Below are 57,671 nucleotides of genomic sequence, written 5' to 3' on the forward strand. Positions count from 1 at the left end.
AGGTGAAGCAGGAGCGGATCGAGGCCCCGGTCTTCGTCATCGGACTGCCGCGCACCGCGACCACGCTGACCCACAAGATCCTCGCGAACGCCCAGGGCGGGAGGGGGCCGTACATGTGGGAGATGGACAACATCGGGCTCCAGCGGACCGAGGACGAGGAGGACCGGCTGCGGCGCCAGACCCAGCACCGGCTCGACCAGATCCTCACCCTGAGCCCCTCGTGGGGCCGCATCCACCCCGTGCGCGCCGACTGGGTCGAGGAGGTCTACTTCCTGCTCAACCAGAGCCGCATGCACAACACCATGGCCCCGATGCCCGACTACCTCGACTTCCTGCGCACCTACGACGCGCGCCCCGACTACCGCTTCGTGCGCGACGCGCTCCAGATCCTCCAGTACCGCAGGCCCTCGCCGCGGTGGATGCTCAAGCACCCCGACTGCCTCGCCGAGACCGCCGCGATCCACGACGTGTTCCCCGACGCGAAGTTCGTGTGGACCCACCGCGACCCGCACACCGTCATGGGCTCGATGTGCTCGATGGCCGAATCCCTCGCCTACCTGCACAACCACCCCAAGAGCGTCGACCCGCACGAGATCGGCCGCACCTGGCTCCAGGTCCTGCCCGACATGATCGAGCGGGCCCGCCGCGAACGCATCCGCATGCCCCGCGAGGCCACCGTGGACGTGGCCTACCACGCGATGATGGCCGACCCGTTCACCTACGTGCCCGGCCTGTTCGAACAGCTCGACCTCAAATGGACCGACGCCGACGAACGCAACCTCGAAGAGTCGCTCAACCGGCCCCGCGACCAGCGCGGCCACGAGTACTCGATGGTCCACTACGGCCTCGACCCGGCCATGATCGACGACGCGTTCGGCGACTACGGCCTGTTCGTGGACAACCTCAACGCCACCGGCAGGCACTGACCCATAAGGCCACCTCCAGCGAGGTGAGCTCGACCCCGCGGAAGGCCGCGAGCCGCTCGGCCTCGACCGTCACCGCCTTCCGCAGGGCCGCGTCGAACTCGCGCCACGGCTCGACCGCGACCGTGAACCGCTTCCCGGACTTGCGCGGCCGCCACAACCCGGCCACCTCGCCGTCGGCGACCACCGCACCGGGCCTGCCGAGCACCGGCCACAGCGCCTTGGCCTTCGTCTCGTCCTCCACCAGCGTGGCCCGGTCCCGCGCCTGGAGGAACAGGTCGTACGGGCCCACCAGTCGCGTGCCCGACGCCTCGGCCGACCGCAGCGCCTCCTCGTCGGCGGCCAGCATCCATCGCGGCTCGCCGTCCACTTCGACCTCCACCGCGTCCTCGGGCCAGTGCGCCTTGACCTCCTTCACCGGCGCGTCGATGTACTCGGCCACGGCCTTGAACGTGGTCGGGCCGCACAGGTGCAGGTACGCGCGCACCGGATCGAGGCGGTCGGGATACTTCTCTTCCCGCTCGAACCCGGGGATCGGCCGCAGCACCGGCGGCGAGGTCTTCGGCTCCAGCTCCAGCCCGGCTCGCACCGCCGCCAGGCGGAACGGCTGCTCGTAGGTGTGGATCGCGTTGCAGGGGCGGCAGAACCGCAAGAAAGGCTCCGGCAGTGCCGCGCTCAATCGCGACGACATCTCGCCCTTGACCATCGGCTCCGCGACGATCTCGCCCATGTGCGACGCCACGGTGTCCAGCGCCTCCAGGATCGGGATCCCCGCGGCCTTCAACGGCCTCGCCGCGTCGAAGATCCGCTTCGCGGCATCGGCGTCCGACCACGGCGCGACCGCCGCGGCCACCGCGCCCACGTCGGACCGCGGGTAGCAGTGCGGCGCGCCCCGCAGCGACCACAGCCACACCAGGTCGGCTTCGATGTCCAGCGCCTTGACGTCGACGCCGCGCACGGCGAGCGCCCACAGCGCCCCGTCGGGCCCGGTGTCCTGCACCCCGAGAGCGAGGACGGCGGTGTCGGCGAGGCTCCCGCGCTCGCGGTCGAGCTGCTGGACGTGCATGCGGTAGCGGTTGACGCGGTTGCGATCGATCATCACTCCAACCTATCGAGCCCCACCGACATCGGGGCCGGGCGGCGATGAATCCCCGCGCCGGGCCTCGTCCTACCTGTACAAGCCCACTGCCTCACTGAAAGGGCGAGCCCATGAGCCTCAACGACAGCACTGCTCCCGCCACCACCGAGCGCGTTCGAGGACGCGCCCTCAACGTCGTCCTGTGGGTCCTCCAGGTCCTGCTCGCGGTGTTCCTCATCGTCGCCTCCGCCGGGCCGAAACTCATCGGCCACGAGTCGGCGGCCGTGGGCTTCGACCTCATCGGCTGGGGCGATTGGTTCATGTACGCCATCGGCGCCCTCGAACTGGCCGGCGGCGTCGGCCTGCTCGTCCCGCGCCTGGCGGGCCTGGCCGCGATCGGCCTGAGCCTGCTCATGATCGGCGCGGCGATCTTCAACGCCACCGTGCTCGACTACCCCGTCGCCACCCCGCTGATCCTGCTGGTGCTCTTCGTGTTCATCGCGTGGGGCCGCTGGTACCAGACCAAGCGCCTCTTCTCCAGCGGGCTCAGAGGCTGAGCGCGAACGACGGAGGGCCGGTGGCGATGCCACCGGCCCTCCGTTTGCGGGCCGACCTCGGTTGCAGGCTCGGGCGGCCCTATGGGGAGAGATTGCTAAGCGCTCGCGCCGAGGGAGCGGCGGCGGGCGAGGATCATGACGGCCGCGCCGCCGACCAGCAGCGCCGCGGCGGCGGCGAGCACGATCGTGAGCGGGGAACCGGTCACGGGCAGCTTCGGGGTGCCCGCGCCGCCACCGGCGGCGTCGTCGTCGCCACCGTTCGAGCCGCCGTTGTTCCCGCCGGGGTTGCCGGTGGGCTCGCAGGTCGTGTCGGGCGCACCGGCGAGGTCCACGGTGAAGCTCACCGCGTCGACCTCGGTGCCCTCGGTGTAGAAGCCGCCGAAGAAGTCCACCCCGTCGGCCGCGACCGTGGCGGCAGCGCCGCTCACGGCGATCTGGCCGCCGCTGATCGCGAGCTCGGTGACGGCCACGTTCACGATGAGCGTGTCACCGGAGTACAGCGCCAGGCCGCCGTCGACGCTCGCCACGCGCAGGTCGGCCACGTCGAGGTCGAGCTGGCCTTCGTGGCCGTAGAAGTTCACGCCGCCCGCGAAGGCCGCGTCGAGCGCGCAGGTCTCAGCGGTGAAGGTGCCGGTGGCGTCCGGGAAGTGGTACGTGCCGTCGGCGTTCTCGGTGGCCGGGTCCAGGACGGTGATCTCGCCGTGCGCGATCGGGCCGGTCACGTAGTCGCGGAAGGACTGCTTGACGCCCCAGTCGGCGCTGCCGCCGGTCACGTCGTAGACGGTCTCGGCACCCCCGGTGGGGGTGTCGGTCGGCTCGTCCGTGGTCGGCGGGTCGACCGGGGCCGCTTCGAGGTTCGCAACGATCGACACGGGGTCGAGTTCGGTTCCGGCGGAGTAGAACCCGGCGAACGCGATGGCGCCTTCCTCAGTGAGGACGGCGGGGGCGCCGTCGAGCTGCGCGACGCCGTCCGACACGTCCCACGGCGAGGAGCCGTAGTCGAAGGTGGCGAACGGGACGTTCTCTTCGAGGACGCCGGAGGTGGTCACGTCCACGATGATCGTGCCGGTCTGGCTCGCGTCGTCGGCGGTGAACTCGAAGTTCTCGAACAGCAGGTCGAGCGCGCCGTCGTGGCCGTAGAAGTAGACGCTGCCGTCGGTCGCGGCCGCGTAGGTCCCGGCGTCCAGGTCGGCCGCGCCCTCGGCGCCGCCGAAGGTGAAGCTGCCGTCGCCGTTCTGCGTCGCGCCGCCGCCGAGGGTGATCGAGCCGTGCGCGATCGGGCCGACGATGTAGTTGCGGAAGGACTGCTTGATACCCCAGCTGATCGAGCCGTCGACGATGTCGAACTCGGTGGCGTCCTGGGCCTGGGCGGGAAGCGCGGCGAGCGCGGTGGACGCGCCGACGCCGATGGCGAGCGCGGCGAGGGCCGCGAACCGCTTGCGGGTGGGGGACTTCATGGGTGGTGGTTCTCCTTGTCGGTTCGCGCGCTCGGCGAGCGCGCGGCGGGTGGTGCGGCGCGGCCGCGTCACCCGTTCTCTGCGGGGGTGTCCTCTTCGGAGGCGGTGGGCTCCGAGGTCTCGTCGGCAGGCGGCGCTTCGGCCTCGGCCTGCTGTTTTCTCTTGGCGCGCTGGACGAGGGCCACGATCGCGGCGGCGGCCCCGAGGAGCACGACCAGCGCGGCGGGCACGATCCACACGAGCGGATCGACCCCGTCGTCGGTCGCGGCCGTCGCAGTCGCGGGGTTCTCGGTGCTCGGTTCGGCCTCGACGGGCTCCGAACCGAGGTCGGGGAGCGCGGGGAGGACCGCGTCGGCGGTGAGCGGCACGGCGATCAGGAGCGGGTCCATCGCGTCCCCGGCCTGGTAGTAGCCGCCGAAGACCGGCACGGCCGCTTCGGTGAGCTGCGTGGGGACCTCCTCGGCCACGAGCAGCCCGTCGCGTTCGGCCAGTTCGGCCTCGAACGAGACGAGGTCGACGCGGGCCCCGTCGACCTCGGCCGAGAGCACGCCCTTGCCGCCGGTGGCGGTGATCGCCGGAGCGGTGAGCGTGAGGTCGAGGTCGTTGCCGGTGAACGTGACCGCGCCCTGGTAGGCCAGTTCGTAGTCGGTCGCGGTGGCGGTGCCGGCGCCTTCGGTGAAGCGGAAGACCGCGCCGCCGTCTGCGGCGCCGTCCGCCACGGTCCACTCGCCTTCGGCGATGTTCCCCGAGACGTAGTCGCGCCAGGAGGTGCGCACGCCCCAGTCGAGGACCGCCCCGGCGACCTCGTCGGTCTCGGTCTCGGCTTCGGTCGCCGTCTCCGAGGCGGCCTCGGTCGGCTCGGGAGCCGCGGCCACATCGGCGCTGAAGGACACCGGGTCGAGCGCCTGGCCCGCCTCGTAGTACCCGGCGAAGGCCGCCGCGCCGTTCGCGGTCAACGTGGCCGAGGCCCCCGAGACCGAGATGGTGCCGCCGCTCTCGCTGAGGGACCCGCCGCTGAGCGAGGCCATGTCGGTGCGCGAGCCGTTGACGTAGACGTACAGCGTCCCGGAGGAACCCGAGTACTCCACGGACGGGTTCGCGAAGGTCAGGTCCAGTTCGCCGTCATGGCCCCAGAAGTAGACCCAGCCCTGGTAATCGATGCTCGCCGAGCCGCCCTCGTAGGAACCCGAGGCCGAGTGGAACCGGTACGCGCCGCCGGAGGTGGACGCGCCGTCGCCGGTCTGGATCTCGCCCTTGGCGATCGGGCCGGTGATGTAGGAGCGGAACGACTCCTTGACACCCCAGTCGAGCCGGCCGCCCGACAGGTCCGCGGCGCTCGCGGGTGCGGCCCACAGCAGGAGCGAGGCAGCCACGGCCGCGGCCGTGATCAGCGCTCCGGCCATGCGGGCGATGGCGTGGGGCATGGTGGGGGACCTCCGTATTCAGGTTCAGTGGAGGCAAGGCTAACCTAACTTGTAGGTCGTAAACAAAGGGGGTGCTAAGAATAGTTAGCGAAGCCTAACCTATGCTCGACCGGCCATCGAGAATTGGAGAACGCCCGTGCGCCCCAGCCGCCCTTCCCTCGCGACCGCCGCCGTCCTCGGCGCGGTGCTCGCGCTGTCCGCCTGCGGCGGCACCGAACCGGAGGCGGACGCCGTGCCCCCGGCGGTCGACCGCGTCGAGCCCATCGCCGAAGACGTGGCCCCGGTCCTGCCGACCGTGGTCACCGACGCCACGGGCGCCGAGATCACCATCGACTCCGCGGATGCGATCGTGCCGCTCTCCGGTTCGCTCTCCGAGATCGTGTTCACGCTCGGGCTCGGCGACGCCGTGGTCGCCCGCGACATCACCGCCACCTTCGAGCAGGCCGCCGACCTGCCGATCGTCAGCCACGGCCACGACATCTCCGCCGAAGGCGTCCTGTCGCTCCAACCGGACCTGATCCTCGCCGAGACCAGCTCCGGCCCCCAGACCGCGCTCGACCAGATCAGCGCCGCGGGCGTCCCCATCGTGGTCTTCGAGCCCGCCAAGGGCATCGACTCGGCCTCCGAGCGCATCGCGGCCGTGGCCGCCGCGCTCGGCGTCGACGACCTCGGCGCCGAACTCATCACCCGCACCGAGGCGAGCATCGCCGCGGCCACCGAAGGCATCGACCTCTCCGACCCGCCGCGCGTGGCCTTCCTCTACCTGCGCGGATCGGCCTCGGTGTACATGATCGGCGCGAACGACTCGGGCGCGACCTCGCTCATCGAGGCCGCGGGCGGCATCGACGCCGGGGCCGCCGAGCTCGAAGGCGACTTCATCGAGCTCACTCCCGAAGCGCTCGCGGCCGCCGCTCCCGACGTGATCCTGGTGATGGACAAGGGACTCGAATCCGTCGGCGGCATCGACGGCCTGCTGGAGATCCCCGGCGTGGCCCAGACCCCCGCGGGCGAAGCGGGCCGCATCGCGCACCTGCCCGACGGGATCATGCTCAACTACGGCCCCCGCACCGGCGACGTGGTCGCCGACCTCGCGGCCCAGCTCCACGGCGACGCGTCGTGACCGCCACGGCCGAACGAGGTGCCGACCTCGCCGAAGAGGCGGCCGAACCCCCGTCCCGCCGCACCCGCGCCTGGGCCGTGCCGACGCTCCTCGGCCTCGGCTTGACCGCACTCCTGGCCCTCGGCGTGCTGGTCTCGGCCTCCAACGGCGCGTTCGCGATCCCCTTCGGCGACATCGTCTCCTCCATCGGCCACAGGCTCGGCCTCGGCGGCTCCCCTGTGGAGGGCACCGGCGAGAGCGTCCTGTGGAACATCCGCTTCCCTCGCGTGGTCCTCGGCATCCTCGTCGGCGGCTGCCTCGCGTGCGCCGGAGCGCTCATGCAGGGCATGTTCGGCAACCCGCTCGCCGAACCCGGCGTCATCGGCGTCAGCTCCGGCGCGGCCGTCGGCGCGGTCGCGGCCATCGCGTTCGGGTTCACGTTCGCCGGGAACTGGACGATCCCCTTCTGCGCCTTCGTGGCCGGGCTCTTCACCGTCTCGGTCGTGTACGTCCTGTCCCGCTCGGGCGGGCGCACCGAAGTGGTGACCCTGGTGCTCACCGGCGTGGCCGTCAACGGCCTCGCGGGCGCGCTCATCGGGGTGTCCATCTTCTACGCCGACAACGACGAGATCACCGCGATCACCTTCTGGCAGATGGGCAGCCTCTCCCAGGCCACCTGGCCCAAGATCCTCGCCGTCCTGCCCCTCGCCGTCCTCGGCCTCCTGGCCGCGCCCCGCTTCGCCCGCCGCCTGGACCTGCTGTCCCTCGGCGAGCGACCCGCCCGCCACCTCGGGGTCGACGTCGAACGCATGCGGTTGCAGCTCATCATCATCGTGGCCCTCCTGACCGGCGCGGCCGTGGCCGTCTCCGGCGTCATCGGGTTCATCGGCCTGGTGGTGCCCCACCTCATCCGCATGGCCGCCGGGCCCGGACACCGCACCCTCCTGCCGCTGGCGACCATCGGCGGCGCGGCCGTCATCGTGTGGGCCGACCTCGCCGCCCGCACCATCGCCGCCCCCGCCGAGATCCCCCTCGGCATCCTCACCGCCCTCGTGGGCAGCCCGTTCTTCTTCTGGCTGCTGCGCCGCACCCGACGCCGCCAAGGAGGATGGGCCTGATGCGCCTGCGACACCGCCGCTCCGGCGACCCCGGCACCACCCCCGCGCTGCCCGCCGCCGTCACCGACCTCCGCGTCGACCTCGGCGGCAGGCCGATCCTGCGCGGCGTCGACCTCGACGTCCACGCCGGTGAAGTGCTCAGCCTCGTCGGCCCCAACGGCGCGGGCAAGTCCACCCTGCTCTCGGCGATCTCCGGCGACCGCGCCCCCGACGCGGGCGAAGTCGTGCTCTGGGACCGCCTCGTGAGCGAATGGACCGCCCTCGACGTGGCCCGCCGCCGCGCTGTCCTCCCGCAGGCCCACCTCGTCTCCTTCCCGTTCACCGTCAGGGAGGTCGTGGAGATGGGCCGCGCCCCCTGGACCGGCACCGACCGCGCCGACCAGGACGCACGGCGCATCGCCGACGCCCTCGCCCTCACCGAAGCCGACGCGTTCGCCCACCGGCCCTTCACCTCCCTCTCCGGCGGCGAACAGGCCCGCGTCATGCTCGCCCGCGTGGTCGCCCAGGACACCGGACTCGTCCTCCTCGACGAGCCCACCGCCGCCCTCGACCTGCGCCACCAGGAGATGGTCGGACGCCTGTGCCGCGCACTCGCCGCCGAAGGCCGCGCCGTGGTCATCGTGCTCCACGACCTCGACCTCGCCGCCGCCTACTCCGACCGCTGCGCGCTCCTGGCCGACGGCCGCCTCGCCGCGTGCGGCACTCCCGCCGAAGTCCTCACCGCCCCAAGGCTCAGCGAGGTCTACCGCCAACCGGTCAAAGTCGACCCCGACCCCGACACCGGCGCCCCGCGCGTCACCCCGATCCGCTGACGGCCCGTCACCGCACCGCAGCGGGGCGTCCCGCCCCACTTGCACGCATCTGCTAGACATCTTCCATGGCCGACAAACCTGGACTGCCCTTCCGCAGAACCCTCGCCCAGAGCCCGCCCCTGGGCGCGGGCATCCTCCTCGGGCTCGGCCTCGCCGTGGCCTACGCCCTCGTCTGGGCCATAGGCGAACTGAGCACACTCATCACCGCGCTCGTGGTCGCGGTCTTCCTCGCCGTGGGCCTCCAGCGCATCATCAGCTCGATGACCAAGCGCGGCCTGCCGCGCTGGCTGGCCATGACCATCCTCTTCCTCGGCATGGCGCTCGTGCTCTGCGGCGGCATCGCCGCGATCATCCCCGCGCTCGTGCGCGAGACCACCGAGTTCGTCGACAACGTCCCCGAGTACTACGAGGCGATCGTCAACAGCAGACTGGCGGAGCGCTTCGGCGGCGAGTCGGGCATCCTCGAATCGGTACAGGGCGTCCTGACCACCGACAACATCGCCAAGGCCGCGGGCGGCGTGGCCGGGGCGGGCGCGGCCACCGCCAACGGCGTGGTCTGGACGATCACCACGCTCCTGCTCACCGTGTTCATCCTCGGCGCCTACGTGCAGCTGCGCACCGGGGTCATCCGCCTCGTGGCCGCCTCCAAGCGCGACCAGGCCGGACGCCTCCTCGACGGCATCCTCAAGCAGATCGGCGCCTACCTCATCGGCGCGCTCGCGATCGGCCTGCTCGCGGGGATCTCGTCGTGGATCTTCATGGCCATCGCGGGGATCCCCTACGGTGCGCTGCTGGCGCTCCTGGTGGCCCTCCTCGACCTCATCCCGCAGATCGGGGCCACCATCGGCGCGGTCATCGTGACCCTGGTGGCGCTCGCGGTCTCGCCGATGACCGCCGTGGCCTCGGCGATCTTCTTCATCGCCTACCAGCAGCTGGAGAACTGGGTCATCTACCCGACGGTGATGCGGTCGGCCGTGAAGGTCTCCAACCTCGCCGCGATCGTGGCGGTCCTGGTGGGCGGCACCCTGTTCGGGGTGGTCGGGATCGTGCTCTCGGTGCCGATCTACGCCGCGATCCGCCTCATCGGCAAAGAGCTCGTGGTGCCCCGCCTCGACAACTCCTGACGCGAAAGGGACCGGCGGCGCATACCCGCACGCGCCGCCGGTCCCGATCGGCCCCAGCATAGGACCACGCCGCCACGAATGCGCCCCCGCCTCCGCACGTCACAACAAATGACTCGAAACCCATTGGCCCCAAGGCGAAAATGGGCGAACCCCGCAGGTTGCGCAATTGGTCTAGCATGTGCAGAACCATCGTCTGATCCCATTGACGTTCGGGGCTCCACATGCAGACTTCACCACTCCGCGCTGAACTCCTGTTCGACCTCGACACCGACACCGCCGACGAAACGGCGGAGGCGTTCGAAGACGCCTGGCTCGACACCCTGCACCGCATAGGCGTCGAGGCCGAGGGACTGCGCGCGCTCCCGCACCGCGACCCCGGCGGCCTCGACTGGCTCGTGCTCCTGTCGCTCCCGCTTCAGGCCTTCCTCGGCGCGCTCGGCACCGAAGCGCTCGGCGACCTCTACGCGAAGGCCAAGCAGCTTGCCCGCGACCGCCTGCGCGGCAAGGCGAAGCCCCGCCCGCCGCTCGTCCTCGAAGACGCCGGGACCGGACTGCGGATCGTCCTCGAACCCGACCTGCCGCCCGCCGCGCTCGAACAACTGACGGCCCTCGATCTCACCCGGTTCCGCCTCGGGCCACTCCATTACGACCGGTCCAGAAAAGCCTGGAGATCCGTCGCCGACGAAGCGGACGAATGATCGCCGATGCTCATTCGATTGCGTCTCGAACGCGCCCGCAAATCGAATATCGCCGCCACTCGCGCCCTCAGTGAAGGGCGACTCGACAATGCCGCGAACGCATTCGCGACCGCGCTCAAACGCACCGCGAAACACATCGGGAAAAGCCCCGAACTCGACGCCGTGGCCTCCGCCGCGCACCTGGGACTGGGCCGAGTCGAACTCGCCCGCGGCGCACCGCTCGCCGCCGACCGCCATTTCGCCGAGGTCCAGTCCACCTGGCCCACCGACTGGCGCGGCTACTACTGGTCCGGATGCGCCGCCGCCCGCGGCCTCTCCTACGAACGCGCCGACTGGTACCTGTCTACCGCGATCGCCAAAGGCGCACCCGACGGCCGCGCGCACCTCCAGCGCGCCTACACCCGAGCCCGGCTCGGCCTCACCGAACGCGCCCTCGCCGACCTCGCCGAAGCCGCCCGCCGCCACCGGCTCCCGACCACCGCGCTCGAACTCGGCGCGACCCTGGCCCTACGCGCCGGGCGCACCGACCAGGCCGCCTGGTTCGCCGCCGCCGTCGACTCCCCGCTCACCTCGGCCGTGACCGGCGCGATCGCCTACGCCGCAGGCGAACACGAAGCCGCACTCGAAGCTCTCACCGCCGCCCGCGACGGCGGCTTCACCGACCCCGAAGTCCTCTCAATGCTCGGCGCGGCCGCGTACCACCTCGGCCGCCTCGACGAGGCGATCGAAGCCTGGTCGACCACCGACCCCGCGCTCGCCGCCACCGCCCGCTACGCCCGCGCCCTCAAGCGACTCGAAGCGGGCGACCTCACCGCGTCCATCGAGGACTTCGAAGCCGCCGCCGAACACGGCCACACCGCACCGCTCGACGCGCTGCGCCTGCGAGCGGGCCTCGCCGACATCGAGGCCGGCCGCCTCTACGAAGCCGTCCATCACTTCCGCGCCGCAGACAGCGCCCCCGCCGCCATCTGCCTCGGACTGCTCACCTACGCCTCAGGCGACACCGAGGGCGCGATCCGGCACTGGGACCGCGCCCCCGACCACCCCGTGGCGCGGCTCGGCCTGGCCGTGGCCGCCCCCGACCGCGAGGACAGCGGCCACCAACTGCGCTCCCTCGCCGAGGACGCCCCGGCCCCGGTCCGGGCCGCCGCCGCCCGCGCCATCGGCATCCACTATGCGGGCCAAGGCGAATGGGAAACCGTGCTCGACCGCTACGACCCGATCGACGAGGCCGACCCGGTCTGGGGCGAAGCCCTGTACCGCACCGGGCGGCGCTCCACCCTGCTCGAACTCGACGCCAACCCCTGGCGCGTCCCCGCCGCCGTGGCCGACGACCCCTCGGCCCCGGCCGAGACCGACGACCCCCGCGCCCGGGCCGAGACCGCGCTCCTGCTCCGCGCCGCCGCCTACGACGACGTCGCGACCGAGGACCCCGACTGGGACCGCATCGCCGCGACCCTCCACACCGGAGTGTCGCGCACCGGCCCCGCGGACCTGTTCGACGTGCTCGCCGCCGCCTTCAGCGGCCACCGCCTCGCGGCCCTCGACGCCTTCGACACCGCCCGCCCCACCGGCACCGACGCCGCCTCGCCCCGCGACGCCCACCTGCGAGCCGTCCTCATCCTCCACGCCCTCGACGGCGCCGACCCCGACACCGCCCGCCGCTGTGTCGGCGCCTGGGCCCAAGTCCTCGCCGACGACGCCTACTGGCGCGCCTGGCGCCGGACCGCCGAGGAACGCTACGGCCAGAACGTGACCGAAGCACAGATCAAGTCCATGCACGACCGCCTCCGCCGCCTCGTGGAACGCGCCGCCGAACAGGCCGGGCTCCACGCGGCCGCCGCGCACCTCGACCGCGAGACCGGCGCGCTGGCGCTCCTGCGCGGCTACGGCGGCCTCCCTCTCGAAGACGGCTCCACTGTGGCCTGCGGGCCGCTGCGCATGGCCGAACTCGGGCTCAGCGAGCGCTTCGGGAAGCTCGTGCTCGAATGCGAGGCCGAGGACTTCGAACTCGCCGGACTCCTCATAGGAGCGTTCAGCGGCGTCGGCCTCGCGGTCGTCGAGCTCGGCAACGGTCAGCCCGCGCAGGCGCTCAAGACCGCGCTCGACCTGCGCTGCGACCATTGCCGGGCCACCGGAGCCGACGCCGGGTTCGCCGCGAAGGTCTGCGCCGACGACTGCGAGCACTTCGACCGGGTCCACCCCGCGCTCGCGGGCCGCGAGGACGGGCGCGACGTGCTCGCCGTGGCCGCCTCGTCGGTGGTGTGCGACGCCGCACTGGAACTGGCCACCGCCGCCGTCGCCAAAGCCGACGGCGGGATCGAGGAGGCCGCCGGGCACTGGAGGCGCGCGGTCGAGCATGCCGAGGACTGCGGCCGCGTCGACGACGTGGAGGCCGCGATGAGCGAGGCCGCGATCGGCCGCGCCGAGACCCTGCTGCGCCGCAAGCGGTACGGCGACGCCATCACGCTCCTCGACCACGTCCTCGACCTCATGCCCGACCGGGCCCGGACCGGAGCGGCCGGGCCCCGCCGGGACCGCGTGGTGACCCTGCTCGTGCAGATCCTCGACCAGCGCGGCGTGACCGCAGTGAACGAGAAGCGCTTCGCCGAAGGCTGCGCCGACCTCGAACGGGCGGTGCGGCTCGCGCCGCATCAGCTGCCGCCGCGCCGCAATCTCGGTGTGGCTCTGGGCAACCAGGCCGACGTGCTGCTCGCGAAGGCCGAGAACGGCACGGGCGTGCCCGACCTGCGGGGGATCACGGCGCTCATCGAGCTGTCGATCGGGCATCTCGACACCGGGCTGGAGCACCGGCCCGGGAACCCCGAGCTGACCCGGCTGCGCGAGCAGGCCGTGGGCCTGCACACGGCCGCGTACAACCTCGCGGGCATCCGGGCCGCCGACCTGAAGCGGTTCGACGAGGCCGCCCGGCACCTCAAACAGGCGGTGCGGCTCGACCCGGCGCGGCTCGGCCCCCGACTCAACCTCGGCGCGGTGCTCCAGGCCCAGGCCATCGCGAAGCTCACCCCGCCGTCCTACGGCCCGATCAGCCACTCCAGTCTGCGCGCGGCCGAACGGCTCGTCCTGCAGGCCATCGACCAGTACAAGGCGGCCCGTGTGCACCACCGTTCCGACCCCGAACTGCGTGAATCGCTCGACGGCGCGAAGGCCGCGCACGCACAGATCAGCCAGGCGCTGAGGGGATGGTGACATGAAGGACTTCGAGGAACTTCGCATCCGACTCCGCCGCAGCGGCACCGGCCGCTATCTCGCGGTGGCGAACGGCGCGGCCCGAGGCGCGGCCGTCCTGCACATCGGGGACGAGCCCCGGCGGCTTCGGGCCGAGTACCGGCACCTGGTCGACATCGACCTGCACCGGGCCGGTTCGGGCGGGAAGGACGTGGCCGCCGAGATGCGCGAACTCGGCCGCAAGACCTTCGACCTCGTCTTCGGCGGCCCGCTCGGCGAGGTCCTCCAGGCCGCACGCGCCGCTCAAGGCTCCGGCGGGCTGCGCCTGCGCTTCGACCTGCCGCCCGAACTGGCGGACCTTCCCGTCGAGACGCTCTGCGGCCCTTCGGGTCGGCCCGACCAGACCTTCGCGTTCGACGCGAACCTCTCGCTCGTGCGGACCCTCCCGGCGCAGCTGCCGCAGTCGCGCATGCCCGCCGCCGAGGACCCGACCGAGCCGATCAGCATCCTCGTGGCCGTCGCGCGTCCCGAGGGCCTGCCCGAGATCGGCGGCGACCTGGAGGCCGCGAGGATCGAGAACGACCTGCCGCACCTGACCGCCAGCGCCACCGTCCTCAAGTCCGCGACCCGCGCCAAGATCGGGTCCTGGCTGGAGCGCCAGAGCGGCCCGGCCGCGGTGGTCCTGGTGGCCCACGGCGACTACGACGAGCGCGGCGGCATCGGCGCGGTGATCCTCGAGGACGAGGACGGCGGCCCCGACCTCGTCTCGGGAGACCTGTTGGGCGGCATGCTCGTCGAGGCCCCGAAGCTGCGCCTGGTGGTGCTGGACCTGTGCCATTCCTCGCGCGGCGGCGCGGCCGAGTCGTTCGGCGGCCTCGCGCAGGCGATCATCGGGCGTGGCGTGCCCGCTGTCGTGGGCATGAACGGGCTGGTCACCGACGACGTGGCCGCCACGATCGGCCCGACGCTGCTGCTCGACGTGTGCCGCAACAAGACCGTGGACGAGGCGGTGCTGGGCGCGCGCCGCCGGGTGGCCCACAACGGGCGCACCGCGATCGAGTGGGGCACCCCGACGCTGTACGTCCACGAGGGCGTGGGCCACGGCTGGCTGTTCAAGGTGCGCGGTGTCAAGGGCGGCAACGCGGTCGACTTCCTGCGCCACGGCAGGAAGGCCGTCGAGGCGCTGGTGGGCGGCGACGGCGACTTCTCGCCGCAGCAGATCATCGACGCGGCGCGCTTCTATCGCGGCGAGCGGTCCTGGCAGCTGGTCAAGCGCACCGGCGAGGTGAACTTCGAGAACGCCGAACTCGCCCGGCTCAAGGAGGAAGCCCAGCTCGAACTCGACTGGGCGGGCATCGAGAAGCTGTGCGCGGGCATGGCCGAGGACGGGAAGGCCGCGTCGATCACGGCCACGATGCGCGCCTTGGCGAGACGCCTCCCCGAGGATGTCGGAGCGGTCCTCAAGGCCGAGGCCAAGGAGTACGGGGCGCTCGACGGTTTGATGTCGAAGGCCGCCAAGGCCGAGCGCGACGAGGATTGGGAAGACGCGGACGACCTGTACGGCCAGGTGCTGCGCTTGCGTCCGGACGGGTTCCGCGACGCTGCCGCGCGGCTCGCGGCCTCCCGCGAGGAGCGGACCCTCGCGGCGGCGTACGCCGAAGCGGTGGCCTTCGAGGACGCGGGGGAGTGGCCGGAGACCGAGCGGACGTTCGCGGCGATCCTCGCGCAGCGCGCCGACGGCTACCGCGACAGCGCCGCCCGTGCGGCTTACGCGACGGGGCGGCGTCGCGAGGCCGAAGAGGACTGGGGCGGCGCGGCCGAGGCCTACACCGCCTGCGGCGGTGAAGCGGACGACGAGCGAAGTGGCCGCGGTGCTGCGGACTCGACTGGTCGCGGCGGTTACCGGGACTCCCGCCATCGAGCCGACTACTGCGAGGGCCGCAAAGCCGTTGCCGAGTCGCAATGGGACTTGGCCGCTGAGCGGCTCGCGGGTCTCGCGATCGAGGACGCCGAGCAATGGCGTCGCTATGCCCAGGGCCGCATCGCCGAGGCCGCCGGGCAGTGGGCGACGGCCGCTGAGCGTTTCGGCGACCTCGGCTCGTTCGCCGACAGCGCCGACCGGCGTCTCCTCGCCGAGGGGCACCTCGCGCTCGCCGCAAGGGACCACCAGGCCGCGGCGGACCGCTTCAGCCGGGTGCGACACCTCGATCCGCCAGTGGACGAGGTCCTCGCCTCCCTGTACGCCGCAGCGGAAGCGGCCGAGTCGGCTGAGGACTGGGTTCGGGCCGCCGAGGCGTACGGCGCCGCCGCCGGGTTCGAGGACGCCGCCGCCCGCCGCGACTACTGCGCCGCGCGTGCCGCCGAAGCCGAACTCCTGTGGGCGGAGGCCGCGGCCTCATACCGGGCTACCGACCACCGTGATGCGGCGGCCCGGCTGCCCTACGCCGAAGGCCGCGCCGCCGAGCAGGCCGGGGACTGGGACGGGGCCCGCGAACGCTACCGGTCCCTCCCGAACCCGTTCGGCGACAGTGCGGGTCGCGCCGACTACGCCCAGGGCCGCGCCGCGGACGCGCGTCGCGACTGGGAGGCCGTGGTGGCCGGGTTCGCGGGTCTGCCCGACCGCTTCGACGACGGCGAGGTGGGCCGCAGACGCCGCTACGCGCGCGCGGCCCGGGCCGCCGACGGTGAGGAGTGGACCGAGGTCCTGGCCCACCTCCGGCACGCCGACGACGCCGAACACGACGGGGACGTGGGCCGGCTCCGTCTGCGCGCCAGGGGCGCTCAAGCCGAGCAGACCGGCGACTGGGCCGGTGCGGTCGCGGCCTACACCGAAGGCGGCGACGAGTTCGCCGAAGCGCTCCACTATGCCCTGCTTCGCCGCTGCGAGGTCGACGCCGACTGGGACGGCATGCTCGAAGCCGCCCGCCACCTCCCGCCCGACCACCGCGACGTGGGCACCCGAGGTTGCCACGCCGAAGCCCGCCAGGCCCTCGCCCGAGGCGACTGGGACGGCGCGCTCGGCCTGCTCGGCGCGCTCCCCGCCGACTTCGACGGCCGCGAGCACCTGATCCTGCACGCGCGCTTCGGCAAAGCCGATGCCGAGGCGGATTGGCCCACGGTGGCGGCGCTCGCCGACCAGATCGAAGCCGAAGGCCACATCGCGATCTGCGGCGGCGACGTCCACATTGCCATCACCGGCTCGGGTGAGGACGCCCGCGGCCGCCAGTACCTCTCGATCCGGGGCCGGTACGCCCGAGGCCGCATGGCCGAACTCGACGCCGACTGGGACGCCGCAGCCGAGGCCTTCCGCGCCTGCGACGGCCACACCGACGCCCCCGCCCGCGTCGCTTACGCGGACGGCCGCCGCCTCGAAGCTCAGGGCCGCCTCAGAGAGGCGATCGCCCTGTACGACCGCGCGGACACGCTCGCCGCCGCCTACGCTGACGGTCGTGAATCCCAACGGCGCGAGAGCGAGACGACCGGCCTCCACGGCCGCGCGCCCGCGCCCGCGCCCGCCGCCGACGGTCGACGCACATCCCAAGGGAGCGCGAGCGAAGCGACCACCCGCCGCGATCCTGCCGACGGGCGAATCGCACCGCAAGGCCGCCCGCGTGACGCCAACCCCTTGGACGACCATGCTGACGCGCTAACCCGCCGATCCGAATCCTATGGGCGCGCGAGCGAGGCGACCATCCTCCACGGCCATGCTGACGGCCGACGGGAATCCTCCGGCCGCAGCGAAGCGGCCGCCCTTCGCGACCGCGCGGACGCGCCCGCCATGGACCACGCTGACAGCCGAAGCAAATTCGAGCGGCGCGCGAGCGAGGCGACCGCTCTTCACGGCCACGCTGATGGCAGACGCAAATCCTCGGGCCGCAGCGAAGCGGCAGCCCTCCGCGGTCGCGCGGACGCGCTCGCTCCCGACGACGCCGACGGCGGACGCGAATCTCATGGGCGCGACACCGAGCCGGCCATCATTCACGACCGCGCGGACGCGCTCGCTCCCGACGACGCCGACGGCCGACGGGCATCCCAAGGGCGCGAGGGCGAGGCGACCACTCCCAGCGATCCTGCCGACGGTCGAATCGCACCCCAAGATCGCCCGAGAGAGGCGACTGCCCTCCGCGACCAGGCTGACGGTCGACGCGAGTCCTCCGGCCGCAACGGAGCGGCCGCCCGCCGCGACCGCGCGGACGCGCTCACCACCGATCACGCCGACGACCGACGCGCATCCGAAGGGCGCGAGAGTGACACGACCGCCCTGCCCAACCAGGCCGATGGCCGACGCGAGTCCTCCGGCCGCAGCGGAGCGGCCGCCCGCCGCGACCGCGCGGACTCGCTCACCACCGGCCACGCCGACGACCGACGCGCATCCGAGGGCCGTTCGCGTGAGGCGAACGCTGTGGACGACCACGCCGACACCCTCGCCCGAGCCGCCGCCCGCTCCCGCCGCCTCAATGCGCTCCTCGACGCCCTGCCCTGGGCCGAGACCCTCGCCACCGACTCGCTCGTGGCCGATCCCGTGGCCGCCGCCGATCCCGGCTTCCCCTACACCGCCTTCGCCGCAGCCGGTATCACCCCCTCATCAAGCGCCGCCGACGTCCAGAACGCCACCTTCGAACTCATGATGGTCGGCGGGATCTCGGAACAAGCCCTCAAGTCCTGGGACCGCCTGCGCCTGCCCGACCGGCGCCTGCTCCTCGACGCGCAGCTCTACGGCTTCCCCGACCGGCCCGCGTTCGCCGCCGTGCTCGCCGACCTCGACCCCGAGGCCGACCCGCTCGCCGCGATCTGCGAGCGCCTTCCCGACAGCGCGCCCCTGTTCCGGCTCCTCGCGGGCGACCGCGCCGCCGCCGTCGAGGCCTGGAAGGCCCGCCTCACCGAGGCCCCCGGGAACATGCCCGACGCGCACCGCCTCGCCGTGGCCGCCCTCTGGCACGCGATCGAACTCGAAGCCGGAGGCGCGTGGGAGCACGCCGAGCGACTCTGGCGCCTCTCCCTCGCCTGCTGGGCCGCGCTGCTCGGCGACGACGAGTACTGGACCGTGTGGTCCCTCGGCCGCGCCGCCCACTACGGACACGCCGTGCTTCCCGGCGAGACCAGTCGCCTCCGCGCCGATCTCGGACAGCACCTCATGTCCATCCTCGCCGCCATCGCCGAACGCCACGCCCGCGAAGGCCGCCCCGGCCCGGCCGCGCGCAGCCGCGCCCTCGTCAGCGTCCTCGAAGCCGAAATGGAAGCGGCCCAATGCCTCCGCGACGCCGGAGGCCTCCCGCTGCCCGGCGAAGGCCGCATCGCCTGCGGCCCCGGCTACCTCGCCCTCACCGGCCTGCGCCCGAACCTCGCGCGGTTCGTGGCCGCCGCCGAAGCCGACGCCGACCTCGGTGACGCCGCGCTCCGGCGTCTGCGCTGGTCCTTCTCCGGCTTCGGCAGGGCCTTCGCCGACTACGAGCGCCACCGCTACAGCGCGGCCCTGCGCCGACTCCCCGACCCCCGCGCCCTCCGCGAACGACCCGAGGACTGCGACGGCCCCGCACCAGGCCACGACCCCGACTGTCCACAGTGCGCCGCGTTCCTCGCCTACGACCCCGCCTACGCGCACCTGCCCCGGCGCGGCCACCGGCTCCTGCGCGACGCCGTCGAACTCGCCGTCAGGGCCCGCCTCTCGGCCGCCCACCACCTCCTCGGCGTCGACGGCCGCACCGACGACGCGATCGCCGAACTCTCCCAAGCGATCGCGACCGCCGCCCACGCGGCCATGGCCGTCCGCACCCGCCAAGACGTCCAGCGCCTGGTCCTCGGCCGCGTCCGCAGCCTCACCGAAGCCGGAGGCCGCAGCACCCGCCGCCTCGACGCCGCCGTGGCACTCCTCGACGCCGCGACCCCGCTCGTCGGGCGCTCCGGCGCCGCCGACCTTAACCGGGCCGCCTCCAAACTCCGCGTCGACCGCGCCCTCATCCGCTACAACGCCGACCGCTCCGCCGACGTCGCACCCCTCCTGCCCGACATCAGGGACGCCCTCGACCTCCACCCCGACTCCGTGCGCGGCCTGGACACCCTCTCCCGCTTCGTCCAGCTCGTCAACGCCGCCGCACCCGAATACGAGCAGCGCGAACGCGCCGCCCGCCTCGTCGACGTGCTCGAACGCCTCCACACCGCGTTCGCGCACGCCGAAGCCAGCGCCGCCCTCGCCGCCACCCAAGACGAGATCCTCGACTCCGTCAAGGACCTCGTCTTCCACTGGATGAGCCCCAGGGAGATCGCCGACCTCCTCGAGTCCTACAACGACGACCCCGGCGACCCCAGGGACCTCGCCGAGAGGGCCCGCGGCCGCAGCCCCGAGCGACTCGACACGATCATCAGGGCCGTCGACGACCTCGTGCGCGCCCTGCGCCTGAGCCCCTTCGACCCCGACATCCGCGCCTCGCTCACCGAAGCGCTCACCCGCCTCATCGACTTCCTCGACCGCAGGGAGGGCCCGTGATCCGCGACCCCGAACCGCTCCCGGACGGCGAAGCGCCCTACGCGCTCCTCGAAGCCGCCGGCATCACCCCCGAGTCCACCCAGGCCGACGTGCGCGACGCCGCCTTCACCCTCATGACCCGCGGGCTCATGAACCCCGCCACCCAGGCCGCCGCCGACGAGCTGCGCGACCCCGTGCGCCGCCTCGCGGCCGACGCGCTCCTCTACGACGCCGACCTCGAATCGGCGCTGGCCCAGGCCCGCGAGCGCCTCGAACGCGACCGCCAGGCCGCCGCCGCACCCACGGCGTTTCCACCGCCAGAGCTCGGACCCGAGCTCTTCGCGGTGGTGGCCGCCGACGCCCCCGAGCCGCGGCCCGCCTCGGCTCCCGAACCCGAGCTCCCCGGCGCGGCGGCGGACTTCGCGTCCCCGGCCGTGCTCGACCGCCTGATCCAGTTCGACCAGTGAGGAACCCATGAGCAATCGCAAAGGGGGCAGGCGCCCGGTCAAGCGCGCCGCGTCGCCGCCCGCCCCCACCCCGCCCGTGCCGACGCTCCCCGAGGCGTTGGGCGCGACCCGGGACCTGGTCAAGGCCATGGACCGCCACCGGGAGGAGACGGTGTTCCTGCTGCGCGAGCTGAACGAGCGCGAGCAGACCCAGCGACTCCAGGAGCAGGACGTGATGCGGCTCCTCGGGGGCCTGGCCGACGCGTTGGACGTGCTCGAACGCCAGCTCGACGTCGAGGCCGAGGACGCCGAGGCCTACCGCGAGCACCTGCGCGGCGCGATCGACAAGGCCGTGCGGAAGGTCAACGAGAAGGGCCGGTTCGAACTGATCGGCAGGGTCGGCGAGACCGCCGACCCCAGCACCCACCAGATCCGCGAGACCCGCGTCGAACCCGGCGCCGAACCCGACACGGTGGTCGAGGTGTCGGAGCGGGGCGTCCTCTACCGAGGCAGCCTCCTCCGACCGGCCGTCGTGGTCACCGCCAAGAGCGAAGGAGCTGACGAATGACCGCCATCGGCATCGACCTGGGCACCACCAACTCGGTGGTGGCGCGGCGCGACCCCGCCCGCGGCGAGGTCAGAGTGGTGAAGGTCCACGGCCGGGCCGGGACGCCCTCGGTGGTGGGCCTGCGCCGCCGCGCCGGCTCCGAGGACGAGGTCCTCGTGGGCACCCCGGCGCTGAACTGGGCCAACCGCGACCCCGAGAACACGATCCAGTCCGTCAAGCGCCTCATGGGCCGCGACTTCGCCGAGGACGCGGTGGCCGAGGCCCTCGCCCGCCGCCCCTACAAGATCACCGCGGGCCCCGGCGACGACCCGCGCGCCCATGTCGTGATGGGCGGACAGACCTATTCGCCGATCGACATCTCCACCAAGATCCTCGAACACCTGCGCACCGGGGCCCGCGACAAGCTGGGGGAGGAGATCACGCACGCGGTGATCACCGTCCCGGCCTACTTCCGCGAGGCCCAGCGGGCCGCGACCCGTCAAGCGGGCGCGGCCGCCGGGCTGGTCGTGAAGCGGATCATCGACGAGCCGACCGCCGCGGCGATCGCGTTCGGTCTCGAACAGCGCCAAGGCGACCGGCGGCGCGTCCTGGTCTACGACCTCGGCGGCGGCACGTTCGACATTTCGATCCTCAACTCCGCGCAGGACGCCGAGGGCCGCAACTTCTTCCAGGTGCTCGACTTCGTGGGCGACAACTGGCTCGGCGGCGACGACTTCGACCTGCTCATCGTCGACCGGATCATCGACCACGTCAAGCGCGAGCACGACGTGGACCCCTCGACCGACACGAAGTTCCTGTTCCAGGCCAAGAAGGCCGCCGAGAACGCCAAACGCGAACTCACCGAGGCCGACAGCGCCGAGATCTTCATCGAGGCGGCCTTCAAGTTCGCCGGAGGCACCGGCGACGTGGACATGGTGCTGACCCGCGGCGAGTTCGACGCCCTGATCGGACCGAAGGTCGAGGCCACTTTGGACCTGGTGCGGTCGGCGCTCGAACGCCAGCACTTGAGTGCCGACGACATCTCCGACGTGCTCCTGGTGGGCGGCTCGACCCTGGTCCCCAAGGTCGCCGAGTCCGTCTCGCGCCTGTTCGGCGCCGACAAGGTGCGCCGCCACATCGACCCGATGGAGTGCGTGGCGATCGGCGCGGGCGTCCTGGCGGCCACCCTCAACGGCATCGAATGCTCCAACGAGGACTGCAAGCACGTCAACGACGAGGCCGCCGAGTCCTGCACCGAATGCGGGCACAGCCTCGTCTCGGCCCGCCCGGTCGGCGACACCACCGTCTACGACGTGACCGGCATGGCCCTGGGCATCGCCGCCCTCGAAGGCTCCAACCCGGACGCGTTCGTGGAGGTCATCCCGCGCGGCACCCCGTACCCGATGAGCGAGCCGCTCCACCAGTCTTTCGAGGCCACCGACCCGCAGCGCATCAAGGTGCCCGTCTACGAAGGCGACTCCAAGGCCGCCAGCCAGAACCACGAGCAGGGTCTCGTCGAAGTCGAACTGCCCCAGGCGGTCGACCTCCACACCCCGGTGGACGTGGGATTCCTGTTCGACCGAAACCGGGAGCTCCAGGTCACCGTCTCGGTGCCGAGCATCGCCTTCGAGAAGCACACGACCCTCAAGGTCGACCAGGCCCGCGCCACCACCGCGAAGACCGTCGAGGTCGACGAGGACGAGGGCGACGCGCACCGCGAGTACCTCATCGCGACCATCGACGGCACCAAGCGGTTCCTGGAGGTCTACGAGCAGTACCTGCACCCGGCGCAGGCGGTGAAGATCCGCGCCGACCTCGACCGCGCCCAAGAGGCCCTCATGTTCGACGACAAGGACGAGTGCAAGCGCATGGTCGACGTGCTCAACCGCGACGTGTTCGGCTCCGGGCTGGCCACCCAGCTCTACCTCGCCGAACGCGCTGCGGCGCAGGCGAATACCGACGAGGCCCGCAGCATCAACGACTCGATCGCGCGCCTCCAGCAGGCGCACCTGAAGGGCAACGCCACCACCGTGCACGAGCAGTCGCGCGCGCTCAACGCGATGGTCAACAAGGTCCACCGCGAGAACGCCGCGGTCCAGCAGATCGAGGACGCCGACGACCTCGGCGGCATCCTCCGCAAACGCGACTAGGGAGCGTCAGTGGCGACAGTCGACCTCGGCGTCGACCTCGGCGGGACCGCCGTCCGGGCCGCGTACGGCCCGGACGGCGAGGCCGCGGGATTCATCGAGCTCAAAGGCCCGCAATGGCCCTGGCTGCTGTGCCGCACCCCCGCGCGCCCCGGCGCGCGGGCCGCGTTCCCCAGCCTCAAGAGCCGCCTCGGACTGGCCCCCGAGCCCGGGCCCAACGGCCGCCCCGTCGACCCCGCCGCCGTGTTCACCCGCGCGCTCGCCGAACTGCGCGACCGCGTCACCGCCGCCGCCTCGGCCGACCTGGGCCACACCGTGATCGCGGTGCCAGTGGGGTTCTCCACCAGGCAGCGCACCGCGCTCCTTGTCGCCGCGCGCGAAGCCGGACTCGGCGAGGCGCTGCTGCTGAGCGACTCGCTCGCGGCCGTCATCGGCCACCGCGAGCGCCCCTCGGGGACCTACCTGGTGCTCGACATGGGTTATTCGCGCGCCGAACTCGGCCTCATCCGCGCTTCCCGCTCGGGCCACCGCGCGCTCGGCTACGAGATCGGCGAGGACGGCGGCGGGGCCGCGCTCGACGACCGCGTCCTCGAATCGCTCCTCGACGACCCCGGCGGCGGCCCGCCCCCCGCCGACCAGGCCTCCTGGCTGCGCCTGCGCCAGGCCGCCGAAGACGTCAAAGAGGGCCTCACCCAAGGCAACCTGCGCCTGACCCTCCCCGAGATCGGCCGCCGACTCCACGCCGACGGCTTCGCCGCCGACGTGTTCGCCCAGCTCGTGCGCGAACTCGCCGCCGCCTCCCTCGACCTGGCCGAATTCGTGCTCGACCAATCGGGGACCGACTGGAACGGCGTCACCCGCGTCCTCCTCGCCGGAGGAACCGCCGCGATCCCGGCCGTCGCCGCCCTCGTGGCCGACCGAGGGCTCCCGTACACGGTGCTCCCGCCGCGTGCCCTAGCCGTGGGCGCGCTGCGACACGCCAGAAGTCAATCCACTGAGGACGCACCGGTCGCCGACCGCCCGCTCCTCGCCGAAGAGGGCACCGCCGCCCCCGCGCCTCCGCGCCTGAAGATGCCGCTCACCACCCTCCCCGAACCCGTCCCCGGCGACCTCGCCGAAGCCCACCGCCTCCTCGCCCAAGGCCGCCTCGACGAGGCGGCCGACGCCGCCCGCAAGACCCTCGACGCCGCCCGAGACCTCCTGCGCGACATCGAGACCCGCAGGCCCCGTGCCACCGCCGACACCCAGCCGCTCGCACAGGACCGGCGCACCGTCCGCACCCCCGCCGACGACGCCCGCCGCCTGAGCGACCGCGCCCGCCGCCGCGCCGCCGAGCACCGCTACGACCAGGCCGTCGACCTCTTCCACAAGGCCTGGCGGCGCGACCCCGACGACCAGGACCTGTTCGACGAGATGATCCGCGCCCACTGCGACGCGGCCATGCACGAACCCGACCACGCCAAGTACGAGGTCCAGATCGGCTGGCTCAAATGCGCCTACCGCCACGACACCGGCAACCCGCGCGTCCTCGACCTCCTCGCCGAACGCACCTTCCTGCACTCCAAGGAGCTCAACCGCCTCGGCCGCCGCGGCGAGGCCGTGACGCTCCTCGACGACGCCCTGCGGTACAACCCCGACCACCGCGGGGCCGCCGAACTGCTCCGACTCCTCAGGGGCGGGCGCTGAAGCGCCGAAACCCTTGGCGCGGAGACGATCACGGAGTGAGACGAGGTGCCCGATCCTGGCGCATTTCCGCTAACATGAGCCGCGATCGCCCCTCGACACCCCTGGAGTGCCGCATGACCGCATTTCCCCCTGACGTTCCGCCGTCCTTCCACCACACCGCGCCACCGCCGGGCCCCCGCAAACCCGGCGCGGTCCTCACGGCGCAGATCATGCTCTGGATCCAGTTCGGAGCCATCGTCGTCTTCCTCGTGCTGAGCTGCTCGTTCGTGGCCGTGCTGCCCTCCGAGGCATCCGACTTCCTCGCCTCCGGACCGAGCGCGTCCAATGAAAGCTTCTACGTCGCCCTCGCACTACTCGGCGTGTTCCTCCTCATGGCCGTGCTCTTCGCCGTCATCGCCGCCAAGATCGGCTCCCGCCGCCGCTGGGCCCGCGTCTTCGCCCTCGTGCTCCTGCCGATCTTCGCGGCCGTCCACTTGCTGTTCTCGCTCCTCGTGGCGGGCTCCCAGCCGCCGGGCGCCGCGTTCGGACTCCTGACCCTGTTCGCCTTCGCGCTCGCACCCGTCGTGGTGGCCTTCATCTGCCTGCTCACCGCCGCGGCGAAGCAGTGGTGCACCCCGAGCGCCGACCCCGACACGGCTGCGCTCGTCCCGCAGTACTGACGTTTGCGGCTCGGGGCCCGGCGGACATAGGCTGGTCCGGTTTGGCCGCCCCTCGCGCGGCCCACCCCCGCCTTGAGAGGAACCGCCCGTGTTCGGCACCGTCGACCTGTGGACCTTCGTGGTGGCCACCGTGCTCATCATCCTGCTGCCGGGCCCCAACTCGCTGTACGTGCTCTCGGTCGCCTCCCGCCGCGGCAAACGCGACGGGTTCAAGGCCGCCGCGGGCGTGTTCTGCGGCGACTCGGTGCTCATGGTCGCCTCGGCCGCCGGGCTCGCCTCGATGTTCGCCGCATCGCCGCTGCTGTACGGCATCATCCGCTGGATCGGCGTGGTCTACCTCGCCTACCTCGCGTTCGGGCTTCTGCGCGGTGGTTTCAAGACCTGGCGGTCGGCCCGCCGAGGCGACCCGCTCCCCGAGTCGGCCGTCGCCGCCGCAGTCTCGAACGAGCGGCCCTTCACTCGGGCCCTCATCGCGAGCCTGCTCAACCCGAAGGCCATCCTGTTCTTCGTGGCGTTCTTCGTCCAGTTCGTCGACCCCGCGTACGCGTGGCCGGTGCTCAGCTACGGCGTGCTCTTCGTGATCCTCCAGACGATGTCCATGCTCTACCTGAGCACGCTCATCTTCGCCGGGAACGGCCTCGCCAGAACCTTCCGCCAGCGCCGCCGCCTCGCCGCCGCGGGCAACGGACTCGTCGGCGCGGTCATGATCGGCTTCGCCGCCAAGCTCGCCACCGGCTGAGCCTCACGCGCCGGTGCGCCTCTGGCGGATCATGCCGCGCAGCAGTCGCCGCGAGGGCGGAGCCGGCTCCAACTCCTCGGCCGAGTCGACCGCGTACGCCCGGAGCATCTGGCCCACGAACCGGCGGGAGGACTCCGGGCCCGCCTCGCCCGCGGCGGTGAGGACCCCGGCGTTGGCCATGAGCAGGATCGGCAGGTCCTCAGGGGAGAAGTCCTTCCGAAGCCGCCCTTCGTCCTTCGCGCGCTCGATGAGGACCCCGAACGCGTCCACCGCCTCCTGGCGGTGGCGCTCCAGCTCCTTGGCCGAACCGAACGAGGTCATCGTCAGCACTTCGGCGAACCCGCGGTTCTCGGCTTGGAGGCCGCACACCGCGATGACGTAGCCGCGGAACCCGTCCCAGGCCGAAGGCGCTTCGAGAGCGGCGGCGGCGGCGTCCCGGTTGGCCTCCATCGCGTCGGCGAACACCGCCGCGACGAGGTCCGAGCGGACCGGGAACCTGCGGAACAGCGTCGCGATCCCCACCCCGGCGGCGCGGGCGATCGCGGCCATCGACGCGCTCAGGCCCTCGCTCCCGTAGAGCCGCCGGGCCGCCTCGATGATCCGGTCGCGGTTGGCCTCGGCGTCGCAGCGCAGCCGCCTGCCCTTGCCCCGCCCTTCCGGCTTCGCATCCATCCGCCCATCCTATCCAAGCGGAGAGCCCTATCCGGTTCTGATGCTAAGCTCGACCCAATGAAACGGATAGGCCGCTCCATTTCCGGGCGGCACCTCGGATAAGGAGTCCACCCTCGTGAACGTGTTCCTCTGGATCCTCCAGATCTTCCTGGCCGCCGCCTTCCTCATGGCCGGCACCTTGAAGGCCACCCAGCCCAAGGAGAAGCTCGCCCCGAAGATGCCATGGGTCAACGACTTCCCGGCCGGGGTCGTCAAGCTCGTCGGCGTCTCGCAGCTGGCCGCCGCCTTCGGCCTCATCCTGCCCGCCCTCACCGGCATCGCGGTGATCCTCACGCCGCTGGCCGCCGCGGGACTGGCGCTCATCATGCTGCTCGCCGCGATCTACCACGCGCGCAAGGGCGAATACTCCTCGATCGGGATCAACGCGCTGCTGTTCGTCCTGGCCGCGCTCGTGGCCTGGGGCCGCTTCGGCCCGTACGCGTTCTAACGCAAGTGGCGACCGGCCGTCCGGTTCGCGCTGTCTTGACCCCAGTGCGTTCCGGACGGCGCGGCCGCCGGGCGTGCGAACGTCAGGCGTTCGCACGCGTGTGTGCCCTTACAGAGTGCCCAACGTCCGCAACCCTGGCAAGGCCTTGCCGTCGAAATCGAACAGCGCCTGGTTCTCCCACGCGTTCCCGCTCGACGGGTCGGCCGGGTCCCAGCCCGCGCCCTCGACGCCCGTCCAGGTGGCCTCCCACCAGTACACGCCCCGGCCCAGGCCGTTCGGCACGGCCCTCACGACCCGCGCGATCTCGTTGAGCCAGAACGACTGCGCCTCTGGACTCGAAGGCGACCCGGCCACCGGCTCGGCCTCCGAGACGATGTTGGGGAACCCGTCGGCGTCCCCGGTCGTGAACGGATACGCCGTCTCCACCACGTAGACCGGCTTCCCGTAGCGGGCCGCCATGTCGTTCAGGTTCGCGGCCAGCCCTGAGAGCTCGCCGTGCCAGTACGGGTAGTACGAGGCCCCGACCGCGTCGAACGCGACCCCGTGCGCCACCGCGTTGTCGAAGAACCACCGGAACGCGCCGTTGTCCCCGCCCTCGGCCAGGTGCAGCATCGCCGCAGCTCCCGGAGCGGTGTCGTGGACGGCGTCGCAGCCGGCCGCGAGCAGCCCGGCCATCTGCTCCAGCTGGTCCCACCGGCCCTCGGGCCACAGCAGGCCGCCGTTGGTCTCGTTGCCCACCTGCACGAGCGAGGGCCGGACCCCGGCCTGCGCCAACGCCCCGAGCACGTCCGCGGTGTGGTCGTAGACCGCGGCCTTGAGGTCCTCGTATCCGAGGGACGCCCACGCGGCGGGCTTGATCTGCTTGCCCGGGTCGGCCCACGAGTCGGAGTAGTGGAAGTCCACCAGGAGGTCCATCCCGGCGGCCTTCGCCCTCTGGCCGAGCTCGACGACCTGGGTCTTGGTGTTGTAGCCGTCGGCGGGGTCGACCCAGACCTTGACGCGGACGCTGTCGACGCCGTTCTCGGCCAGGATCGCCACGGCGTCGGCCCGCGAGCCGTCGGCGCGGCGGTAGACCGCGCCGTAGTCCTCGTTCTTGATCAGTCCTGAGATGTCGGCGCCGCGGGTGAGCGCGCCTTGGCGCTGCTCGCGGCATCGGCCCGCGGCGTGCGCCGGGGCTGCGGTCGCGACGACGACGCCGAAGGCGCCCGCCGCGGTGAGTGCGGTTCTGCGCTTCATTGCGCTCCTTGCGGTTCGGAGGGATGGTTCCGGCGGTCCCGCCGAAGCGGGACCGCCCACCAGGGGGAGCTTTCAGTCGAGCGCCACGACCACGACCGCCCCGGCCGGGACGGGGACCCGCCCGGCGTAGGCGGTGCCGTCGAGCGCGTCGACGCCGGTCAGGTTCGGGACCTCGGCGCCTTGTCCGGAGTGGTTGATGAGGAAGCAGTGTCCGCCGCGGCGCACGATCTCGACCTGTTCGGGGACGTCCTGGGGACGCTCGACCCCGGCGGTGTCGAGGGCGGTCGCGACCAGGGCGTCGAGACCGGTCCGGTCGTCGAGCGCGGTGGCGGCGTACCAGGCGGTGCCGCGGCCCAGGTCGTGCCGGGTCAGGGCCGGGCGCCCCGCGTCCGGCCCGCTCGCGAAGCGCGCCACCTCCCGCGCCCCGTCCAAGCGCACGTGCTCGGACCAGACGCGACCGGTCCCGGCGGTGAAGGCGGAGCCGGGGACGCCCTCCACCGAGAGCGTCTCGCCTTCGCGCAGCGGATGGAACTCCTCGACGCGCAGCCCGAGGGTCTCCCGCAGCGCGCCGGGGTGGGGTCCGGGGTGGACGGTGTCGTGCTCGTCCACGATCCCGGAGAAGTACGAGACGAGCAGGTGCCCGCCGTTCTCGACGTGGCAGCGCAGGTTCTTCGCCGCCGCCTCGGAGAGCACATAGGACGAAGGGGCCACGACCAGCCGGTAGCCCGACAGGTCCGCCTCGGGGTGCGCGAAGTCCACCGTGACGTGCTGACGCCACAGCGCCCCGTAGTAGGCCTCGACGCGCTCGCGGAACCCCAGGTCGACCGAAGGCCGCCATTCGAGTTCGAGCGCCCACCAGGACTCCCAGTCCCACAGCACGGCCACGTCGGCCTGCACGTGGGAGCCGACCACGCCCGCGAGCGATCGCAGGTCGTTCCCGAGGGCCGCGACGTCGCGCCACACCTCGGTGTCGGTGCCGCCGTGGGGGAGCATCGCGGAGTGGAACTTCTCCGAGCCCGCCCGCGAGGCGCGCCATTGGAAGAACATGAGGCCGTCGGCGCCGCGCGCCACGTGCGCGAGCGAGTTGCGGCGCAGCTCGCCGGGGGTCTTGGCGAGGTTGCGCGGCTGCCAGTTGACCGCCGAGGTGGAGTGCTCCATGACCATCCACGGCCCGCCCGCGACCGCGCGGGTGAGGTCGGCGCTCATGGACAGTTCGATGTGGCGGTCCTCGCGCTCGGCCACGAGGTAGTGGTTGTTGGCGACCACGTCGGTCTTCCCGGCCCAGCGCCAGTAGTCCATGTCCTCGCAGTTGGGGATCATGAAGTTGGTGGTGGCGGGGGTGTCGCAGTGGCGGGCGATGATCTCGCGCTGGAGCGTGTAGCCGGCGATGTGCTCGTCGTTCGAGAACCGCTTCCAGTCCAGCTGCAACGCCGGGTTGACGCCGGGCGGGGCCGCCGAGGGGGCCTCGATCTGGTCGAAGGACCGGTAGACCAGGCCCCAGAAGGTCGTGCCCCACGCGTCGTTGAGGCGGTCGACCTCGCCGTACTTGGCTTCCAGCCAGGACCTGAACGCGGCCTGCGAGGTCTCGCAGTAGCACTCGACGTTCGCCCAGCCGTACTCGTTGTGCACGTGCCACAGCTCCACGGCCGGGTGGCCGCCGTAGCGGGCCGCGAGCTGCTCCACGATGGACGCGCACGCGTCGCGGTAGGCGGGGGAGGAGGGGCACACGCCGTGGCGCGAGCCCCCGGCGAGGGTGCGGCCGTCGCGGTCGACCAGGCGCATCTCGGGGTGGGCCTTGCGCAGCCACGCGGGCGGCGACGCGGTGGGGGTGCCGAGGTCGACGCCGATCCCGCCCGCGTGCAGCAGCTCCATGACGCGGTCGAGGCCGGTCCAGTCGTACTCGCCGCGGGCCGGCTCCACGATGCCCCAGTTGAAGATCCCGAGGCTGACGAGGTTCACGCCCGCCTCGCGCATGAGGCGCACGTCCTCGTGCCAGACCTCTTCGGGCCACTGTTCGGGGTTGTAGTCGCCCCCGTAGCGAATGGTCTGCACCGCGTCTCCTGTGAGGTCCTTGCGTCGATGGCAGTTAACATGCCTGTGAACGTGCACAGTACTCCAGGTTCGATACCCGCGCAACCTGTGATCTGCTCGGCTTCCGTTTTAGAATTGTGATCGTTCTACAGAGAATATTTCGGGCGTAACCGACGAATCATCGCGCGGCGTGGTTGCGAACTGCGATCTGAATCGCTAAGTTCGTGTAAACGTTCACAGTCTGGCGGCGCTTCTCGGCCGCCGACCGAACTCCCTCTCACCGAGACAAGGACTGGACATGCGCAGCAAAGGTGCTACGGCCGGATTCGCGATCAACCGGCGGAACCTCCTCGCCCTCGGCGGCGGCGTCGCCGCGGCCGGGACCCTCGCCGCCTGCGGCGGCCCCGAAGACGAGGTCGAGGCCGAAGGCCTCGACTGGGACGCCGAGGCCCGGCAGTACGTCATCGAGGAGGAGATCGCCTCCGGCGAGGTCCCGCTCAAGCTCTGGTTCGAGAACGAGGACCTGGCCAACGCCCAGATCGCCGCGTTCAAGGCCGCGTTCGCCGACACCTACCCCGACATCCGGTTCGAATACGAGCTCGTGGCCCAGAACGACGCGGTCGCCCAGATGTCCCTCGCGGGCGAGGCCGGCAACGGCGGCGACGTGTTCATGACCTTCTACGACCAGGTCGCCCGCGCCATCGAGGAAGGCACCGCCGCGCCGCTCGGCGAATACGAGGGCGTCCTCAAAGAGCGCATGAGCGAGACCTTCACCGGGGTCGTGACCGGCGAGGACGGCCGCATGTACGCCGTCCCGGTCACCACCGAGTCCATCGCCCTCATGTACAACAAGACCCTGCTCTCCCAGATCACCGGCTCCGAGGAACCGGCCGCCACCTGGGAGGACGTGCGCGCCGTGGCCGCCGAGTACAACGACCCGGCCAAGAACCGCTGGACCATCCGCTGGGTCCCCGGCGAGATCTACTACTCCTACTCCGTGCTCTCCTCCCAGGGCTGGCAGGTCTACCCCGGCGGCGACGTGGCCGAACCCGGCTTCGACGACCCGGCCCTGGTCGAGGCCCTCGACTACTACGCGAGCCTGCGCGAGATCTGGAACGTGCCCAGCGCCGACGCCACCGCCGAGACCGTCGAGGCCGAGTTCGCCGCGGGCGTCACCCCGTACATCATCACCGGCCCGTGGGCCTTCTCCGCCTTCGACGCCGGGGCCGCCGAGCACGGCTTCGAGTACGGGGTCACCACGATCCCCGCCACCACCTCCGGCGACCCGGCCAGCTCCTTCGCGGGGATGCACGTCATCGCCGTCTCGGCCTACACGAAGTACCCGGCCGCGGCCCGCGTGTTCGCGAACTTCCTCGCCTCCGACGACGGCGCGGCCGCCCTCTACGCCACCACCGGCCAGATCCCGGCCCTGAACACCGACCTCCTCGCCCACATCGAAGGCCTCGCCGAGGACCCGCACGTCGCCGGGATCGTGGCCCAGTCCGCGCAGGCCGACCTGCTGCCCCAGCTGCCCGAGTACTTCTGGTCCACCGCCAACGAGATGACCGTCGCCGTGTGGGACAAGCTCTCCTCGGCGGCCGACGCCGCCGCAGCGGCCGTGGCCGGGTACGACGAACTCGCCGGACTCTAGGCACCACCGCGCATGAGCAGCGATCGAACCGTCCGATCAGGGCTTCCCGCACCAGTGCCGGGCCTGGCCTCGGCGCTGGTGTGGGGCGCCGGCCAGCTGATCAACCGCCAGGCGGGCAAGGCCGCCTTCTTCTTCGCGTTCTACGCCGCGCTCGCGGCCTGGGAAGTGGGGACCGGCAACTACTACGCCGGAATGGACTACACGCCGCGATCCAACGGCGGCTTCTTCGTCAAGGGCCTGTGGGGCCTGGTCACGCTCGGCACCAAGCCGCGCGAGATGACCGTCATGGGCCTGTCCGAAGGCGACAACTCGATCGTGCTCATGGCCAACGGCCTCATCGCGCTGCTCACCCTCGCGCTCGGGGCGATCGTGTGGATCTGGAGCGTGCGCGACGCCGCGAGGTACCGCGCGTCCCTGAACGCCGGGGCCCGGCCCGAGACCTCCCGCGCCTACTTCGGACGCCTGTGGGAGGGCTCGTTCGCGTACATCGTGCTCTCCCCGGGCCTGATCCTCATCGTGTTCATGTCGGTCCTGCCGGTGCTCTTCGGCATCCTGGTGGCCTTCACCGACTACAACCGGGACAACCTCCCGCCCAAGAACCTGGTCAACTGGGTCGGCTTCCAGAACTTCGCCACGATCTTCTCGGTCCCCTCCTGGACGGCCACGTTCGCGGGCGTCCTGGGCTGGACCGTCGTGTGGGCCGTGGTCGCCACCGCCACCACCTACGCGGCCGGATTCGGCCAAGCGGTCCTGCTGGCCAACAAGAAGGTCAAGTTCCCTCGCGTGTGGCGCAGCGTGTTCCTGCTGCCCTGGGCCGTGCCCGGGATCGTCTCGGCCCTGGTGTTCCGCTCGATGTTCAACGGCCAGTTCGGGCCGATCAGCCAATGGCTCGTCGACGTCGGCATCACCGACGAGCGCGTCTACTGGTTCACCGACCCCTCCCACCCCAACCTCGCCCGCGTCGTGGCGCTCCTGGTGAACCTGTGGCTCGGCTTCCCGTTCTTCATGGCCCTGGTCGGCGGCGTCCTCACCAACATCCCCGACAGCTACTACGAGGCCGCCCGCATGGACGGGGCCGGGCCGCTCCAGCAGCTGCGGCACATCACCCTCCCGGTGGTCCACAAGACCGTCGCGCCGCTGCTCATCCTCGCGTTCGTGGCCAACTTCAACAACTTCGGGGTGATCTACTTCCTCACCCAAGGCGGCCCCGACAACGCCGGCTACCGCTTCGCCGGGAGCACCGACCTGCTCATCACCTGGCTGTTCAACCTGACGCTCGACAACCGCCTCTACAACATCGGCGCGGTCATGAGCATGCTCATCTTCGTCATCGTCGGCACCATCTCGGTGTGGAACCTCAACCGCTCCAAGGCGATTCGGGAGCTGTGAACCAATGACCCGTACTTCCCGGACGACTCGCAGGCGCCGCACCGCGCCGCGCTCCGAACGCGTCGCCAGCGTCTTCCTCCACCTCGAACTGCTCGCAGTGGCCGTCATCGTGATCTTCCCGCTGCTGTGGATCGTGGGCGCCTCGTTCAGCCCCGGCACCGGCCTGGCCAACGCGAGCCCCATCCCCGAGAACGCCACCCTCGACCACTACGTCAGCCTCTTCACCGAGACCGACTACGGCCGCTGGTACCTCAACTCCCTCTACGTCGCGACCCTGAACATGGTCGGCTCGGTGGTCCTGGCGGCCCTGTGCGGCTACGTGTTCTCCCGCGTGCGCTTCCGCGGCCGCAAGGCCGGGCTCCTAGGCATCCTCATCCTCCAGATGTTCCCCACGTTCCTGACCGCCATCGCCGTCTACATGCTGTTCCTCAACTTCGGGCTGCTCGACTCCCTCACCGGCCTCGCCCTGGTCAGCATCGCCGCGGCCCTGCCGTACAACACCTGGCTCATGAAGGGCTACACCGACAACCTGCCCGCGAGCCTCGACGAGGCCGCCGCGATCGACGGCGCGAGCCGCTGGACGATCTTCGTCAAGATCGTCCTGCCGCTCATGCGGCCCATGCTCACGTTCGTGGCCATCACCCAGTTCACGATGCCCTGGATGGACTTCATCCTCCCCAGGCTCCTGCTCCAGAGCCCCGACAAGCAGACCGTCGCACTCGGCCTGTTCGCGATGATCCAAGACGTCTACCAGAACGCGTTCACCACGTTCGCGGCCGGCGCGGTGCTCCTGGCCGTCCCGATCACGATCCTCTACATCGTCCTCCAGCGCTACCTGGTGACCGGCGCGAGCGCCGGCGCCGAGAAGGGATAACCGAATGCACCTGCCCATCAGGGGCGCGGACGTCTCGATGACCGCCGAGATCGAAGCGCTCGGCGCGGCCTTCCGCGACGGCGGCGCCGAACGCGACCTCTTCGGACTCCTCGCGGACGCCGGCGTCAACTGGATCCGGCTGCGCCTGTGGGTCGACCCGCGCGACGAGCGCGGCGAGCCCTACCTGGGCGGCACCAACGACCTGGCGACCACGATCGCGCTGGCCCGCCGCGCCAAGGCCGCGGGCCAGCACTTCCTGCTCGACCTGCACTACTCCGACTTCTGGACCGACCCGAAGAAGCAGTCCACGCCGAAGGCCTGGCAGGGCCTTTCCGGAGCCGATCTCGAAGCGCGCGTGCACGACTGGACCGCCGAGGTCCTCGCCGCGCTCGCCGAGGCGGACGCGGCCCCGGACATGGTCCAGGTCGGCAACGAGATCACCAACGGGATGCTCTGGCCCGAGGGCCGGACCCCGCGGTTCGACGACCAGGCCCGCGCGTTCGAAGCCGAGGACGAGGCCGCGTACGACCGCCTCGCCGGTCTCCTGGCCGCCGGGTCGGCGGCCGTGCGCGAGGCCGGTGACGCGAAGGTGGTGCTGCACTTGGACTTCGGCGGCTCGAACGAGCTGTACCGAGGCTGGTTCGACCGGATCTGCGCCCGTGGCGTCGACTTCGACGTGATCGGCCTGTCCTACTACCCGTACTGGCACGGCACGCTCGCCGACCTGGGCGCGAACCTGCGCGACCTGGCCGGGCGCTACGGCAAGGACCTCCTCGTGGCCGAGACCGCGTACGCGTGGACCGGCGCGCAGCCCGAAGGCCACCACCAGGTCTTCAGCATCGAGATGGCCGAGACCGGCGGTTACGAGGCCTCCCCGGCGGGCCAGGCCGCGTTCCTGCAAGACCTCTACGCCACGGTCGCGGCCGTGCCCGGGGGCCTGGGGATCGTCTACTGGGAACCGGCGTGGCTGCCGGTGGCGGGCACGACCTGGGCGTCCCGCGCCGGGATGGAGTACGGCCACGACGTGGTCGAGGAGGCCGGGAACTCGTGGGCCAACCAGGGCCTGTTCGACTTCGAGGGCAACGCCTTGGCGTCGCTGCGGGCACTGGGGTCCGGCGAGGTCTGAAGTGGGCCCGGCCCGGTGGGGGCTCGGGGGCGATAATGGGCGAGACGCAAGGGAGAGCGCGAATTGGCACGCAAACGATCGACGATCCACGATGTGGCGGCGGCCGCCGGGGTCTCGCGGGGCACGGTCTCGCGGGTCCTCAACGGCAAGTCGAACGTCTCGCTGTCGGCGGAGACGGCGGTGCGCCGGGCGGTGGCCGAGACCGGTTACGTGGTGAACCGGGCCGCGCGCAGCCTGGTGACCAGCCGCACCGGTTCGGTCGTGATGGTGCTGTCGGAGCCGCAGGAGCGATTGTTCGAGGACCCGAACTTCTCGGTGCTGATGCGGGTGGCCACGAACCAGCTCGCCGACCGCGACATGTCGCTGGTGCTCATGATCGCCGGGGACGAGGGCGGCCGCGAGCGCGTGGCCCGGTACCTTCGCGGCGGCCACGCCGACGGGGCGCTGCTGGTGTCGACGCACGCGGGCGATCCGCTGCTGGAGGAGATCGAGCGCGCCGGGGTCCCGGCGGTGGCGTGCGGCGCGGTACTCGGCCGCGAGTCGGTCATCCCGTATGCGGCCGCCGACGACCGGGGCGGCGCGCGCGCCATGACCGAGTATCTGGTGTCCAAGGGCCGCAAGAAGATCGGGATGATCACCGGCCCGCTGGACACGCCGGGCGGTTCGCTTCGCCTGGAGGGCTTCACAAGCGTGCTGGGCCGCCGGGCCGGGAAGCAGATGATCGTCCACGGCGACTACACGCAGGCCGGAGGCGAGGCGGCGATGGAGCGGCTGCTGCGCAGCGTCCCGGACCTCGACGCGGTGTTCGTGGCCTCCGACCTCATGGCCGCCGGGGCGTTGCAGGCCCTGCACGCGGCCGGTCGGCGCGTCCCCGACGACGTGGCCGTGGGCGGCTTCGACGACTCGGCGATCGCCTCGGCCACCCGCCCGGCCCTGACCACGGTGCGCCAACCGCTCGCCCAGGTCGCCGAGGAGACGGTCCGCCTCCTCATCGCCCTCTTGGACGAGGAGGAGGTCGAACCATTGATCCTCCCGACCGAACTCGTGGTCAGGAACAGCGCTTAAGGGGGCGTTCGCGAACCCCCGCCGGTCGCTGTCCGGCCCATTCGCCCGCTCGCTTCGTTGTCGGCCGTCCCGATACAACACCGGTATCGGGACGGCCTTCCGCGGCCTCGGCGACGCTTGCGAGCCGTAAATGAGCCCAGCGAGCGAACGAATGGACTCCGATACCGACTCGCCGCGAGTTCGCAAGCACCCCCTAAGCGAACGCGTCCACACCGGTCAGCTCGGCCGAGTACTTCCACAGCCGCTCGGCCTCGGCGAGGTCGATCGCGTAGGCGCGCACGCCTTCGCCTTCGGTGACGATCTCGGCCACGTCGCAGTCCTGGAGGTACACCCCGCCCTTGCCCTCGAGCGCGGGGGAGGTCACCGCCCAGGTCTGGGTGGCCGCGCCCTGCTCGGTGTTCTTGAAGTGCGGGGGGAGCACGTTGCCGTCCTCGTCGATCCACCCGGCCTCGACCTGCTCGGCGATCGTCATGTGCCGCTGGAGCGGGGTGATGATCGCGCCCGGGTGCAGCGCGAAGGCCCGCACGCCCGAGTCCCGGGCCAGGCGGTCGAGCTGGACGGCGAAGAGCACGTTCGCGGTCTTGGCCTGCCCGTAGGCCTGCCAGCGGTCGTAGCCGGTCGCGAAGTGCACGTCGTCCCAGCGGATCGGCGAGATCCCGTGCCCGCCGGAGGACACCGAGGCCACGCGCGCGCCCTCGGCCAGGAGCGGCGCGAGGCGACCCACGAGCGCGAAGTGCCCGAGGTGGTTGACGGCGAACTGGAGCTCCCACCCGGCGGCGGTGCGGGTCTCGGGGCAGGCCATGACGCCCGCGCTGTTGACGATGCCGTGGATCGGGCGCCCGTCCTTGTGGACGCGCTCGGCGAACTCGGCCACGCTGTCGAGGTCGGCGAGGTCGAGCTCGTCCACCTCGACGCCGGAGACCCCGTCGAGGGCCTGTTCGGCGATCGCGCGCCGCCGCGCCGGAACGAGAACGCTCCCACCAGCTGCGGCGAGCGCCCTGGTGGTCTCGATCCCGATCCCGGAGTACCCGCCGGTCACCACGAACCGCTTCCCGGTGAGGTCGATGCCCGCGAGGACCTCGGCGGCGGTCGAGTCCGCGCCGAAAACTGACTGGATGCTGTGCTGGGGTGTGCTCATGAAAGCGACTGTAGAACCTGGAGTGCACTCCAAGGCAAACCGTAAATCAGCGGGATTCGCGCGATGGGCGCCCGGCGGACGACCCGGACCGCTCGCGCGCGGGAACGCGATGCGCGCCGTACGTCGACCTGGGCCGCGCGGGCACACGGTGCCGTCCATCAATGACACCGAGTCCGTGGACGGGTGGCGCGTGCCCGCGCGGGCACGCGCCGCGGACGCCTCTGCGGGCGCGCTGTACCTGCTCGCGTGGGTACGCGATCGTCCGCCGTTCAGTACTTGCGGCAGCCGTCGTAGCCGCCGCCGTGGAGGCGGCCCCAGCTGACCCGCGCGGAGTCGAGGAGGTCGTCGAGCGTGTCGGCCTCGTGCTCGCGCTGCTCGGCGAGGAGCACGTTCGCGGCCGCCCGGGCGTCGGCCTCGGCCCGGTGGTGGTCGCCGAACGCGATCCCGGCCGCCCTCGCCACCCGCGGCAGCGTGTACGAGTCGAGCTGCCAAGTCCGGCGCGCGATCACCAGCGTGCACGCGTACCGCAGCGTCGCCGCCGCGAGCCCCGCGGCCGCGTTCGCGCCGCGGATCACCGAGGTGTCGAACGCGGCGTTGTGGGCCACCACGGGGGAGTCCCCGATGAACTCCCGCAACTGCGACCACGTCTGCGCCCACGTGGGCGCCCCGACCACGTCGCCGCGGCGGATGCCGTGGATCGCGGTGTTGCGCGAGTCGAACCGGTCGTGCCCGTCCGGGGGCCGGATGAGGGTCGCGAACGAGTCCGAGACCTCGCCGTCCTTGACCCGCACCACCGCCACGGAGCAGGCGCTGGCCCTGCTGCCGTTCGCCGTCTCGAAGTCGATCGCCACCCAGGAGTCCACTGTGCGCCCTTCCCTGCCCGCCGCGAGACCCCATATCCGATGGGGACCGCCGCTCGCGAGGCCTGACCGTAGCAGACCGCTCCTCAGCCCTCGCCCCGAGCCGCGAGCCGGACCAGGTGCGCGTGGGCGTACTCGCAGATCACCGCGTGCCGGTAGACCGCATGCGGCACATCGGTGTTCGAGTCGGCGCGGACCGAGAGGTCCCCGTTCTGCCAGCGCAGGAACACCGGGTCGCCGGTGAGCTCGGCGAGGATCGACAGGATCGAGTCGTCGAACCGCATCGAGTGCACGGCCCGCCGGTACTCGTCGGGGGTCAGGCACGCGGCGAACGGCAGGTTCATCAGGCACAGCGCGGTCTGGATGTCCAGGCGCATGAGCCGCCTGCGCCCCGGCTCGGGGTCGAGCGGCGGCATGTCGAGCCCGGTGAAGTCGAGCGGGCCCTCGCGGTTCATGTCGAGCGCTGCGAGCACCACGTACACGTTGATGTCGTGCTCGATCACGGCGTGGTCGCCCAGCCCCGCGAGGTTCACCGGGCGCAGCGCGACCGGTTCGATCGGGGTGGCGGTGTTGCGGACGATGAAGTTGAGCAGGTTCGTCTCGATCACGAAGTGCCGGATGAGCAGTTCGACCGCGAGCGGGGAGACGAACCGGCGCAGGAACCACAGGCACAGCCGGTCCATGAGCCGGTGCGCGGTCCAGCGGACCGGGGTGATGCGCTTGAGCGCCACGATGAGCAGTGCCAGCATCCGCGAGACGGGCCGCGCGACCGGGTAGAGCCAGGTCCGGGTCCAGCGCCGCTGGTCGTCCACGATCATCTGCGTCACTTCGGGATCGAGCGGGACCGCGGGATCGGCCACGATCGCGTCCCACAGAGGCGGATCGGCGGCCGAGGCGGCCGCGCCCTGCGGCGCGGTCGGGGTCGGCGCGTTCGCCTGCTCAGACATGGTCGAGCTCTTCGAGCTGGAGCGCGTACAGCCGGGCCACGACCTTCGCGGTGGTCACGATCGCGTCGGCGGCAGCGTCGTCGACCACCGGGGACGCGAGGATCGCCTGGAGTTTCGCGAAGTGGTCGTCGTCGGCCTCGCCGTGGTAGGCCAGGAACGAGACCTGGTCGTCGCGCAGGCCCAGCAGCGACTTGAACCGCGCGGCCCACCCGGCGGCCTTGCCGGTGCCCAGGCCCTCGATGATGAACATCGCGCCGAGCAGCCCGATCGGGTCGGGCTGGCTCGCGGTGTGGAACATGTACGCCGAGAGCGCCTCGGACCCGATGTTCTTGCGCCCCGCGCGAATGTCCTCGACCGAGCCGCCGACCGCGGCGTAGTCGCGCTCGATCATCATGAAGTCGCGGTGCTCTTCGGAGGCATGGCCGATGGCGGCGCTGCGCAGCTCGAAGTGCTCGACCGAGAAGTTCGACGCGGCCCTGGAGATCCACCGGGCCCCGTCGGCGACCTGCTGCCGCAGGTTGAACAGCAGCCGCTGATAGTCCTCGATCGTGGCGGTGCCGTCGGCGAGCCTGGCCATGACCGGCACGGCGTCGAGCCGGCGTTCGAAGTCCTCCCAGACCTGGTCGAGCCGCGCGAACACGTTGCCCTCCGCGGCCGGGCGCACCGGGACCGCCGCCGGGATCGGCGCGGCCGAGACGGTCTCGGCCGCTTCGGGCTCCACGCAGGTCAGGTGCGCGAACCCGAACGAGAACCGGCCGGATTCGGGCACGGCCAGCAGCACGGTCTGGCCGGGCTCGAACCGGCCGGTGCGCCAGCACTCCTCCAGAGCGATGAAGATCGACGCGGCCCCGGTGTTGCCGCGCGTCTCCAGGTTGGAGAACCAGCGGCCCGTGTCGATGTCGGCGCCGGACTCGGCGAGGCGCTTGAACACGATGTCGCGGAACGCGTTGGTGGAGTAGTGGCACAGCACGTGGTCGAGCCGCCCCAGGTCGATCAGTCCCTGGTCGGCGAGCGAGCGGAACTCGCGCAGCCCGCATTCGGCGAGGTCGGCCAGCGCGCTGGTGTCCTGGCGCAGCAGCATCAGCCCGGCCTGCTCCGCGGCGGCGGCGCTGCCGAGGTCCTGCCAGGTGCGGCCCGCCGCGAGGGTCTCGCCCATCCCGGCCCGCATGCACACCTCGTGCTCGTGCGCGAGTGAGACGGTGCGCACCCAGTCGACGCGCAGCGACGGCCGGTCGGGGCGCGGGCGCGGTTCGACCAGGACCGCGCCGGCCCCGTCGGAGAGCATCCACCGCAGGAAGTGCGCGTCGGGGTCGGCGCCGCCGTTGAACCTGGTGGCGCGCAGCCACCTGCTCGACAGCTCGGAGCCGACGACGGCCGCGCGCCGCCGGTCGCCGAGGCGGACCTTCGCGACCGCGGCGTCGAGCGCGGCGAGCCCGGAGGCGCACACGCCCGCCGCCGAGAGCAGCTGCATCGGCCCGCCGCCCAAGCGGCCGTGGACCATCGAGGCGAACCCGGGCACCAGGAGGTCCCCCTGCGTGGTGGCGGTGGCGAGCATGTCGAGGTCGGCCGGGCCCGCGTCCCGGTCGTCCAGGGCCGCGCGCAACGCGGCCGCCGCGAGTTCCTCGTTGAGCTCGGTGGTGCGGCCCTGCGCGTCGATCGCATAGTGCCGCTTGGCGATCCCGTTGGCGGCGAGGACCCTGCGGCGCAGCCGGTCCCCGCGTTCGTCCACGCCGCCGAGGCGCGCGGCGATCTCGTCGTTGCCGACCGGGTCTCCGGGGAGGTACGCGCCGGCCGCGGTGATGTAGGCGTTCATCCCTCCATTGGGCCACAGCCCAGGGCCCGCGCGCATCGGCACTTCTACTCATTTTCCGAGGGCGAACGTACTCATTGCGTCATAGACCGACCCCTGACTTCAGTCCCCGTCGATGCCCTCCTTGATCGCGAACCGCACCAGCTGCGACCGGTTGTGCAGCTGGAGTTTCGACAGCAGATGCTGCACATGGTTTTGCACCGTGCGCGGCGACAAGACCAGCCGCTCGGCGATCTCCTTGTAGCTCAAGCCCTTCGCGACCAGCCGCAGCACCTCGGTCTCGCGGTCGGAGAGCTTCGGGTGCCGCTCGGCACTGCCGGCGGACGCGAGCCGCCGGAACTCGCCGAGCACCAGCCCGGCCAGGCCCGGCGTGAACACCGCGTCCCCGGCCGCGACCCGCGCCACCGCCTCCGCCAGCTCCGCGGCCGACGCCGACTTCACCAGGTACCCCCGCGCACCGGCCTTCACCGCCTCCAGCACGTGCGCCGACTCCCCGCTCGCCGACAGCACCAGCGCCGCGGTCGGGCAGTCTTCGCCCAGACCCTGGATCACCTCCGTACCCGACAGGTCCGGGAGTTGGAGATCGAGGATCGCCACGTCCGGACGCAGCTCCCGGATCGCCCGCAAAGCCGCCCGGCCCTCCCCGAACGACGCGAGCACCTCGTGCCCTGCCTCGGTGAGGTCCCGCGCGATCGCCTCCCTCCAGATCGGATGGTCATCCACCACGACGAGCGTCGCCATCGGCCCCTCCCTCCCGGCGCGGCACCCGCACCTCGACTTCCGTGCCCCCACCGGGGGCCGACACCACCGTCGCGGTCCCGCCCAGCTCCTTGACGCGACCCTCGATCGACTGCGCCACGCCCAGTCTGCCCTCGGCCGCCGCGGCCTCCAGGCGCCCGGCCGCGAACCCCGGGCCGTCGTCGCGCACGCTCACCGTGACCGCGTCCGCATCGTCCTCGATCAAGAGCCACATCCGCGTCCCGGCCGGGCAGTGCTCGCGCACGTTGTCGACCGCGCTCGATACCGCCGCCGCGACCTCCCGCGCCGTCTCGGCCGGGAGCAGCACCGGCGTTGCCGGGGCGGCGAGCACCGCCGAACCCGCATGGCGCTGCAACAACTCCCGCAGGTCGCGCTGGCCGTCGAGCGGATGCCGGTACGCCTCGGAGCGGACCAGCGCCCGCAGCGCCTCCTCCTGCCTGCCCGCGAGCCGCCCGAGCTCGGCCGCCTCGCCGCCGATCTCGTTGCCGCGCCGCTGCACCAGCGCGAGGACCTGCAACACCGAGTCGTGGATGTCGCGGGCCAGGCGCTCGCGCTCGCGTTCGGCCGCGGAGCGCTCGGCGGCCCGCCGCATCCGCTGCTCGGCCTCGACCCCGAGCCGCACCAGGTGCCCGCACACGAACCCGGTGAGGACCAGCAGCGCCGCCTCGTTCACCGAGCTCTCGGTGATCCCGCCCCTGAACGCCACCCCGACCGCGGCCACCGCGGCCCCGGCGATCGCCCCGCTGCGCCTGCCCCAGGCCGCGGCCCACGCCAGTACCGCCCCGGCCAGCCACGGCCCGACCGAGACCGGCACGGCCCGGTCGTCCAGCGCCAGCGCCCACGACGAGGCCGCCACCGCGGCCGCCGTGACCGCCAAGTCCACATAGAGCGCCCGCGGCTCGTACCCCCGCCGGGCGTACCGGGCGCTGACGATCCCCGTCCACGCCCCGAGGCACACCACCAGCAGCGCGGCCCAGGCCGGATGCGCAAGCGAATCGAACGACAGCGCGCCCAAGAGCACCGGGTAGCCCAAGGCAACGAACCGGTACACCGAGATCGCGCGCCGCAGCTGCGTCTGTATACCCACTGAGGAATTCTCGCAGGACGTGTCCACTGCTCATGAGACCCTCACCGGCGCACCGGCTCCTGGAATGCGGTCATTACAGTGACGGCATGTCGTTCTCAAGCCCCCGACCCGCCTCGATCAGCGTCGACTTCGGCACCTCGCACACCGTCGCCACCATCCGCCGCGCCGACGGACGCGTCCACCAGCAGCTGTTCGACGGCTCGCCGCAACTGCCCTCGGCGGTCTTCATGGACGACGAAGGCGGCCCAGTGGTTGGCGCCGACGCCGCCCACTCCGGCCGCCGCAAACCCGAGCGGTTCGAACCCAACCCCAAGCGCCGCATCGACGACGACACGATCCTCCTCGGCGAGACCGAACTCCCGGTCACCAGCGTCATCGCCGCCGTCCTCGCCCGCGTCGCCAATGAGTGCCGCCAGACCCTCGGCTCACTCGGCCCGGTCACCGTCACCGTGCCCGCCGCCTGGGGCCCCACCCGCCGCCACGTCATCGCCGACGCCGCCTCCGCCGCCGGACTGGGCACCGTCGACCTCGTCGCCGAACCGGTCGCCGCCGCGTCCTACTTCGTGGAGACCCTCGGCAGCGACGCCGCGCCCGGCCAAGGCGTGGTCGTCTACGACCTCGGCGGCGGCACCTTCGACGCGACCGTGCTGCGCCGCAGCGACACCGGCTTCGACGTCCTCGCCGTCGACGGCGCCGCCGACCTCGGCGGCCTCGACTTCGACCAGGCCCTCGCCGAACACTTGGCCGCCAGCGTCCAGCCCGACGACGAGCGCTGGCAGCGCCTGACCAACCCCGTCGAACCCGCCGACCTGCGCCACCGCACCGCGTTCATGGACGAAGTCCGCCAAGCCAAGGAACGCCTCTCCCGCGCGGCCTCGACCGAGCTGACGATCCCGCTGCTCGACGTCGACGCGCACCTGACCCGCGCCGAGGTCGAAGAGGTCTGCACGCCTTTGGTCATGCGCACCATCCGCGTCACCCAAGGCGTCATCCGCGAGTCCGGGATCCCCAAAGAGCAGATCCGGGCCCTGTTCCTGGTCGGCGCGGCCAGCCGCATGCCATTGGTCGCCACGCTCCTGCACCGAGAGCTGGGCATCGCGCCCGCCGCGATCGAACAGCCCGAACTCGCCGTCTCCGAAGGCGGCCTGGTCGCCCAGCACACCGTGAGCACCCCCGTGTCGGTCCCCAGTCCCGCGCTGCCGCCGCAGACCGCGACCCCCGCGGCCGTGCCCGGGCCGCCCCCGACCAACCAGACGCTCCCGCTGCCCGGCCCCTCGGCCCCGCCCTCGCAACCGACCCCGCAGTCCGTCCCCGCCGGGATGCCCGGTCCCCTCACCCAGCCGCACCACTCCTCACCGGTCCCGCCGAGCCACATGACCGGCCCGATGCCCCAGGCCCCCATGCAGGCCCCGCCCGGGCCCGCGGACAAGCCGTGGATCAAGTCCAAACAGGGCATCGCGGTGCTCTCCGGCGCCGCCGCGGTCGTGGTCATCGCCCTCGCGGCGGCCGTCGTACTCCAGTTCCTGCCCGAGAAGGACGACGACCCCAACCCCGGCGGCGGCTCGGACGACCAGGCCGTCGAGACCACCGAAGCGGACCCGACGGGGTCTGGAGAGGACGACAGCGGCCCGGCCAACGCGGGCGCCGAGAACGAGTTCGTGCCGCTGGCCGACGCCGTCGAAGGCGACCTGCTCGCCCACATGACCGAAGGCCACAGCGGCGCGGTCACCGCGATGGCCACCGCCGTGCTCGACGGCTCCAGCGTCGTCATCACCGGCGGCCAGGACGCCATGGTCCGCGTCTGGGACACCGCCGAAGGCACGCTCCTGAGCACCTACCGCGGCCACGAGAGCACCATCACCAGCCTCGGCACCGTGGTCGAGGCCGAAGGGCGCACCGCCGTCTTCTCCAGCGACGACATCAGCGACGACGTGTGGTACCTCGACGACCCCGAGACCGCCGTGGCCGACCGCGACAGCGAATGGGACGACCCGCTGTGGTTCGGCCTGTGGGACTCCGTGCCCGCCTACGCCACCTCCGGTGACGTCAAGCAGCTGTTCACCGGCACGTCCATCGCCGACGTCTCCACCCCGTACTCCGACTTCATCGACTTCGTCGACGTCGACGGCACGGTCCGCTCGGTCGGCCACGACGACCGGCGCGTGTTCGTGTGCGACCTCGCCACCGGCGAGTCGGTCGGCGGCACGTTCGACCAGCTCCAGTACGACATCATCGCGTTCGCCGCGGGCCAGGCCGCCGGGAAGAGCCTCGGCGTCACCGCTTCGACCGACGGCCAGATCCGGGCCTGGGACCTCGCCGCCTCCGAGCCGTACGGGACTGCGGCCCGCGACATGTACCAGACGGTGACCGCGCTGCGCCTGACCGAGGTCGACGGCAAGCCCGTCGCGCTCGCGGTCGGCGACCAGGGCATCAACCTGTTCGACGTCGCCACCGGCACCCAGATCGGCAGCACGTTCGCCTACTACTCCGGCGAGGACGAGCTCAGCGCCGTATCGGTGACCTCGATCGACGGCCACCCCGTGGTGGTCACCGGCACCCTCCTCGGCGAGCTCACCGTCTGGAGCCTCTGAGCCCGCGGGCCGCCGCGACCGCTCGCGGCGGCCCCCCGGCTACTATTGCCAGGCACTTGCAATAACGACCGCGGCTCGGCCGCGAACAGGGGAGGACCAGTGACGGAGCCGGCGAACGGCGCGCCCGGATCGCGCGGGAAGGCCCGCCCGATCGTGTACTACGGCGACCCCGTGCTGCACCGTCCCTGCAAGAAGGTCGAGGCCTTCGACGACGCGCTCGCCGAGCTCGTCGAGGACATGTACGCCAGCATGTACGCCGCGAACGGGGTCGGCCTGGCCGCCAACCAGATCGGCGTCGACGCCCGCGTGTTCGTACTCGACTGCGAGGACGCCGACGGCGAGCGCACCGTGGCCGCGGTCGTCAACCCCACGCTCATCCTCCCGCCGCCCCCGCGCGAGCTCATGGTCGACCACGAGGGCTGCCTGTCGGTCCCCGGTCCCTACGAGGACACGCCGCGCTCGGCGACGGCCGCCGTCGAGGGCTTCGACGTCACCGGAGCGCCGATCCGCATCGAGGGCACCGGCACGCTCTCGCGCTGCCTCCAGCACGAGACCGACCACCTCGAAGGCACCCTCTACGTCGACCGCCTCCCGAAGAAGGCCCGCAAGAGGGCCCTCGCCGAAGCCGGGCTCGCCTGACCTGTCACACCCGACTGGCATCATCGGGCCCGTGGACTACGAGACCTTGAAGGCCGACCTGCGCCGCGCCTACGACGCCGAGGCCGCTTCGCGCGCCGTGATGGACGACGAACCGTGGAAGGCCGCCGAACGCGAACGGTTCGCCGCGTACCTGCCCGCCTCGGCGCGCTTGCTGGAGATCGGCGCGGGCCACGGCGTCAGCGGCCTCTACTTCGCCGGCTCGGGCCACCGCGTCACGTGCGTCGACCTCTCGCCCGAACTCGTGGCCCGCTGCCGTGAGCAGGGCCTCGACGCCGAGGTCATGGACTTCGCCGACCTCGACTACCCCGAGGCGGCGTTCGACGCGGTCTTCGGCATGAACTGCCTCCTCCACGTCCCCAGCGCCGACCTGCCCGCCGTGCTCGCCGAACTCGCGCGGGTCCTCGCGCCCGGCGGGCTCTGCTACTGGGGCCAGTACGGCGGCCTCGACTTCGAAGGCGTGTGGGACCGCGACAAGTACGAGCCCAAGCGGTTCTTCTCGTTCCAGAGCCTCGATCGCCTGCGCGCGTTCGCCTCTGCGGCGTTCACGGTGCTGGATGCGCGCACGGTCCCCGTCGACCGCACCCCTGACCAGTTCCATTCGCTGATCCTGCGCAAGGACTGACCGGGGGACGGGAGTGGCCGTCGTGGCCGCGGCGCTCTATTCTCGCCAGAGACCGCCTCTCGGCCGGACCCCGGCCAGGAACGGGGGAGCCCATGACCGCACAGCACCAGATCGCCGAGTTCATCGCGATCGGCAACGACGGCCGCATGTACGCGACCGAACCGGACAAGCTGCGCCGCATCGTCCACTTCGAACTCGCACGGGAACCGTGCCTGACCCAGCCCGAGCTGCGCCAGGCCGGAGTCGGCCTGGTCGCCCTCGGCGACCACGAAGCGGCCCAACGGGTCCTCGGCGAAGCCCTCGAACGCGCCGACACCCCGCACCAGAAAGTCGCCGCCCTGGTCAACCTCGGCGACGCCCACCGCTACGCCGGCGCGATCGAAATCGCCGAACCCCTCTACACCGAGGCGGTCGACCTCGCTCGAGCCGAATCCCCGGCCGCCCTCCACTTCGCGCTGCAACACTACGGAAAACACCTGGTGGACGCCCGCCGCCCCGGCCGAGCGGTCGAGGTCCTCACCGAGGTGCTGCGGATGAGGGAACGGATAGGCGACGCGGCGCTCATAGCCTCGACAAGGGACGCGCTGGAAGCGGCAAAGCTGGCAATCACGCAGCGGACCGCCTGAGGGCCTCGTGCGGCTGCGGGGCACGCCGCGCCCTGCCGCCCGCCGACTCCTTCGGGTCGGGTGTGGACTTTCGTGGTCGGGTCGTCACCGCGTGGGTTCTCGGCTGTCGGGCGCGTAGGATCTGAGCCGCCGTTGAGCCGAAGGAGTGCCATGACCGATCGCAGCACCGCACCGGAACGCGCCGCCGTGGGCCTGGCCCGGTTGGCGGGCATGCTCAGGGCCGAGGCCGCGAACGGCCTGTTCTGGGGCGCGGGGCCCGAGGAGGAGGCGCGGCTGCGGCGGCTTCGCGAGCTGGCCGCAGCGCTGCTGGCCGAGGTCGATCGGCGTTCGGAGGCCGAGATCGGCGCGATCTTCGCGGCCGACACCGGCCTGCGGACTCCCATGCCCGGCACCGAGTTCCGCGTCCAGTGCGCCGACGGCACGCGTCTGGTGCAGCGGCGGCGCCTGCGCAGTGGCACACTCGGCGGCCGTATCGCTGCGGTGGCCGCCGCGCTCGGGGCCGAGCCGCCCGCCGATCCGGTCGCGATCGCGGACACCGACCTCGCCGGGCTCCCGTGCCCGCACACGTACCTGCTGGTCTACGAACTCACGACCACGATGGACGCCGAGGCCGCCGCCGAAGCGCTGCTGCCCGGCGATCCGGATCTGGACGGCGAGCTCGACTACGCCCGGCCCGAGGCCAGCGCGGTCCCGGTCGCGAGGCCGCCGCTGCCGGTGACCGAGGCGGCCCGGCGCATCCTCGACCAGGTCGCCGCGCTCGCGGCGGCCTCGTTGGCGGTCGCGACCGACCATTACGAGATCGAACGCCAGCAGCGGATCGCGGACCTGTGCGCCGACACCGTGCCCGCCGGTTTCGCCTACCCGAGGATCGACTGCGGGGACCTGGCGGCGCGCTGCGTGCCGACCGGCGCGGACACGGTGATCTTCGACGAGTCCGACCGCATCCTGCTCATCCGCCGCACCGACACCGGCCAGTGGTGCGCGCCCGGCGGGGCCGCCGAGGTCGGCGAACCGGTGGGCCTCGCGGCGGTGCGCGAGGCCGCGGAGGAGACCGGCCTCGACGTGGCACTCACCGGCCTGTCCTGGGCGTTCGACAAGCGCGACACCGACCTGGGCGACGGCCGCATGCCGCTCCTGCTGAGCTTCCTCGCCCGCCCCCTCGACCCCGCCCAACCGATCCGCCTCGCCGAACTCGAAGCCACCGACTGGCGTTGGACCACCGAATCCGAAGCCGCCGAGCTCGACCTCTTCCGAGGCCACGAACTACGAGTCCCCGCCGCCTACTCCCGCCACCGATCCGCCCGTTAACGCCCGGCCCGCCGGGACGCTAGACGAGACCGCCGAACCCGTTCGACATCCACGAGCCGCACGTTGACGCTCGCCAGCGCAGCGCCACGAGGCCGCCGAGCCTGTCCGGCGGCCACGCGCCGCGCCTTTTCCCCTCCGCGCCCTCGCCACACGCTGAAAGGCCCGTCCCCTTTGGGGACGGGCCTTCGACCAGAGTCATCGGGCGAGGAAACTCTGGGCCGGTCAGGTCACCAGAGCCATCGGGCGCAGTCGCTTTGGAGCACGACGGTCGCGTCGGCCTCCTCCGGCGAGCCTTCGGCGGTGGCGTTGAAGGCGTTGATCGCGTCGATGCACGCGCGCATCGACTCGGCGTCCTCGGCTTGGGTCGTCAGGTCCTCGACCTGCGTCTCCGCCGCGCCGAGGTCCTCTTCGAGCGAGGCGACCTGGCCGGTCACCGAGTCCAGTTCGGACTGCGCGTCCTCCAGGTCGGCCTTCGCGTCTTCGAGGTCGCCGCTGGAGCGCAGCCACAGGGCGATCGAGACCGCGGCCGCGGCCAGGGCGATCGTCATGAGGGACGCGAGGATCGGCACGGTGGGGGAGCGGCGGGGGCCCGCGGGTGGGACCGGCGGGGCGTACGCGGCCGGGGGCTGCTGGATCGGGGCCGGTTGCTGCGGAACGTATCCGGGCGGCTGGGGCGAGTACGCGGGCGGGACGCTGGAGGGCGGGCCGCTGGGCTGTCCGACGGGCTCGCCGAGACTGTAGTGCGGAGGCGGGTCGTAGGCCATGACGGGCTCCTTCTGTCGGGGTGGTCACCGTTCCTGGTGGACGGCGGTGCCCGGGGGCGGGGACTCCATTCTGACGAGTGCCGTCCAGCACCGGTTGCACCCGTGACGCAACCGTGACACAAGGGTCCGACAATTCGGGGCGGGCCGAAGCCCGCCCCCGTTCAGATGCTTTGGCGCTAAGCGAACTTGAGCGTGCCGCCGTCGATCACGTGGTCGGCGCCGTGGATGTTCGCGGCCCGGTCCGAGAGCAGGAACGCGACCAGGTCGGCGACCTCCTCGGGCTCGCTGATGCGGCCCGAGGCCGTGCCGAGCTGCCCGGGCAGGCCCTGGAGCAGGTCGTCCTGCGAGACCCCGTACGACTCGGCGATCTTGGCGCCGAAGCTGCCCGGGTCCTTCCACAGCGACGTGCCCACTACGCCCGGCGAGACGGTGTTGACCCGCACGCCCTGGGGCGCGAACTCCTCGCTGAGACGCTTGGAGAACATCGTCAGCGCGGCCTTGGCCTCGCCGTACGCCATCGGGCTGCCGGTGGGCATCCGGGCGTTGACCGAGGACACGTTGACGATCGCGCCCTTGCGCTCGACGATCCCGGGCAGCGCGGCCCTGGTCGTCCACAGCGCGCTGAACAGGTTGAGGGCGAACACGCTCTCCCACTGCTCGACCGGCACGTCGAGCACGCCGCCGAGGCTCATCCCGCTCGCGTCCCCCGCGCCCACGTTGTTGACCAGCAGGTCGATGCCGCCGACCTCACTGATCGCCGCGTCCACGACGCCCTCGGCGCCTTCACGCGTCGACAGGTCGGCCGCGACGGTCGCGGCGGCGACCTTCTCCAGCTCGGGGGTGATGGTGCGGGCCACGCCGACGACGCGAACGCCTTCGGCCGCGAGGGTCTGGGCGACGGCCAGGCCGATGCCGCGGCTCGCGCCGGTCACGAGGGCGGTCTTGCCGTTGAGTCCGAGATCCATGGATCTGCCTTTCGAAATGTTTTTGAACTACAGGTCAAAAATTGGAGCGAATAAAACGCCCTCGAACGAGGGCGCGGTCGTTCAGAGGCCCGCCAGGGCCGTCTCGATGATGCCGTGCAGCGCGTCGCGCTCATGGGTCTTGGCCATGACGCGCAAGCCTGCCACCATGCTCATCAGGTACTTCGCCTGCGCCTCGACGTCCAACGCGGGGTCGACGTCCCCCTCGCGCTGGCCGCGGCGCAGCCGCTCGGTGAACAGCCGGATCGACTGCTCGGTGATGCGACCGACCTTCGCGGTGGCCTCGGTGTCCCGCCCGCCCAGTTCGAGGGCGGTGTTGGCCGCGAGGCACCCGCGCCGGACCGGCGCGGAGAGGTCCATGTCCACCAGGAACACCATGTAGGCGCGGATGCGCTCCTTGGCCGTCCCCGGTTCGTTCAGGTAGGCCTCCGTCATCTCGGTCCCGACCCTGCCGTACAGGTCCAGCGCCTTGTCGAACAGCTCCCGCTTGGAGCCGAACGCGTGGTACAGACTGCCCTTGCCGACGCCGGTGGCCTCGGCCAGGTCCGCGGGGGAGGTGCCCGCGTAGCCCTTGGACCAGAACGTCTCCATCGCCTGCGCGACGACCACGTCCGGTTCGAAGTTCTTCGGCCTGCCCATGTCCAGAAGCCTAACCGTTCTTGACCTATGAGTCAAGAACGCGTGTCGGTCGTCACCATCACTACTTGAACCATTGCGCCCCAATCGAAGTCAACACTCCATCACCCTCCGAAACCCCGCCCCTCCACGGCCCTTGCGACCAGAGGCGATACTTGAACCGTGCTCAAACCCCTAGTGATCGCCTCCGACCTCGACGGCACGCTGCTCGGACCCCGCGGCGACCTCACCCCTCCCACCCGCGACGCCCTCGCCGCCGCCCGCGACGAAGGACTGGCCGTCGTCGCCGTCACCGCCCGCACCCCCTACGGCGTCGACATGCTCCCCGACCTCATCCCGCTCCTGGACGGCGCCGTGTGCGCCAACGGCGCGATCCTCTACCAACCCGCCACCGGCCGCATCCGCATCCTCCGCTCCATCCGCCTCGCCCTCGCCCGCAAGGTCGCCGCCGCCATCGCCCAGCGCCTCCCCGACGCGATCTTCGCCGTCGAGAACGGCGCCCACATCGTCGGCGAAGCCGCCTACCGCGACCTCGTCGGCGCCACCAACTGGGAATTCGTCGACGACCTCGACGCCGTCTTCAAGAAAGCCAAACGCGCGGTCAAGATCAAGGTCTACTGCTCGGCCCGCACCGGCGAGGAGATGGCCGCCGCCGTCGAAGGCGCCGACCTCGGCGGCCTGTCCATGTGCCACTGGGGCGACTTCGGCATGCTCGACTTCAACGCCCGCGGCGCCGACAAGGCCTTCGGCCTCGCCCAATGGTGCAAGGACCGCCGCGTCGGCCCCGCCGACGTCGTCGCCTTCGGCGACATGCCCAACGACGCCCCCATGCTCTCCTGGGCCGGACGCTCCTACGCCATGGGCGACGCCCACCCCGAAGCGATCGCCGCCGCCAAGGACCGCGCCCCCACCAACGCCGACGACGGCGTCGCCAAGGTCATCCGCTCGCTCCTCGACGACGAAGCCGCAGCCGCCGCGTAAAACCCCTTGCGCCCACCGCGCACCCATGCTGAACTGGCCCCTTCGTACCCGAGGCGAAGGAGCCCCCATGCACAAGCCGTTCATGTCCCACCAGGAAGGCATCCACCAAGCAAAGGACATGACCGCAATTGCGCACGCTCAACCTCGGGATCCTCGCCCATGTCGACGCCGGTAAGACCAGCCTGACCGAGCGGCTCCTCCAAGCCGCCGGCGTCATCGACGAAGTCGGCAGCGTCGACGCGGGCTCCACCCGCACCGACACCCTCGACCTCGAACGCAGGCGAGGCATCACCATCAAGTCCGCCGTGGTCGCCTTCGACCTCGCCGGCACGCCCGTCAACCTCGTCGACACCCCGGGCCACCCCGACTTCATCGCCGAAGTCGAACGCGTCCTCGGCCTCCTCGACGGCGCCGTCCTCGTCGTCTCCGCCGTCGAAGGCGTCCAAGCCCAGACCCGCGTCCTCTTCCGGGCCCTGCGCCGCCTCGGCGTCCCCACCCTCGTGTTCGTCAACAAGATCGACCGCGCCGGAGCGCGCCGCGACTCGATCCTGGACGAACTCGCCACCGCCCTCGACCCCGCCCTCATCCCGATGGACACCGTGACCGCCATCGGCACCGCCCGCGCCGCCGCCACACCGCGACCGGCCGGCCCCGAGACCGTCGCCGAAGCCCTCGCCGACCTCGACGACGACCTCCTGGCCGCCTACCTCGACGGCACCCTCACCCCCGCCGCACTCGACGCCGCGCTGGCGACCCAGGTCGCTCGGGCCCGCGCGCATCCCGTCCACTTCGGATCGGCGATCACCGGTGCGGGCGTGGCAGGCCTGGTGGACGGCATCCGGCGGTTCCTCCCCGGCACCGACGCCGACCCGGCAGGGCCGCTCTCGGGCACCGTGTTCAAGGTCGACCGCGGCCCGGCGGGGGAGCGGATCGCCTACGCGCGCCTGTATTCGGGGCGCGTGGCCGTGCGCGAGGAGATCACCGTGGGCGGCCGGTCGGCCAAGGTCACCGGCATCGACGTGTTCGAGGACGGCGGCGAGCGATCCTCGCGCACCGTCGAAGCGGGCCGGATCGCGAAGTTCCGCGGCCTCGGCGAGGTCCGCATCGGCGACCCGATCGGGACGCCCCCGCGCGCCGTCTCGGGCCACTTCGCGCCGCCCACCCTGGAGACCGTGGTCGTCCCCGGCCGCGAGGAGGACCGACCGGCGCTCCACACCGCGCTCACCCAGCTCGCCGAACAGGACCCGCTCATCGGCCTGCGCCAGGACGAGCGCCGCCGCGAGCTCGCCGTCTCCCTCTACGGCGAGGTCCAGAAGGAGGTCGTGGGCGCGACCCTCGCCGACGAGTACGGCCTCGACGTGGCCTTTCGCGAATCCACCGTCATCTGCGTCGAACGCCCACTGGGGACCGGCGCGGCCGTCGAGTACATCGCCAAGGCCCCCAACCCGTTCCTGGCCACCGTGGGCCTGCGCGCCGAGCCCGCCGAGAGCCTCGACAACGAGTTCCGGCTCGAAGTCGAACTCGGCTCCATGCCGTTCGCGTTCTTCAAAGCCCTGGAGGAGACCGTCCACGAAACCTTGACGCAGGGCCCGCACGGCTGGCAGGTCCAAGGCTGCGCCGTCACCGTCACCCACACCGGGTACTGGGCCCGGCAGTCCCACGCGCACGGCTCGTTCGACAAGTCCATGTCCAGCACCGCAGGGGACTTCCGCGGCCTCGTCCCGCTCATCCTCGCCCAGGCCCTCGACGAAGCGGGCACCGTGGTGTGCGAACCCCTGCACCGCTTCAGGATCGAGCTGCCCGAGGCCGACCTCGGCGGCGTCCTCGGCGCGCTGTCGAAACTGCGGGCCGTGCCCGAAGCGCCCGCGCCCCGCGAAGGCCGCTACGTCCTCGAAGGCACGATCCCCGCCACCGCCGTCCACGGCCTCGGCCAGCGCCTCCCGGGCATGACCCGCGGAGAAGGCCTGCTGGAGAGCGCCTTCGAACGCCACGAACCGGTGAGCGGCCCCGTGCCGTCCCGGCCCCGCACCGACGCGAACCCCTACGACCGGGACGCCTACCTCGTCGCGATCAGCCGCCGCGTCACCGCCGGATAGCGCATCCATTGTGTCCGGATATGTTGCGCTCCTTATGAATTGATGGTCAAATATGTGGTTAGGTCCTTTTCATCGCCTCTTCGGCCCGCCCACCCTCGGCGGGCAGAGAAAGGAATACCCATGCGCCTCAAGCGAAGGCTCGCCACAGCGGGCGTCGCCCTGGGGGTCGTCGCGGCCGCCACCGGCACCGCCGCCCTCACCGCACAAGCCGACCCCGCGGGCCCCACCGCAGACGACACCACACCCGTCGCCTGGAACGTGGACGGCCTCACCGCCACCGAACTCACCGAACTCGAATCCCTCGGCTTCGACATCGCCGAAGCCCACGACGGCCGCGCCCAGATCATCGGCGACGCCGCCGTCGCCGACGAACTGCGCGACCTCGGCCACGACCCCGAATTCCACGACACCGTCTACAAAGCCGTCGACCCCGCCATCCAGCAGGAGGGCACCTACTACGGCGGCTACCGCACCGTCGACGCCTACGAAGCCGACCTCCAGGCCATCACCGAGGCCAACCCCGACCTCACCGTCCTCCACGACATCGGCGACTCCTGGCTCAAGACCCAGGGCCAAGGCGGCCACGACCTCCTCGCCGTGTGCCTCACCAAACTCACCGACGGCGACTGCGAGACCGACCCCGACTCGGTCAAACCCCGCTTCACCCTCATGGCCCAGATCCACGCCCGCGAAATCGCCACCGGCGAGATCGCCTGGCGCTGGATCGAGAAACTCGTCGACGGCTACGGCACCGACCCCGAGGTCACCGAACTCCTCGACACCACCGAAGTGTGGGTCGTCCCCATCGTCAACCCCGACGGCGTCGACATCGTCGCCTCAGGCGGCAACAACCCCGTCCTCCAACGCAAGAACGCCAACGACACCGCCGGCAACTGCGGCAGCCGCCTCGGCATCGACCTCAACCGCAACTCGTCCTTCGAATGGGGCAACGACTCCACCAACCCCTGCGCCGAGACCTACCAAGGCGCCACGGCCGCCTCCGAACCCGAGACGCAGGCGATCGAGGCCTGGCTGCGCGACATGCACCCCGACCAGCGGGGCCCAGGCGCCAACGACCCCGCGCCCGACGACGCCCGCGACGTCTTCATCACCCTGCACTCCTACGGGAACTACATCATCATCCCCTACGGCTACACCGCAGATCCCGCCCCGAATGACACCGCGCTGCGCGCCCTCGGCGCCGACATGGCCGAATACAACGGCTACTTCGTCGGCACCAACGACGACACCGTCGGCTACGGCACCTCCGGCACCACCGACGACATGGCCTACGGCGAACTCGGCGTCGCCGCCTTCACCTTCGAAGTCGGCGGCAACTTCGGCACCTGCGGCGGATTCTTCCCCGCCTACACCTGCGTCGACGCGAGCCTGTGGCCCGAGAACGAAGGCGCACTCCTGACGGCCGCCCAAGCCGCCGCCGCGCCCTACGCCTCATAACCTGATCGGTCCCGGCGGCACGCGCCGCCGGGACCGCCCGAAATCCCCATACCCCGCCGCACGCCGCCCCCGCGGCCCATACTGGCCCTGCACCCTCCTGAAGAGAGGACACGGCCATGACCACCACAAACACCGACCAGGGCAAGAACGGCATCACCGTCCGCAGGCTCATCACCGCAGGCGTCATCCTCGCCCTCGCCGTCTGGTTCATCCTCGCCAACACCGAAGAAGTCGGCGTCAAACTCTGGCTCGTCCGCGTCGAGACCCCCATGTGGATCATGATCACCGTGGTTTTCCTCGCCGGCTGGGCCGTCGGCGCGCTCCTGCGCCGCCGCTCCGCCAAGAAACGCGCCTGAACCGCCGAAACCCCCGCGCCGCAGACCCGCCCGCGCCACCGCCCACCGGGCTATGGTGGGCCGTATGCATGTCGTCATCGCCGGAGGGCACGGACAGATCGCGCTGCTCCTGACCGAGATCCTGGCCGCCGAAGGACACTCCGTCACCGGACTGATCCGCAACCCCGACCACGCCGAAGACCTCACCGCGATCGGCGGCCGACCCATCCTCCTCGACCTCGAACAGGCCGACCCCGAACACCTCGGCGCCCTCCTCGACTCCGAGACCGGCAACGACGTCGACGCCGTCGTCTTCGCCGCCGGAGCCGGACCCGGCAGCGGCGCCGCCCGCAAGGACACCGTCGACCGCGCCGCCGCCGTCCTCCTCGCCGACGCCGCCGAACGCGCCGGCGTCCGCCGCTACCTCCAGATCTCCACCATGGGCGCCGGCTCGACCCCCGACCCCGCCCGCGACGAGGTCTGGGCCGCCTACCTCGAAGCCAAGACCGCCGCCGAAGACGACCTGCGCGCCCGCGACCTCGACTGGATCATCCTGCGGCCCGGCGCCCTCACCGACGACCCGCCCACCGGCGCCGTGCTGCTCTCCAAACCGCCCGCCGGACGCGGCAGCGTCACCCGCGCCGACGTCGCGGCCGTCCTCGCCGAACTCCTCCGCACCCCCGCCGTCTCCAGGCAAGTCCTCGAACTGCGCGGCGGCGACACCCCCGTGACCCACGCGGTCGCGTCCCTGGTGAACACCGACTGAACCAGACCCCAAGCCCCACATGCGCATGCGGATTGCGTCGGCGGTCGACAGTGCTCGATACTGTACCGATGCGATTTGGAGTGGTGCCCTCATCCGTTCGACGCGATGTGCTCGCCTGGCACGGCGCCGACGGGCAAGCCTGGCTCGACGAACTCCCCAGGACAGTGTGGGCGCTGGCCAGGAAGTGGTCGCTCAAGCTCGACGTCCCGGCCTTCGCGGGCGGTTCGCAGGCCTATGTGGTCGCCGCGCGACGCGAGGACGGCTCGGACGCGGTGCTCAAAGTGCCCTATGTCGACGATGAGAACCGGGCCGAGGCCACGGCGCTGCGCGCCTACGACGGCGACGGCGCGGTGCGGCTCTACGACTACGACCCGTCGACCGGCGGCATCCTCATGGAGCGCCTGGTCCCGGGCAACCGCCTCAAGTCCACCCGCTTCTTCGGCCACCGCACCCCCGAGGCCGCGTGGCGGCGCATCGGCATCGCGTGCGGGCTCTACCGGCGGCTGTGGCGCCCGGTCGAGTCCTTCGAGGGCCTCCCCGAGATCCC

The 57,671-nt window shown here is 71.8% G+C and carries 47 protein-coding genes (2 of these 47 cut by a window edge); 32 read left to right on the forward strand and 15 right to left on the reverse strand.

Features of this window, described 5'->3' with window-relative positions:
* Positions 1–926, forward strand: partial view of a sulfotransferase gene (locus AB0B28_RS17000; protein ID WP_360121816.1) — the 3' portion only. It extends 298 nt beyond the left edge of the window; the window shows 926 of its 1,224 coding nt (coding positions 299–1,224); its start codon lies beyond the left edge, outside the window; it ends in the stop codon at positions 924–926.
* On the opposite strand, the gene AB0B28_RS17005 is transcribed toward AB0B28_RS17000, so the two are convergent.
* The gene (locus AB0B28_RS17005; protein WP_360121818.1) at positions 904–2,022 is read right to left on the reverse strand and encodes a crosslink repair DNA glycosylase YcaQ family protein; all 1,119 of its coding nucleotides are present in this window, start codon (positions 2,020–2,022) and stop codon (positions 904–906) included. The genes AB0B28_RS17000 and AB0B28_RS17005 overlap by 23 nt on opposite strands.
* Before the next feature lie 110 nt (positions 2,023–2,132).
* Here AB0B28_RS17005 and AB0B28_RS17010 point away from each other — a divergent pair, with 110 nt between their 5' ends.
* On the forward strand, positions 2,133–2,558 hold the full coding sequence (locus tag AB0B28_RS17010; RefSeq protein ID WP_360121820.1) for a DoxX family protein: 426 nt from the start codon (positions 2,133–2,135) through the stop codon (positions 2,556–2,558).
* A gap of 95 nt (positions 2,559–2,653) precedes the next feature.
* Here the strand turns inward: AB0B28_RS17010 and AB0B28_RS17015 are convergent, their stop codons facing one another.
* Both AB0B28_RS17015 and AB0B28_RS17020 read right to left on the reverse strand, forming a co-directional pair.
* The gene (locus AB0B28_RS17015; protein WP_360121822.1) at positions 2,654–4,015 is read right to left on the reverse strand and encodes an HtaA domain-containing protein; all 1,362 of its coding nucleotides are present in this window, start codon (positions 4,013–4,015) and stop codon (positions 2,654–2,656) included.
* Between the two features lie 68 nt (positions 4,016–4,083).
* Positions 4,084–5,439, reverse strand: coding sequence for an HtaA domain-containing protein (locus AB0B28_RS17020; protein ID WP_360121824.1), 1,356 nt, complete (start codon positions 5,437–5,439; stop codon positions 4,084–4,086).
* A 136-nt stretch (positions 5,440–5,575) separates the two neighbouring features.
* Between AB0B28_RS17020 and AB0B28_RS17025 the strand changes: the two genes are divergently transcribed.
* The 13 genes from AB0B28_RS17025 (at position 5,576) to leuE (ending at position 26,166) form a co-directional block, all read left to right on the forward strand.
* Positions 5,576–6,559 carry an ABC transporter substrate-binding protein gene (locus AB0B28_RS17025; protein WP_360121826.1) on the forward strand — a complete coding sequence of 328 codons (984 nt, stop codon included), beginning with the start codon at positions 5,576–5,578 and terminating at the stop codon, positions 6,557–6,559.
* Complete coding sequence (locus AB0B28_RS17030; RefSeq protein ID WP_360121829.1) at positions 6,556–7,656, forward strand: iron ABC transporter permease; 1,101 nt, start codon at positions 6,556–6,558, stop codon at positions 7,654–7,656. Before AB0B28_RS17025 ends, AB0B28_RS17030 begins: the two co-directional genes overlap by 4 nt.
* A complete protein-coding gene (locus AB0B28_RS17035) occupies positions 7,656–8,468 on the forward strand; it encodes a heme ABC transporter ATP-binding protein (RefSeq protein WP_360121831.1) in 813 nt (270 codons plus the stop codon). Before AB0B28_RS17030 ends, AB0B28_RS17035 begins: the two co-directional genes overlap by 1 nt.
* 65 nt (positions 8,469–8,533) lie before the next feature.
* Complete coding sequence (locus tag AB0B28_RS17040; RefSeq protein ID WP_360121833.1) at positions 8,534–9,592, forward strand: AI-2E family transporter; 1,059 nt, start codon at positions 8,534–8,536, stop codon at positions 9,590–9,592.
* A 221-nt stretch (positions 9,593–9,813) separates the two neighbouring features.
* The gene (locus AB0B28_RS17045) at positions 9,814–10,290 is read left to right on the forward strand and encodes a hypothetical protein (RefSeq protein WP_360121835.1); all 477 of its coding nucleotides are present in this window, start codon (positions 9,814–9,816) and stop codon (positions 10,288–10,290) included.
* A 6-nt stretch (positions 10,291–10,296) separates the two neighbouring features.
* On the forward strand, positions 10,297–13,500 hold the full coding sequence (locus AB0B28_RS17050; RefSeq protein WP_360121837.1) for a hypothetical protein: 3,204 nt from the start codon (positions 10,297–10,299) through the stop codon (positions 13,498–13,500).
* Position 13,501: 1 nt separating this feature from the next.
* Positions 13,502–19,963, forward strand: a complete 6,462-nt coding sequence (locus AB0B28_RS17055; RefSeq protein ID WP_360121839.1) for a CHAT domain-containing protein — start codon at positions 13,502–13,504, stop codon at positions 19,961–19,963.
* Positions 19,960–20,409, forward strand: coding sequence for a hypothetical protein (locus tag AB0B28_RS17060; protein WP_360121841.1), 450 nt, complete (start codon positions 19,960–19,962; stop codon positions 20,407–20,409). Before AB0B28_RS17055 ends, AB0B28_RS17060 begins: the two co-directional genes overlap by 4 nt.
* A 7-nt stretch (positions 20,410–20,416) precedes the next feature.
* The gene (gene grpE, locus AB0B28_RS17065; RefSeq protein ID WP_360121843.1) at positions 20,417–20,956 is read left to right on the forward strand and encodes a nucleotide exchange factor GrpE; all 540 of its coding nucleotides are present in this window, start codon (positions 20,417–20,419) and stop codon (positions 20,954–20,956) included.
* Positions 20,953–23,085, forward strand: a complete 2,133-nt coding sequence (locus AB0B28_RS17070; RefSeq protein ID WP_360121845.1) for an Hsp70 family protein — start codon at positions 20,953–20,955, stop codon at positions 23,083–23,085. Before grpE ends, AB0B28_RS17070 begins: the two co-directional genes overlap by 4 nt.
* A 9-nt stretch (positions 23,086–23,094) precedes the next feature.
* A complete protein-coding gene (locus AB0B28_RS17075) occupies positions 23,095–24,768 on the forward strand; it encodes an Hsp70 family protein (protein WP_360121847.1) in 1,674 nt (557 codons plus the stop codon).
* 113 nt (positions 24,769–24,881) lie between these two features.
* Complete coding sequence (locus AB0B28_RS17080; protein ID WP_360121849.1) at positions 24,882–25,427, forward strand: hypothetical protein; 546 nt, start codon at positions 24,882–24,884, stop codon at positions 25,425–25,427.
* Positions 25,428–25,515: 88 nt separating this feature from the next.
* Positions 25,516–26,166 carry a leucine efflux protein LeuE gene (leuE, locus tag AB0B28_RS17085; protein WP_360121851.1) on the forward strand — a complete coding sequence of 217 codons (651 nt, stop codon included), beginning with the start codon at positions 25,516–25,518 and terminating at the stop codon, positions 26,164–26,166.
* A 3-nt stretch (positions 26,167–26,169) separates the two neighbouring features.
* Here leuE and AB0B28_RS17090 read toward each other — a convergent pair whose 3' ends face one another.
* Positions 26,170–26,838 carry a TetR family transcriptional regulator gene (locus AB0B28_RS17090; protein ID WP_360121853.1) on the reverse strand — a complete coding sequence of 223 codons (669 nt, stop codon included), beginning with the start codon at positions 26,836–26,838 and terminating at the stop codon, positions 26,170–26,172.
* A gap of 115 nt (positions 26,839–26,953) precedes the next feature.
* On the opposite strand from AB0B28_RS17090, the gene AB0B28_RS17095 reads away from it, so the two are divergent.
* On the forward strand, positions 26,954–27,325 hold the full coding sequence (locus AB0B28_RS17095; RefSeq protein ID WP_360121855.1) for a DoxX family protein: 372 nt from the start codon (positions 26,954–26,956) through the stop codon (positions 27,323–27,325).
* A gap of 108 nt (positions 27,326–27,433) precedes the next feature.
* On the opposite strand, the gene AB0B28_RS17100 is transcribed toward AB0B28_RS17095, so the two are convergent.
* Together AB0B28_RS17100 and AB0B28_RS17105 are read right to left on the reverse strand one after the other, a co-directional pair.
* Positions 27,434–28,561, reverse strand: coding sequence for an arabinogalactan endo-1,4-beta-galactosidase (locus AB0B28_RS17100; RefSeq protein WP_360121857.1), 1,128 nt, complete (start codon positions 28,559–28,561; stop codon positions 27,434–27,436).
* Between the two features lie 72 nt (positions 28,562–28,633).
* Positions 28,634–30,613, reverse strand: coding sequence for a beta-galactosidase (locus AB0B28_RS17105; protein ID WP_360121859.1), 1,980 nt, complete (start codon positions 30,611–30,613; stop codon positions 28,634–28,636).
* 277 nt (positions 30,614–30,890) lie between these two features.
* On the opposite strand from AB0B28_RS17105, the gene AB0B28_RS17110 reads away from it, so the two are divergent.
* The 5 genes from AB0B28_RS17110 to AB0B28_RS17130 all read left to right on the forward strand — a co-directional run bounded on the left by AB0B28_RS17110 (position 30,891) and on the right by AB0B28_RS17130 (position 36,697).
* A complete protein-coding gene (locus tag AB0B28_RS17110) occupies positions 30,891–32,243 on the forward strand; it encodes an extracellular solute-binding protein (protein WP_360121861.1) in 1,353 nt (450 codons plus the stop codon).
* A gap of 12 nt (positions 32,244–32,255) precedes the next feature.
* Complete coding sequence (locus AB0B28_RS17115; RefSeq protein WP_360121863.1) at positions 32,256–33,632, forward strand: sugar ABC transporter permease; 1,377 nt, start codon at positions 32,256–32,258, stop codon at positions 33,630–33,632.
* Positions 33,633–33,636: 4 nt separating this feature from the next.
* On the forward strand, positions 33,637–34,506 hold the full coding sequence (locus tag AB0B28_RS17120; protein WP_360121865.1) for a sugar ABC transporter permease: 870 nt from the start codon (positions 33,637–33,639) through the stop codon (positions 34,504–34,506).
* A gap of 4 nt (positions 34,507–34,510) precedes the next feature.
* Positions 34,511–35,632 (forward strand): glycosyl hydrolase 53 family protein, encoded by a 1,122-nt coding sequence (locus AB0B28_RS17125; RefSeq protein ID WP_360121867.1) that lies wholly within the window; start codon positions 34,511–34,513, stop codon positions 35,630–35,632.
* Between the two features lie 63 nt (positions 35,633–35,695).
* On the forward strand, positions 35,696–36,697 hold the full coding sequence (locus AB0B28_RS17130) for a LacI family DNA-binding transcriptional regulator (RefSeq protein WP_360121869.1): 1,002 nt from the start codon (positions 35,696–35,698) through the stop codon (positions 36,695–36,697).
* Between the two features lie 193 nt (positions 36,698–36,890).
* Here AB0B28_RS17130 and AB0B28_RS17135 read toward each other — a convergent pair whose 3' ends face one another.
* The 6 genes from AB0B28_RS17135 to AB0B28_RS17160 form a co-directional block, all read right to left on the reverse strand.
* Complete coding sequence (locus AB0B28_RS17135) at positions 36,891–37,835, reverse strand: SDR family NAD(P)-dependent oxidoreductase (protein ID WP_360121871.1); 945 nt, start codon at positions 37,833–37,835, stop codon at positions 36,891–36,893.
* A gap of 269 nt (positions 37,836–38,104) precedes the next feature.
* Positions 38,105–38,698, reverse strand: coding sequence for a 3'-5' exonuclease (locus AB0B28_RS17140; protein WP_360121873.1), 594 nt, complete (start codon positions 38,696–38,698; stop codon positions 38,105–38,107).
* Between the two features lie 83 nt (positions 38,699–38,781).
* Positions 38,782–39,642, reverse strand: a complete 861-nt coding sequence (locus tag AB0B28_RS17145) for a hypothetical protein (RefSeq protein ID WP_360121875.1) — start codon at positions 39,640–39,642, stop codon at positions 38,782–38,784.
* Positions 39,635–41,455: a 3-oxoacyl-[acyl-carrier-protein] synthase III C-terminal domain-containing protein gene (locus tag AB0B28_RS17150; protein WP_360121877.1), complete on the reverse strand. Its 1,821-nt coding sequence runs from the start codon at positions 41,453–41,455 to the stop codon at positions 39,635–39,637. Before AB0B28_RS17150 ends, AB0B28_RS17145 begins: the two co-directional genes overlap by 8 nt.
* Positions 41,456–41,554: 99 nt before the next feature.
* Complete coding sequence (locus AB0B28_RS17155) at positions 41,555–42,193, reverse strand: response regulator transcription factor (RefSeq protein ID WP_360121879.1); 639 nt, start codon at positions 42,191–42,193, stop codon at positions 41,555–41,557.
* Positions 42,168–43,298, reverse strand: coding sequence for a DUF5931 domain-containing protein (locus tag AB0B28_RS17160; protein ID WP_360121881.1), 1,131 nt, complete (start codon positions 43,296–43,298; stop codon positions 42,168–42,170). The genes AB0B28_RS17155 and AB0B28_RS17160 overlap by 26 nt, the downstream gene beginning before the upstream one ends.
* Positions 43,299–43,384: 86 nt before the next feature.
* Here AB0B28_RS17160 and AB0B28_RS17165 point away from each other — a divergent pair, with 86 nt between their 5' ends.
* The 5 genes from AB0B28_RS17165 to AB0B28_RS17185 all read left to right on the forward strand — a co-directional run bounded on the left by AB0B28_RS17165 (position 43,385) and on the right by AB0B28_RS17185 (position 49,105).
* The gene (locus tag AB0B28_RS17165; protein ID WP_360121883.1) at positions 43,385–45,889 is read left to right on the forward strand and encodes an Hsp70 family protein; all 2,505 of its coding nucleotides are present in this window, start codon (positions 43,385–43,387) and stop codon (positions 45,887–45,889) included.
* A gap of 99 nt (positions 45,890–45,988) precedes the next feature.
* The gene (def, locus tag AB0B28_RS17170; RefSeq protein WP_360121885.1) at positions 45,989–46,528 is read left to right on the forward strand and encodes a peptide deformylase; all 540 of its coding nucleotides are present in this window, start codon (positions 45,989–45,991) and stop codon (positions 46,526–46,528) included.
* 31 nt (positions 46,529–46,559) lie between these two features.
* Positions 46,560–47,171: a class I SAM-dependent methyltransferase gene (locus AB0B28_RS17175; protein WP_360121886.1), complete on the forward strand. Its 612-nt coding sequence runs from the start codon at positions 46,560–46,562 to the stop codon at positions 47,169–47,171.
* A 92-nt stretch (positions 47,172–47,263) separates the two neighbouring features.
* Positions 47,264–47,797, forward strand: a complete 534-nt coding sequence (locus tag AB0B28_RS17180; protein WP_360121888.1) for a tetratricopeptide repeat protein — start codon at positions 47,264–47,266, stop codon at positions 47,795–47,797.
* Positions 47,798–47,947: 150 nt separating this feature from the next.
* Entirely contained in the window at positions 47,948–49,105 is a 1,158-nt protein-coding gene (locus tag AB0B28_RS17185; protein ID WP_360121890.1) for an NUDIX domain-containing protein, read from the forward strand.
* 227 nt (positions 49,106–49,332) lie between these two features.
* Here the strand turns inward: AB0B28_RS17185 and AB0B28_RS17190 are convergent, their stop codons facing one another.
* The 3 genes from AB0B28_RS17190 to AB0B28_RS17200 form a co-directional block, all read right to left on the reverse strand.
* On the reverse strand, positions 49,333–49,869 hold the full coding sequence (locus AB0B28_RS17190; protein ID WP_360121892.1) for a hypothetical protein: 537 nt from the start codon (positions 49,867–49,869) through the stop codon (positions 49,333–49,335).
* Positions 49,870–50,045: 176 nt separating this feature from the next.
* Positions 50,046–50,834: an oxidoreductase gene (locus AB0B28_RS17195; RefSeq protein ID WP_360121894.1), complete on the reverse strand. Its 789-nt coding sequence runs from the start codon at positions 50,832–50,834 to the stop codon at positions 50,046–50,048.
* Between the two features lie 81 nt (positions 50,835–50,915).
* Positions 50,916–51,491: a TetR/AcrR family transcriptional regulator gene (locus tag AB0B28_RS17200; protein ID WP_360121896.1), complete on the reverse strand. Its 576-nt coding sequence runs from the start codon at positions 51,489–51,491 to the stop codon at positions 50,916–50,918.
* A gap of 159 nt (positions 51,492–51,650) precedes the next feature.
* On the opposite strand from AB0B28_RS17200, the gene AB0B28_RS17205 reads away from it, so the two are divergent.
* The 6 genes from AB0B28_RS17205 to AB0B28_RS17230 form a co-directional block, all read left to right on the forward strand.
* Positions 51,651–52,469 (forward strand): HAD family hydrolase, encoded by an 819-nt coding sequence (locus tag AB0B28_RS17205; RefSeq protein ID WP_360121898.1) that lies wholly within the window; start codon positions 51,651–51,653, stop codon positions 52,467–52,469.
* A 128-nt stretch (positions 52,470–52,597) separates the two neighbouring features.
* On the forward strand, positions 52,598–54,565 hold the full coding sequence (locus AB0B28_RS17210) for a translation factor GTPase family protein (protein WP_360121900.1): 1,968 nt from the start codon (positions 52,598–52,600) through the stop codon (positions 54,563–54,565).
* A 120-nt stretch (positions 54,566–54,685) separates the two neighbouring features.
* Positions 54,686–56,023 (forward strand): M14 family zinc carboxypeptidase, encoded by a 1,338-nt coding sequence (locus tag AB0B28_RS17215; protein ID WP_360121902.1) that lies wholly within the window; start codon positions 54,686–54,688, stop codon positions 56,021–56,023.
* Between the two features lie 116 nt (positions 56,024–56,139).
* A complete protein-coding gene (locus AB0B28_RS17220) occupies positions 56,140–56,379 on the forward strand; it encodes a DUF1049 domain-containing protein (protein ID WP_360121904.1) in 240 nt (79 codons plus the stop codon).
* Between the two features lie 64 nt (positions 56,380–56,443).
* Positions 56,444–57,124, forward strand: coding sequence for an NAD(P)-binding oxidoreductase (locus AB0B28_RS17225; protein WP_360121906.1), 681 nt, complete (start codon positions 56,444–56,446; stop codon positions 57,122–57,124).
* Positions 57,125–57,192: 68 nt separating this feature from the next.
* Positions 57,193–57,671, forward strand: the 5' portion of a protein-coding gene (locus tag AB0B28_RS17230; RefSeq protein ID WP_360121908.1) for an aminoglycoside phosphotransferase family protein. 451 nt of this gene lie beyond the right edge of the window; the window shows 479 of its 930 coding nt (coding positions 1–479); the start codon lies at positions 57,193–57,195; the stop codon falls past the right edge of the window.

Origin of the sequence: Glycomyces sp. NPDC046736, assembly GCF_040645615.1 — a bacterium.
Lineage (GTDB): Bacteria > Actinomycetota > Actinomycetes > Mycobacteriales > Micromonosporaceae > Glycomyces.

Bases quoted from the DNA above. Each gene is read 5' to 3' on its own strand.
- AB0B28_RS17110 (WP_360121861.1), top strand. From the start codon at position 30,891: ATGCGCAGCAAAGGTGCTACGGCCGGATTCGCGATCAACCGGCGGAAC.
- AB0B28_RS17165 (WP_360121883.1), top strand. From the start codon at position 43,385: ATGTCGTTCTCAAGCCCCCGACCCGCCTCGATCAGCGTCGACTTCGGC.
- AB0B28_RS17035 (WP_360121831.1), top strand. From the start codon at position 7,656: ATGCGCCTGCGACACCGCCGCTCCGGCGACCCCGGCACCACCCCCGCG.
- AB0B28_RS17220 (WP_360121904.1), top strand. From the start codon at position 56,140: ATGACCACCACAAACACCGACCAGGGCAAGAACGGCATCACCGTCCGC.
- AB0B28_RS17100 (WP_360121857.1), bottom strand. From the start codon at position 28,561: ATGAAGCGCAGAACCGCACTCACCGCGGCGGGCGCCTTCGGCGTCGTC.
- AB0B28_RS17080 (WP_360121849.1), top strand. From the start codon at position 24,882: ATGACCGCATTTCCCCCTGACGTTCCGCCGTCCTTCCACCACACCGCG.
- AB0B28_RS17005 (WP_360121818.1), bottom strand. From the start codon at position 2,022: ATGATCGATCGCAACCGCGTCAACCGCTACCGCATGCACGTCCAGCAG.
- AB0B28_RS17040 (WP_360121833.1), top strand. From the start codon at position 8,534: ATGGCCGACAAACCTGGACTGCCCTTCCGCAGAACCCTCGCCCAGAGC.
- AB0B28_RS17120 (WP_360121865.1), top strand. From the start codon at position 33,637: ATGACCCGTACTTCCCGGACGACTCGCAGGCGCCGCACCGCGCCGCGC.
- AB0B28_RS17015 (WP_360121822.1), bottom strand. From the start codon at position 4,015: ATGAAGTCCCCCACCCGCAAGCGGTTCGCGGCCCTCGCCGCGCTCGCC.
- AB0B28_RS17020 (WP_360121824.1), bottom strand. From the start codon at position 5,439: ATGCCCCACGCCATCGCCCGCATGGCCGGAGCGCTGATCACGGCCGCG.
- AB0B28_RS17045 (WP_360121835.1), top strand. From the start codon at position 9,814: ATGCAGACTTCACCACTCCGCGCTGAACTCCTGTTCGACCTCGACACC.
- AB0B28_RS17225 (WP_360121906.1), top strand. From the start codon at position 56,444: ATGCATGTCGTCATCGCCGGAGGGCACGGACAGATCGCGCTGCTCCTG.
- AB0B28_RS17215 (WP_360121902.1), top strand. From the start codon at position 54,686: ATGCGCCTCAAGCGAAGGCTCGCCACAGCGGGCGTCGCCCTGGGGGTC.
- AB0B28_RS17185 (WP_360121890.1), top strand. From the start codon at position 47,948: ATGACCGATCGCAGCACCGCACCGGAACGCGCCGCCGTGGGCCTGGCC.
- AB0B28_RS17070 (WP_360121845.1), top strand. From the start codon at position 20,953: ATGACCGCCATCGGCATCGACCTGGGCACCACCAACTCGGTGGTGGCG.
- AB0B28_RS17145 (WP_360121875.1), bottom strand. From the start codon at position 39,642: ATGTCTGAGCAGGCGAACGCGCCGACCCCGACCGCGCCGCAGGGCGCG.
- AB0B28_RS17135 (WP_360121871.1), bottom strand. From the start codon at position 37,835: ATGAGCACACCCCAGCACAGCATCCAGTCAGTTTTCGGCGCGGACTCG.
- AB0B28_RS17190 (WP_360121892.1), bottom strand. From the start codon at position 49,869: ATGGCCTACGACCCGCCTCCGCACTACAGTCTCGGCGAGCCCGTCGGA.
- AB0B28_RS17155 (WP_360121879.1), bottom strand. From the start codon at position 42,193: ATGGCGACGCTCGTCGTGGTGGATGACCATCCGATCTGGAGGGAGGCG.
- grpE (WP_360121843.1), top strand. From the start codon at position 20,417: ATGAGCAATCGCAAAGGGGGCAGGCGCCCGGTCAAGCGCGCCGCGTCG.
- AB0B28_RS17180 (WP_360121888.1), top strand. From the start codon at position 47,264: ATGACCGCACAGCACCAGATCGCCGAGTTCATCGCGATCGGCAACGAC.
- AB0B28_RS17200 (WP_360121896.1), bottom strand. From the start codon at position 51,491: ATGGGCAGGCCGAAGAACTTCGAACCGGACGTGGTCGTCGCGCAGGCG.
- AB0B28_RS17125 (WP_360121867.1), top strand. From the start codon at position 34,511: ATGCACCTGCCCATCAGGGGCGCGGACGTCTCGATGACCGCCGAGATC.
- AB0B28_RS17050 (WP_360121837.1), top strand. From the start codon at position 10,297: ATGCTCATTCGATTGCGTCTCGAACGCGCCCGCAAATCGAATATCGCC.
- AB0B28_RS17115 (WP_360121863.1), top strand. From the start codon at position 32,256: ATGAGCAGCGATCGAACCGTCCGATCAGGGCTTCCCGCACCAGTGCCG.
- AB0B28_RS17010 (WP_360121820.1), top strand. From the start codon at position 2,133: ATGAGCCTCAACGACAGCACTGCTCCCGCCACCACCGAGCGCGTTCGA.
- AB0B28_RS17150 (WP_360121877.1), bottom strand. From the start codon at position 41,455: ATGAACGCCTACATCACCGCGGCCGGCGCGTACCTCCCCGGAGACCCG.
- AB0B28_RS17195 (WP_360121894.1), bottom strand. From the start codon at position 50,834: ATGGATCTCGGACTCAACGGCAAGACCGCCCTCGTGACCGGCGCGAGC.
- AB0B28_RS17055 (WP_360121839.1), top strand. From the start codon at position 13,502: ATGAAGGACTTCGAGGAACTTCGCATCCGACTCCGCCGCAGCGGCACC.
- AB0B28_RS17090 (WP_360121853.1), bottom strand. From the start codon at position 26,838: ATGGATGCGAAGCCGGAAGGGCGGGGCAAGGGCAGGCGGCTGCGCTGC.